The sequence below is a fragment of the Shewanella sp. 5_MG-2023 genome, from assembly GCF_030547465.1.
Classification (GTDB): domain Bacteria; phylum Pseudomonadota; class Gammaproteobacteria; order Enterobacterales; family Shewanellaceae; genus Shewanella.
Map to the genome: position 1 here is coordinate 1 of NZ_JAUORC010000002.1, position 57,671 is coordinate 57,671.

General features: G+C 42.2%; 51 protein-coding genes. 28 read left to right on the forward strand and 23 right to left on the reverse strand.

From position 1 onward, the window contains the following. Position 1: 1 nt before the first annotated feature. From Q4557_RS00970 to Q4557_RS00990, 5 genes are all read right to left on the reverse strand, one after another. A complete protein-coding gene (locus Q4557_RS00970) occupies positions 2-766 on the reverse strand; it encodes a hypothetical protein (RefSeq protein WP_303410154.1) in 765 nt (254 codons plus the stop codon). A gap of 16 nt (positions 767-782) precedes the next feature. Then, a complete protein-coding gene (locus Q4557_RS00975; protein WP_102520924.1) occupies positions 783-2,108 on the reverse strand; it encodes an HlyD family type I secretion periplasmic adaptor subunit in 1,326 nt (441 codons plus the stop codon). Further along, complete coding sequence (locus Q4557_RS00980; RefSeq protein WP_303410155.1) at positions 2,101-4,173, reverse strand: peptidase domain-containing ABC transporter; 2,073 nt, start codon at positions 4,171-4,173, stop codon at positions 2,101-2,103. The genes Q4557_RS00975 and Q4557_RS00980 overlap by 8 nt, the downstream gene beginning before the upstream one ends. Next, positions 4,170-5,852 carry an ABC transporter transmembrane domain-containing protein gene (locus Q4557_RS00985; protein ID WP_303410157.1) on the reverse strand — a complete coding sequence of 561 codons (1,683 nt, stop codon included), beginning with the start codon at positions 5,850-5,852 and terminating at the stop codon, positions 4,170-4,172. The genes Q4557_RS00980 and Q4557_RS00985 overlap by 4 nt, the downstream gene beginning before the upstream one ends. Positions 5,853-6,201: 349 nt before the next feature. Beyond that, the gene (locus Q4557_RS00990) at positions 6,202-6,921 is read right to left on the reverse strand and encodes an SDR family oxidoreductase (protein ID WP_303410159.1); all 720 of its coding nucleotides are present in this window, start codon (positions 6,919-6,921) and stop codon (positions 6,202-6,204) included. A 137-nt stretch (positions 6,922-7,058) separates the two neighbouring features. Between Q4557_RS00990 and Q4557_RS00995 the strand changes: the two genes are divergently transcribed. Together Q4557_RS00995 and Q4557_RS01000 are read left to right on the forward strand one after the other, a co-directional pair. After that, a complete protein-coding gene (locus Q4557_RS00995) occupies positions 7,059-7,964 on the forward strand; it encodes a LysR family transcriptional regulator (RefSeq protein ID WP_102531229.1) in 906 nt (301 codons plus the stop codon). Positions 7,965-8,086: 122 nt separating this feature from the next. Continuing rightward, positions 8,087-9,277 (forward strand): conjugal transfer protein TraF, encoded by a 1,191-nt coding sequence (locus Q4557_RS01000; RefSeq protein WP_303410350.1) that lies wholly within the window; start codon positions 8,087-8,089, stop codon positions 9,275-9,277. Between the two features lie 61 nt (positions 9,278-9,338). Here Q4557_RS01000 and Q4557_RS01005 read toward each other — a convergent pair whose 3' ends face one another. Both Q4557_RS01005 and metJ read right to left on the reverse strand, forming a co-directional pair. Beyond that, positions 9,339-10,079 carry a sulfite exporter TauE/SafE family protein gene (locus Q4557_RS01005; protein WP_303410164.1) on the reverse strand — a complete coding sequence of 247 codons (741 nt, stop codon included), beginning with the start codon at positions 10,077-10,079 and terminating at the stop codon, positions 9,339-9,341. A gap of 136 nt (positions 10,080-10,215) precedes the next feature. After that, the gene (gene metJ, locus Q4557_RS01010; protein ID WP_076538901.1) at positions 10,216-10,530 is read right to left on the reverse strand and encodes a met regulon transcriptional regulator MetJ; all 315 of its coding nucleotides are present in this window, start codon (positions 10,528-10,530) and stop codon (positions 10,216-10,218) included. Positions 10,531-10,737: 207 nt separating this feature from the next. On the opposite strand from metJ, the gene metB reads away from it, so the two are divergent. From metB to Q4557_RS01045, 7 genes are all read left to right on the forward strand, one after another. After that, complete coding sequence (gene metB / locus Q4557_RS01015; RefSeq protein WP_102436608.1) at positions 10,738-11,898, forward strand: cystathionine gamma-synthase; 1,161 nt, start codon at positions 10,738-10,740, stop codon at positions 11,896-11,898. 62 nt (positions 11,899-11,960) lie between these two features. Then, positions 11,961-14,354 carry a bifunctional aspartate kinase/homoserine dehydrogenase II gene (locus tag Q4557_RS01020; protein ID WP_102436610.1) on the forward strand — a complete coding sequence of 798 codons (2,394 nt, stop codon included), beginning with the start codon at positions 11,961-11,963 and terminating at the stop codon, positions 14,352-14,354. Between the two features lie 338 nt (positions 14,355-14,692). Next, positions 14,693-15,376, forward strand: coding sequence for a c-type cytochrome (locus Q4557_RS01025; protein ID WP_102436612.1), 684 nt, complete (start codon positions 14,693-14,695; stop codon positions 15,374-15,376). Positions 15,377-15,385: 9 nt separating this feature from the next. Next, on the forward strand, positions 15,386-16,429 hold the full coding sequence (locus Q4557_RS01030) for a c-type cytochrome (RefSeq protein ID WP_303410170.1): 1,044 nt from the start codon (positions 15,386-15,388) through the stop codon (positions 16,427-16,429). A 112-nt stretch (positions 16,430-16,541) separates the two neighbouring features. Next, the gene (locus Q4557_RS01035) at positions 16,542-16,799 is read left to right on the forward strand and encodes a cysteine-rich CWC family protein (protein WP_102531227.1); all 258 of its coding nucleotides are present in this window, start codon (positions 16,542-16,544) and stop codon (positions 16,797-16,799) included. A 303-nt stretch (positions 16,800-17,102) separates the two neighbouring features. Beyond that, on the forward strand, positions 17,103-18,470 hold the full coding sequence (locus Q4557_RS01040; protein WP_303410173.1) for a sodium:alanine symporter family protein: 1,368 nt from the start codon (positions 17,103-17,105) through the stop codon (positions 18,468-18,470). A 69-nt stretch (positions 18,471-18,539) separates the two neighbouring features. Beyond that, positions 18,540-18,932 (forward strand): hypothetical protein, encoded by a 393-nt coding sequence (locus Q4557_RS01045; RefSeq protein WP_102475362.1) that lies wholly within the window; start codon positions 18,540-18,542, stop codon positions 18,930-18,932. 64 nt (positions 18,933-18,996) lie between these two features. Here the strand turns inward: Q4557_RS01045 and Q4557_RS01050 are convergent, their stop codons facing one another. From Q4557_RS01050 to Q4557_RS01070, 5 genes are all read right to left on the reverse strand, one after another. After that, positions 18,997-19,173: a PA3496 family putative envelope integrity protein gene (locus tag Q4557_RS01050; RefSeq protein WP_198589379.1), complete on the reverse strand. Its 177-nt coding sequence runs from the start codon at positions 19,171-19,173 to the stop codon at positions 18,997-18,999. A 304-nt stretch (positions 19,174-19,477) separates the two neighbouring features. After that, entirely contained in the window at positions 19,478-20,167 is a 690-nt protein-coding gene (locus tag Q4557_RS01055; protein WP_102436622.1) for a TorF family putative porin, read from the reverse strand. 289 nt (positions 20,168-20,456) lie between these two features. Beyond that, the gene (locus Q4557_RS01060) at positions 20,457-20,729 is read right to left on the reverse strand and encodes an HU family DNA-binding protein (RefSeq protein ID WP_102436624.1); all 273 of its coding nucleotides are present in this window, start codon (positions 20,727-20,729) and stop codon (positions 20,457-20,459) included. Between the two features lie 241 nt (positions 20,730-20,970). Next, the gene (locus Q4557_RS01065; protein WP_102436626.1) at positions 20,971-21,768 is read right to left on the reverse strand and encodes a response regulator; all 798 of its coding nucleotides are present in this window, start codon (positions 21,766-21,768) and stop codon (positions 20,971-20,973) included. An 87-nt stretch (positions 21,769-21,855) separates the two neighbouring features. Beyond that, positions 21,856-22,242, reverse strand: a complete 387-nt coding sequence (locus Q4557_RS01070) for a hypothetical protein (RefSeq protein WP_102436628.1) — start codon at positions 22,240-22,242, stop codon at positions 21,856-21,858. Positions 22,243-22,345: 103 nt separating this feature from the next. Between Q4557_RS01070 and Q4557_RS01075 the strand changes: the two genes are divergently transcribed. Beyond that, complete coding sequence (locus Q4557_RS01075) at positions 22,346-22,855, forward strand: DUF4240 domain-containing protein (RefSeq protein WP_102436630.1); 510 nt, start codon at positions 22,346-22,348, stop codon at positions 22,853-22,855. A 94-nt stretch (positions 22,856-22,949) separates the two neighbouring features. Here Q4557_RS01075 and Q4557_RS01080 read toward each other — a convergent pair whose 3' ends face one another. After that, the gene (locus Q4557_RS01080) at positions 22,950-23,285 is read right to left on the reverse strand and encodes a hypothetical protein (protein WP_102436632.1); all 336 of its coding nucleotides are present in this window, start codon (positions 23,283-23,285) and stop codon (positions 22,950-22,952) included. A gap of 357 nt (positions 23,286-23,642) precedes the next feature. On the opposite strand from Q4557_RS01080, the gene Q4557_RS01085 reads away from it, so the two are divergent. Next, positions 23,643-24,173 carry a DUF3016 domain-containing protein gene (locus Q4557_RS01085; protein WP_102436634.1) on the forward strand — a complete coding sequence of 177 codons (531 nt, stop codon included), beginning with the start codon at positions 23,643-23,645 and terminating at the stop codon, positions 24,171-24,173. 99 nt (positions 24,174-24,272) lie between these two features. Here the strand turns inward: Q4557_RS01085 and Q4557_RS01090 are convergent, their stop codons facing one another. Next, complete coding sequence (locus Q4557_RS01090) at positions 24,273-24,584, reverse strand: prephenate dehydrogenase (protein WP_076540628.1); 312 nt, start codon at positions 24,582-24,584, stop codon at positions 24,273-24,275. 50 nt (positions 24,585-24,634) lie between these two features. On the opposite strand from Q4557_RS01090, the gene Q4557_RS01095 reads away from it, so the two are divergent. Together Q4557_RS01095 and Q4557_RS01100 are read left to right on the forward strand one after the other, a co-directional pair. Continuing rightward, complete coding sequence (locus Q4557_RS01095; protein ID WP_102475361.1) at positions 24,635-25,546, forward strand: TraB/GumN family protein; 912 nt, start codon at positions 24,635-24,637, stop codon at positions 25,544-25,546. A 141-nt stretch (positions 25,547-25,687) separates the two neighbouring features. Further along, positions 25,688-26,557 (forward strand): MaoC/PaaZ C-terminal domain-containing protein, encoded by an 870-nt coding sequence (locus Q4557_RS01100; RefSeq protein WP_241901136.1) that lies wholly within the window; start codon positions 25,688-25,690, stop codon positions 26,555-26,557. 101 nt (positions 26,558-26,658) lie between these two features. Here Q4557_RS01100 and Q4557_RS01105 read toward each other — a convergent pair whose 3' ends face one another. Continuing rightward, positions 26,659-28,284 carry a mechanosensitive ion channel family protein gene (locus Q4557_RS01105; RefSeq protein WP_102436640.1) on the reverse strand — a complete coding sequence of 542 codons (1,626 nt, stop codon included), beginning with the start codon at positions 28,282-28,284 and terminating at the stop codon, positions 26,659-26,661. Between the two features lie 110 nt (positions 28,285-28,394). On the opposite strand from Q4557_RS01105, the gene Q4557_RS01110 reads away from it, so the two are divergent. Next, entirely contained in the window at positions 28,395-28,712 is a 318-nt protein-coding gene (locus Q4557_RS01110) for a hypothetical protein (protein WP_102436642.1), read from the forward strand. Here Q4557_RS01110 and Q4557_RS01115 read toward each other — a convergent pair. Beyond that, entirely contained in the window at positions 28,709-28,834 is a 126-nt protein-coding gene (locus Q4557_RS01115) for a hypothetical protein (protein ID WP_277869338.1), read from the reverse strand. The genes Q4557_RS01110 and Q4557_RS01115 overlap by 4 nt on opposite strands. A gap of 257 nt (positions 28,835-29,091) precedes the next feature. On the opposite strand from Q4557_RS01115, the gene Q4557_RS01120 reads away from it, so the two are divergent. The 6 genes from Q4557_RS01120 (at position 29,092) to rraB (ending at position 33,791) form a co-directional block, all read left to right on the forward strand. Further along, a complete protein-coding gene (locus Q4557_RS01120) occupies positions 29,092-29,370 on the forward strand; it encodes an ABC-type zinc uptake system zinc chaperone (RefSeq protein WP_198590837.1) in 279 nt (92 codons plus the stop codon). Between the two features lie 85 nt (positions 29,371-29,455). Further along, positions 29,456-30,655 (forward strand): hypothetical protein, encoded by a 1,200-nt coding sequence (locus Q4557_RS01125; RefSeq protein WP_303410195.1) that lies wholly within the window; start codon positions 29,456-29,458, stop codon positions 30,653-30,655. Continuing rightward, positions 30,636-31,547, forward strand: a complete 912-nt coding sequence (locus Q4557_RS01130; RefSeq protein ID WP_303410197.1) for a metal ABC transporter solute-binding protein, Zn/Mn family — start codon at positions 30,636-30,638, stop codon at positions 31,545-31,547. The genes Q4557_RS01125 and Q4557_RS01130 overlap by 20 nt, the downstream gene beginning before the upstream one ends. Before the next feature lie 4 nt (positions 31,548-31,551). Next, positions 31,552-32,325 (forward strand): metal ABC transporter permease, encoded by a 774-nt coding sequence (locus Q4557_RS01135; protein WP_303410199.1) that lies wholly within the window; start codon positions 31,552-31,554, stop codon positions 32,323-32,325. A gap of 218 nt (positions 32,326-32,543) precedes the next feature. Continuing rightward, a complete protein-coding gene (locus tag Q4557_RS01140; RefSeq protein ID WP_102436650.1) occupies positions 32,544-33,332 on the forward strand; it encodes a 1-acylglycerol-3-phosphate O-acyltransferase in 789 nt (262 codons plus the stop codon). A 57-nt stretch (positions 33,333-33,389) separates the two neighbouring features. After that, positions 33,390-33,791 carry a ribonuclease E inhibitor RraB gene (gene rraB, locus Q4557_RS01145; protein WP_102436652.1) on the forward strand — a complete coding sequence of 134 codons (402 nt, stop codon included), beginning with the start codon at positions 33,390-33,392 and terminating at the stop codon, positions 33,789-33,791. 110 nt (positions 33,792-33,901) lie between these two features. On the opposite strand, the gene Q4557_RS01150 is transcribed toward rraB, so the two are convergent. Next, positions 33,902-34,861, reverse strand: coding sequence for a sensor domain-containing diguanylate cyclase (locus Q4557_RS01150; RefSeq protein ID WP_102436654.1), 960 nt, complete (start codon positions 34,859-34,861; stop codon positions 33,902-33,904). Between the two features lie 88 nt (positions 34,862-34,949). Further along, positions 34,950-35,945 carry a response regulator gene (locus Q4557_RS01155; RefSeq protein WP_303410201.1) on the reverse strand — a complete coding sequence of 332 codons (996 nt, stop codon included), beginning with the start codon at positions 35,943-35,945 and terminating at the stop codon, positions 34,950-34,952. Positions 35,946-36,325: 380 nt separating this feature from the next. Here Q4557_RS01155 and Q4557_RS01160 point away from each other — a divergent pair, with 380 nt between their 5' ends. Next, the gene (locus Q4557_RS01160) at positions 36,326-37,132 is read left to right on the forward strand and encodes a crotonase/enoyl-CoA hydratase family protein (protein WP_102475359.1); all 807 of its coding nucleotides are present in this window, start codon (positions 36,326-36,328) and stop codon (positions 37,130-37,132) included. A gap of 200 nt (positions 37,133-37,332) precedes the next feature. On the opposite strand, the gene Q4557_RS01165 is transcribed toward Q4557_RS01160, so the two are convergent. Together Q4557_RS01165 and rapA are read right to left on the reverse strand one after the other, a co-directional pair. Beyond that, a complete protein-coding gene (locus Q4557_RS01165) occupies positions 37,333-38,205 on the reverse strand; it encodes a DUF3530 family protein (RefSeq protein WP_303410203.1) in 873 nt (290 codons plus the stop codon). Positions 38,206-38,361: 156 nt separating this feature from the next. Then, positions 38,362-41,268 carry an RNA polymerase-associated protein RapA gene (gene rapA / locus Q4557_RS01170; RefSeq protein ID WP_102436664.1) on the reverse strand — a complete coding sequence of 969 codons (2,907 nt, stop codon included), beginning with the start codon at positions 41,266-41,268 and terminating at the stop codon, positions 38,362-38,364. Positions 41,269-41,635: 367 nt separating this feature from the next. Here rapA and Q4557_RS01175 point away from each other — a divergent pair, with 367 nt between their 5' ends. From Q4557_RS01175 to Q4557_RS01185, 3 genes are all read left to right on the forward strand, one after another. Beyond that, entirely contained in the window at positions 41,636-43,030 is a 1,395-nt protein-coding gene (locus tag Q4557_RS01175) for a PhoH family protein (protein WP_102436666.1), read from the forward strand. Between the two features lie 321 nt (positions 43,031-43,351). Next, a complete protein-coding gene (locus Q4557_RS01180; RefSeq protein ID WP_303410206.1) occupies positions 43,352-47,059 on the forward strand; it encodes a response regulator in 3,708 nt (1,235 codons plus the stop codon). Positions 47,060-47,132: 73 nt separating this feature from the next. Beyond that, complete coding sequence (locus Q4557_RS01185; protein ID WP_102475357.1) at positions 47,133-49,532, forward strand: zinc-dependent metalloprotease; 2,400 nt, start codon at positions 47,133-47,135, stop codon at positions 49,530-49,532. A 124-nt stretch (positions 49,533-49,656) separates the two neighbouring features. On the opposite strand, the gene Q4557_RS01190 is transcribed toward Q4557_RS01185, so the two are convergent. Further along, positions 49,657-51,465 carry a protein kinase gene (locus Q4557_RS01190; protein WP_303410209.1) on the reverse strand — a complete coding sequence of 603 codons (1,809 nt, stop codon included), beginning with the start codon at positions 51,463-51,465 and terminating at the stop codon, positions 49,657-49,659. Positions 51,466-51,741: 276 nt separating this feature from the next. Here Q4557_RS01190 and Q4557_RS01195 point away from each other — a divergent pair, with 276 nt between their 5' ends. Together Q4557_RS01195 and Q4557_RS01200 are read left to right on the forward strand one after the other, a co-directional pair. Next, positions 51,742-52,098 (forward strand): hypothetical protein, encoded by a 357-nt coding sequence (locus Q4557_RS01195; protein WP_076540594.1) that lies wholly within the window; start codon positions 51,742-51,744, stop codon positions 52,096-52,098. Between the two features lie 164 nt (positions 52,099-52,262). Continuing rightward, positions 52,263-52,922 (forward strand): thiopurine S-methyltransferase, encoded by a 660-nt coding sequence (locus Q4557_RS01200; RefSeq protein ID WP_102436674.1) that lies wholly within the window; start codon positions 52,263-52,265, stop codon positions 52,920-52,922. Between the two features lie 86 nt (positions 52,923-53,008). Here the strand turns inward: Q4557_RS01200 and Q4557_RS01205 are convergent, their stop codons facing one another. Next, on the reverse strand, positions 53,009-54,040 hold the full coding sequence (locus tag Q4557_RS01205; protein ID WP_303410213.1) for a porin: 1,032 nt from the start codon (positions 54,038-54,040) through the stop codon (positions 53,009-53,011). A gap of 490 nt (positions 54,041-54,530) precedes the next feature. Continuing rightward, positions 54,531-55,562, reverse strand: a complete 1,032-nt coding sequence (locus Q4557_RS01210; protein WP_102520925.1) for a porin — start codon at positions 55,560-55,562, stop codon at positions 54,531-54,533. A gap of 419 nt (positions 55,563-55,981) precedes the next feature. Here Q4557_RS01210 and tcdA point away from each other — a divergent pair, with 419 nt between their 5' ends. Both tcdA and Q4557_RS01220 read left to right on the forward strand, forming a co-directional pair. Then, positions 55,982-56,776: a tRNA cyclic N6-threonylcarbamoyladenosine(37) synthase TcdA gene (gene tcdA, locus Q4557_RS01215; RefSeq protein ID WP_102436769.1), complete on the forward strand. Its 795-nt coding sequence runs from the start codon at positions 55,982-55,984 to the stop codon at positions 56,774-56,776. A 242-nt stretch (positions 56,777-57,018) separates the two neighbouring features. After that, positions 57,019-57,630 (forward strand): superinfection exclusion B family protein, encoded by a 612-nt coding sequence (locus tag Q4557_RS01220; protein WP_102436678.1) that lies wholly within the window; start codon positions 57,019-57,021, stop codon positions 57,628-57,630. Positions 57,631-57,671: the final 41 nt, after the last annotated feature.

Here is a 57,671-nt window from a genome sequence, read left to right on the forward strand (position 1 = left end):
ATTATATAGATGTCCCAGTGGCAGTGCCAGTGCCTGTGGCTCTGGCTGTTGCTGTGGCAGATCTTTTTCCTGTGCCAGTGCCAGTGCCAGTAGAGGGAGGGGTAATGTCAGGTGTTGGGGTACCTTTTAGTGTCTCAATCACTTCATGTGTTGCAGTTTGTGGTGTGATTACATTTGATACTGAATGAGATGATGAATTAATGGTAAAAGCAGTCTGAAAGTTTTGTTCAGGTAACGAAATTTGAGATGTTCTAAATTGGCTTATGTCTTGGGTTGTGACATTACCATTATGAAAATGTGCACCCGCTGCTAGTCCTGTTGTTTGAGTTGAACCTGTTTCTACAATAAGCTTATTTAATGGCTGCTGCTGACTCGGTTCTATCGGGTTGCTATCAGCGATTTGACTGGCATTTTTAAGTGTTGAGCTTGTTAACTGTTGTGGCGTTGTGGATGTTTTTAAAACGTCTTGCTGAGTAGCTTCTGGATTAGCTTCTGGATTAGTAGCTGCATGAGTAAAATCTGCTTCAGTTGCTTTATCATCCTCAGATGCATTCGCTACATTCGTCTGCCAAGACTTGTCAGCTACCAGATCATTTTGTCTATTTGGGGTTATGTTCCCCGTATCTCGAGATTCTTTTGCCCGCAACTTTTTAGCATCATTATCAATTTTCTTTATTGCTTGCTGGATTTTATTTTCGGGCAGATCTTTTTTGAGTTTATTTTTTTCATTTGGCTTATTTTTATTATCTTTATTATCCGTGCTCATGGGATGCTCCTACCATTTATCTTTCGCCAAATGCTTCGTTAATGTTGGTGAACACTGGTTTCCATAAGTACTGGAAGACACTTTTTTCACCTGTCACAATATCTGCTTCGCCAGTCATTCCAGGAATTAATGCAAAACTATCGGGATTATCCAAAAAGTAGGGCTTATCAATGGCAAGCTGCACTTTATAAAATACACCGCCTTTTTCATCTTTATCTGTGCTTGGTGAAATACGTTTTACGATTCCATCTAACGCGCCATAACGGCTGTAATCAAACGCATCGATTTTGATTCTTGCTGATTGACCAACATGGACAAAGCCGATATCTCTTGGTGACAGCTTAATTTCCATCAAACCCGTTTTGGTCATGGGAACAATTACAGCCACAGTCCCACCTGGTTGAATGACGCTGCCAGTTGAAGATGTTGGGATTGATTGAATGATGCCGTCAACAGGCGCGGTTACGGTGTTTTGAGATACCAGTGAGCTGGATGATTTAAGCCTTGCTGTGACACCTAATAATTCAGCTTGGGTGTCAGTACGTTTTTCACCGACTTCTTTTAATAATGAAGCCTGTCTTTGTTTGAGTTGTTGCTGCAGATTTAGCAGGTTCTTGGTGAGAACTTGTTGTTTGCTTTCCATCGCCTTTAGCTCTCGCATGTAAGAATCAAGCTTTTGCTGTGATTCTAAAATGCGTAACTTTGAAACGGCTTGCTCTTCTGTTACTGACAACATCATTTTTAACGTTTGTTCTGCGGTTTGGATTTGATCGCTAAGGGGAGGTATTTCAGTTTTCAAACCATCCAATTCCGCTTGAGATTTGGCTATTTCAGATTCTGATAGCTGCTCAATTGCCACTCGTTCATCGATCATGCGATTAAGCGAAGACTGATGCAGCTTAACCAGTTGCGGGTACTCATAGGCGAACTCATCAAAATTGGCATCGCGAGCATCAATGAAGGCTTCGTAACGTTCAATTCGCATCATTAAGTTAGCACGTTTACTGGATAGTTCTTCCTCAGTTGACAAGCTGTCTATTGAGACAAAGCTTGCCAAAATATCACCTTGTTTAACAACGTCACCTTCTTCGACTACGACAGAAGCAATAGTGCCACCAGCACGGCTTTGAATAACCTGCCTATGGCCTAACGGCACCACTTGTCCTTTGGATTTTGAAATTTCTTCTACGCTGGTAAAAACAGACCAAACCAACATGATTAAAATTGAGCCGGTGATCAATAAGATGATATTTCGAATTAATTTACGCTCAGCAGGGGCTTCAATTGCTTCTGCAAATTCATGTTCTGGCCAGACTCGATTAGCTAGTTGACGATTATCCATTGGTTGGAGACTCCTGCATGACGGTGTTAGTGGCATCTGGCGTTTGAGGTGCTTGGTCTGGAATTGGGCCTGCATAAACCACAGCGCCTTTATCAAGAATAATGACCTTGTCAGCGTGTTTAATTAAATCTTGATCGTGGCTAGTAAACATTACGGTTGATTGTCCTTTTAAGTTTAATAAGGTCTTTATCAACTGCTGTTTTGATTCTGGATTTCGATGAGGTAATGGTTCATCAAGCAATAACAATGGCGATTGTTTTATCAGTGCGCGGGCAAGGTTGATGTAACTCCCTTCGATAGCGGAAAGCATGGCGTTATTCTCACCGAGTAAATCAACCGATAAGTCATTATTGATGCTATTAAAAAAGCTGGCCCCACCAGCGGCAATTATTGCGGTTTTAATTTCATCATCGGTAGCATCTGGTTTCGCTATCCGAATATTTTCAGCTAAAGTCCCTGGGAAAATATCAGGTTGTGATGGGCTATAAGCCACCCAATGCCTAAATATTTCAGTGTCATATTGTTTTAAATTTTTCCCATTCACGGTGACAAATCCAGCTTGTGCTTCCAACACGCCTAAGGCGCTCAGTAGCAAGGTTGATTTACCACAGGCATTGGGCCCTATAACGGCAACTAATTCACCGGGTTCTATGTCTACATTCACACCTGATAGTGCCGGCTCTCCTTCAGCTTTATATCTCAGGGTTAAATGCTGAAATGAAATTGCTGGTGCTTGAGTGTTATCAGGGGTGTCTAAGCGTAATTCTGATTGTTCCGTTGTTGCCTGCATGAACCGATCAAACTGTTTTACGGCAACATCCATCATGGTGAATTTTTGTTGAGATGAAAATGCCAGTTGTGCAGGGCCTGTAATCCGCCAAATCATCATCACACAGGCAATTAATGCACCGGAGGAAATCGTTTGATTTAGTACTAAAAATATTCCCGTAAACACTGTGATGAGTGCAGTGAATAAACTCAGTGAATGAGCAATGGCTGCATTTAGGCCATTTCGTTTAGCATAAAGAAAATTCTGGCGACTATTTTCACGGCATTGACGAATAAATTTTGTTTGCCAGCCTTCAGTATCACCAGCCGCTTTGAGTTGCAGTAGATTTTTCGCTAGTTCGCTTAGGGTATTTTGATACTCGCCACTAATTGTTGGCGAGGCTGCCTGAACATAGCGGCTGACGACTTTCATCACCAAGTAATACAGCATCAACATGCCAATAGGCACTAATACTAGCCAGCCACTTAAAAACATAATCGCCAGCAGCGCAATAATAGTGAAGGGCAGGTCGACTAAGCCGCCGCCTCCAGGGCCAGATAAGAGCATTCTGACTTTTTCTGCATTACGCATTCTAGCGATATGATTTGAAATGCCGACGCGTGACAGTACCATTAACGGCATGTGTAATAGTCGATAAAAGGTTATCTGGGAAAGGTCTCTAGCAAATCGATTACTGGTGGTGGCAAGAATTTGCGCCCGCGCTAAGCGGGTTGATACTAATACGCCAACAGCAAGCGCTCCACCTAAGGCTATGCTGGGGAGTATGGAGGGTGTTTGACCACCAATGACTCGGTCATATACAGCCATGGTAAACAGAGGTACTGCTAACCCTGTAATACTGGACAGTAAACTCAGCCAGAAAACGGGACGATACCATTTAGTTCTCTTACTCATGTGAGCGGCGAATGCTTGAACACTCTTTTTACTACGAGGTAAGGCATCAATAACAAATAAGTATGCATCATCTGTTAGCTGAGTCATATCGACCGTTTGCCAATGATTATTCTCTAGTTTTTCGAACTGATGTCCCTGTCTTCTTGCTATAAAGGCATTGTCTTTCGCTGGGACAACTAAGAAAGGGTAGATGGTTAAATGCAGGGTACTATCTGACGGTTTAATAACAGAGAAACCAATTTGATGTTTTTTTAATAAGCGGGAAACAGCGAGAGTATTGAGATCGTTTTCAGTGTCACTAGCCACGTTACTGGCTTGAGTGTAAAGACCTAATTGTTGTAACAGCTCAACTAGTAATGGTTTTAGTTCTAAAGTCTTCATAGGATCACCTCCTGTGAATCACTATTATCCACGTGCGGCGATTTATTAGTTTCTTTAGGCTGAGCATGTCCCTCAATTGTGACAACTTCATCACTAATTTTACCGATTTCAGGGTAGTGGGATGCCGCTACAATGGTCATTTGTTGTTTCAGTTGGGCCAATAAAGTGAGTAGTTTATTTTGGGCATCGGCATCAAGTGAAATCATCGGCTCATCCAATAGCAATATCGACGGTTTTTGGACTATCGCTCTGACTATTGCAATGAGTTTAATTGCCCCTTTATTTAGCATTTGGTTGTCATTTTCACCGACTGAAGTTTGATAACCATTGGGCAATTCGGCAATTTTAGCCGTTAAGCCTAAACTATCAGCAATCGCCATCGCCTGAGGTTCATACTCCGCTCTGAACATGGTCATATTCTCTAGCAAGCTACCAGCAAATAAGGTTGGCCAAGGGGCGACATAATTAACGGATTGTCGAAATTCTTTACTGTCGTGTGCATGAAGTAAAACCCCATCAATGGCGACTTCACCAGTACTTATTTTTTGAAATCCAGCAATGATACTGAGTAAGTGGCTAGCATGACTCAGGGGATTTGATTGCAGGGTGACTAGAGTTTTAGGGAGGATCTCTAAATTCAATTGTTGAATGACAGTGCCTAAATTACTGCTATCGACTTTTTGAAACGTAATGGGGCCGTTAGGGATTTTTTGTTGATAGATTTTTTCAGCACTAAACGCTTCGGCTGGAATGGCGGTCAAATCATCTACGTGTGACATCGCCGTTTTGGCACTCACAAGTCGAGAGCGAAGGCTAATAATTGCGCTTACTGGTGCGATGGCGCGACCAGCTAATATTGAACATGCAGCCAGTCCACCCGTTGTAAGCGAACCGTTAAGGACCTCTAAACAACCTAGCATCACTAATATTAGTGTTGTTCCTTGCGATGCTGCTTGGATGACTTCTTGTAACTTAGCTGATAACCAATCGACTTGTTGCTGTTGTGCTAGTCGCTGGTGGTTTATTTTATTATAAATACTGGCTAATCGGTCCTCTAAAGATAGGGCCTTGGCTGTGGTTAGCCCTGATAACACCAGTATCAACATTCGGGTTCGTTCAGCATCTGAAAGAGCGAGGTTCTCAGTGGCGATGGCAAGTTTTTTGCCAATGGCATAAACCAGAGCGCCAACAAGTACCCAGACGACTATCGGAATGAATACCAGCGGGCCACCAATATAGGCAACCAATGCAAGAAAAATGAGCACAAATGGAAAATCCATCAGTGCCACAATAGCTTGCCCTGAATAGAGCTCTCGCATACTCGCAATACTGGCTAAACCATTAGTAACTTTACCTGTTCCCATGGCTTCAACATGGTGATAGTCCGCTTGCATGAGTTTATGAACCACCTTGGTTGTGGTTTCTAATTCAAAATTGGCTGCTGATGCTGCAAGTAGCCAACTGCGGCCATATCTGAGTAATAATTCCAGTAAAATCGCAATCGCCACACCAGAAACAAGAATAGTGGCAGTACCATAACCTTGATTTGGCAGAATACGATCGTAGATTTGTAGCATGGTGAATGGCAGCGCAAGCGACAATAAATTGATAAATGTCGATGACAATAATAGCTCGGGAAAGGCTTTATTCCTGGAAAATAAACTGAAGTTTTCCTGCATACAAAAAATGTCCTTTTTATCGCAATGCGTAACGACTAAGCAATCAATAAACCAATGATTTAAGCGTAGCTTGTTTTAGTCAGTTTTCCTTACCTTAATCTAACTTAGTTTAAATATTAAGCAATCAATATAACATCTTGGGGTTAAACTGATTTTTAATCAGATGCAGCGAGTTTGCTCGAAATGGCGGCATTATTACGAGGGATAAGAGAATGAGTTTGCATGAGGTACGCGTGGAGTATGTAAAGGGAGGCCGCTTATTAAAATTAATGCAAAGATAATAAAAAACCATGAGTAATAACTCATGGTTTTTAGCTGAAATGTAGACCTATATAGACTTGATATATTCTTAAGGTTGTTGGCGAGTTGGCGCTAAGACAATTTCTCGTACACAAACATTTTGCGGCATTTCAAAGGCAAATACAGCCGCATCAGCAACTGCTGTAGGCTCGATAACGCCGCCCATGAACTCTTTCCATTCTTGGTAGCCGGCTTTAATATCTTCATCGGTTGTGTGGCTAAGCAGGGCCGTTTCAACAGCGCCTGGAGCGATAGTCACCATTCGCACATCATCCATCGCCACTTCTTCGCGGATATTTTCAGTTAGCGCATGCACAGCAAACTTACTGGCACAATATGCTGCATGGTTAGGGAATGTTTTACGACCCGCTATAGAGCTTACGTTGATAATAGTGCCTGTTTTACGGGCTTTCATATCAGCAAGCACAGCGTGAATACCATTAAGCACGCCCATCACATTGATGTTGAGCATTTGGCTCCACTGGGCAGGATCTTGTACATCTGCTTGACCAAGTAGCATTACGCCAGCGTTATTGACTAAACAGCCAACAGGGCCAAACTTTGCTTCAGCAGTCGCAATCGCTGTTTTCATCGCTGCAGCATCTGTCACATCAACGCTGATAGATAAGCTGTTGGGCAGGTTAAGTGCTTGCATCGGCTCAACGCGACGAGCAAGTAAAAGTAGTGGGTGACCTTTAGCGCTAAATGCGTTCGCCATAGCGGCACCGATACCTGATGATGCGCCAGTAATGACAACAAGTGATTTCATGATTTTTACCTCGTTCGTTAAGTTGTGTCCATTATAGGTAATGGCTCATTGTTGATATATAATCCACAAAGAACATCATTGTTTACACATGGCTCCTAATCGCTTGTTGATGACCACACACTAAAATAGACATTATTATGAACTTAGACATAAATTTGATTGATATCAGAGCCTTTGTGGTGATTGCTGAGCAAGGTAACTTTACTCAAGCTGCACAGGTATTAGGCTGCTCACGTTCGCATTTATCAAAGCAATTATTAAGTTTAGAAAAATTTCTTGGTGTTAGCCTAATTATTAGAACCACCAGAACCCAAAGACTGACAGAGCAAGGTCAGCAATTGCTGTTGCAATGCCAGCAAGCGTTAGCGCAAATCGATCAGGTGGTGGCAATGACATTAGACAGCGCTGAAACATTACAGGGCAATATTCACATTAATTGCGTTGGCGGGGTGATTGGTGAAGATATTTTAGTGGCCTTGGTGAATGATTTTATTAAACAGTATCCTGAAATTACCATCGATCTTGATTTTAGTAGCCAGCGGGTTGATTTAATCGAGGGCCATTTTGATATTGTATTTCGCATGGGCGAACTGGCAGATTCAAGCTTGGTGGCCAGAAAGCTGATGGATATCGAAAACCGCACTTTAGTCGCCCCTGAATACTTAGCGAAATATGGTCAACCGCAGCATCCAAGCGAGCTTAATAATCACCTGTGTATTACTGGCTCGATCAGCCATTGGCGCTTTGGCCATAGGCAAGATGCTCAAGCTGTAGACGTTGCCATTAAGGGCGGTTTTAAGTGTAAAAATGGCCGCGCTATGAAAGCCAGCGCCTTAGCAGGAAATGGCATTGTGCGATTACCTTATTTATATTGCGCTAATGAAATTGCAGCGGGTCAATTAGTGAATGTGTTTAATGATTGGCATATTCCCGACACGCCTTTTTATATGCTTTACCATAAAGATAAATTCCAACCAGAAAGGCTGAAAAAATTTATTCAATTCACCATGGAAAATTTTAAGCGCTATCTACCTGATTCATAAAATAACATTTAAAAAACGGCTGATTAAATTCATCTATGCCGTAAAAGTCTAACGGGATTGAAGCCTATTTTTAATTTTTTCGACTATCTTTATTAGATAATTAAAAATGAAAATGGTGAATGATGAGATCCTTAGCGCTGCTATTGTTTTTACTGCTGTTTGCGATAAATACGCAAGCGGGTCAGCTTTATTTTGAAGCTCGCAGTGATAGCATGGGCGGTACAGGTGTAGCCTCATCAAGCCGTATCGGCGCAAGTTTTATTAATCCCGCTTTACTGGCTATTTACGCCCCAAAAACCAATGAGTTCTCCTTACTGTTACCGGTTGTGGCTGCTGAAGTGGATGATAGCGACAATATGCTTGATAAGTTTGACTCACTACAAGACAGTTTTGATGACTTAGAAACGGCCATAAACGGCAATGATACTGATGATATTGCTGGTTTTCGTGATGATTTAGTTATTAATTTAAATGCCCTCAACGGCACTAACGCCTCGGTATCAGCCGCAATTGGCGCAGCATTAGTATTGCCAACTCAAACCGTGCCAATGGCGCTATTTTCCAAAAGTCACCTTGACGCTATGGGCGTTGCTGATATTGCTCAAGGTGATATTGATATGCTGACTAATCTCGATCCCGCCAACCCTCCTGCAGATCTCACTGACTTAGACTCTCAAGGCATTGTATTAGCCGCCGGAGTCACAGATTTTGGGGTGGCGTTAAGCTTTCCACTATCTATAGTTAACATGCCTGTAAAAGTTGGGATTTCACCTAAGTTTCAACGCATTGATACCTATCATTACAGTGCCAGTGCCAATAACTTTGATGTCGATGATTTTGATGATGATAAATATCGAAATGATGACAGCTTATTTAACCTTGATCTTGGGGTGGCTATTGAGCCAACAGAAAGCTTAACCTTAGGGCTGTCTGCTCGTAATTTATTCAGTAAAAAAATAACCACAGTTGAAGCTCAAGGACGGACATTTGAATACCAAATTGAGCCGTTAGTCACAGTGGGAGCTGCTTATGATTGGTCCAGAGTCACCTTAACCACGGATATTGATCTGGTGGAGCAAAGCCGTTTTAGCGAGTTTGATGCGGTGCAGTATTGGCGAGTGGGCGGTGAAGTTAAAGCCACTGACTGGCTGTTTTTACGCATGGGCTACCGCCATGACTTAAAAGATAATAGCGTAGATATTTACTCTTTCGGCACCGGCTTTGCCATCGGCCAAGCCTTTAAGCTGGATATGAGCGGCAGCTATGGTGATGATGCCATTGGCGCTGTGCTGCAAACTTCTTATCACTTTTAAGCGTTATCATTTTTAGCTGTCATCATTGTTGCATTTATATCTGCCACAAAAAGATGATCGACTAGCCTGCTGATAATTCAATTAACGACTTAAGGGTTAGCAATAATGCACTTAAGCTACATAACACCATAGTGGCGATGCGAGTCTTATTTTTATCAACCTTATTGGTTAGCTTTCCTGCGGCAATATTTCCGAGTATGACAGATGGCAATAGCATCAATGACAACCACAGATGCTTTGCTTCCACTAAGCCTGCAAGCATTAAAATAATCAGTGCGATCATTGAGCTGAAAACAAAAAAGATCGATAGCGCGGCTCTAAACTGCGGCGCATCTTTACCGGCTAATAAAATCGCTAATGGTGGCCCACCAATGGCGGCAATATTTCCAAATACCCCCGACAAGACACCTGCAATAAATAGCGAAAGCCGATTTACTGGCGCTGTGATCTTAAAAATACTCAGCAACACCGCTGCGCCGACAATAAAGGCAATGGCTAACCCCAGTACTGCTTGGGGGGCAAACAGTAATAAACCTGCGCCCATAAAGCCACCAGGTATTCGCCCCAGCAGCGCATATTGCAGCCCATTAAACTCCAGTTGAGTACGTTCACGCAATAAGGTCAATAAGGCGATGGAAAAACCCATCATAATCACAGGGGCTGGGACTAATTGTGGGTCGATGATATAGAGAAGTGGACTGGCAACAACCGCAAGCCCAAAACCGATAAGGCCTTGGGTTAATGCGCCTAGAAAAATGATAACCGATGCAAGCATCAAGGTCTGCGGATCGATAAATTCCATTGTCGACTCTTTAGGCGCAATACTGCAACTCACTCTCAGCTTGAGAGCTCGATGCGTTAAATGACGAGCAGTGTTTGATTAATTGAGCAGGCTTATGCTTTAGCGCAAGTACTTCAGCGCTAGTCGCTAGCTTGACTTAATCAAGATCTTCCCACTCAATTCCCATGGCATCCATCAAAGCTTTTGCTTCAGATGGGATGCTATCAGGCCCTTCTTTTGATAAGTCACCGTCATTTGGCAGTGGTTGTCCAGTGTAGGCATGCAAAAATGCTTCACACAGTAGTTCACTATTGGTTGCATGACGTAAGTTATTAACCTGGCGGCGGGTACGTTCATCAGTCAATACTTTTAAAACTTTTAAAGGTATGGATACCGTGATTTTTTTAACTTGTTCATTTTTTTTGCCATGTTCGGCATATGGGCTGATATAGTCGCCATTCCATTCAGTCATTAACTCACCTTTATACGATAGATTCGTGGCAGATTTTAACCGCTAAATAATAACAGTCAAATTATTGCGGTTATTCTATAACGAATGGAAATAGATTTCTTTATGTTTAGACGTCTAAACGGCTGATTTGTATTGACGATGTGACTTAGCTTAGGTACATTTAGCCATCTAGACATCTCTTTAGTGTGTATTCTTTAGGAGTTTACAATGAGCAAACATCGCGCAGCTACGCTAGCAGTACGCCAAGGTATCGAGTCAGATACCCAATACGGCGCTGTAGTCCCGCCGATTTATCTATCAACAAACTATTCTTTTGATGGCCATAAAAACCCTAGAGAGTTTGATTATAGTCGTTCAGGAAACCCGACGCGCTGCGTGTTAGGTGAAGCCATTGCCAAACTTGAACATGGCGCTACTGGGGTGGTTACTTGTACCGGTATGGCTGCGATTACCTTGGTCACTAGTTTATTAGGCCCCGATGATTTACTGATTGTGCCTCACGATTGTTATGGCGGTAGTTACCGTTTGTTCACAAATCTTGCCAACAAAGGCCAATTTAAATTACTGGTGATTGATCAAACAGATGAGCAAGCACTCAGTGATGCGATTGCTCAGAAACCTAAAATGGTGTGGTTAGAAACGCCGTCAAACCCATTATTACGTGTTGTTGATATCAAAGCTATTGCTGAGCAAAGCCATAAAGTCGATGCCTTAGTTGTGGTTGATAACACCTTTTTATCGCCAATTTTGCAACAGCCATTAGAGCTAGGCGCTGATATCGTCATGCATTCCACCACCAAATATATCAATGGTCATAGTGACGTTGTAGGTGGCGCTGTGGTGGCAAAAGACCCTGAACTGGGTGAGTTACTACACTGGTGGTCAAACACCTTAGGGCTAACAGGCTCGGCTTTTGATAGTTACCTAACCTTACGTGGCATTCGTACTTTAGCTGTACGTATTCGCGAGCATCAAAAAAATGCTGAGCAAGTTATTGACGTACTTCAGGCCAGCAATCTTGTCGAAAAAGTGTATTATCCAGGCTTAAAAGACCACCCAGGTCACGATATTGCAGCTAAGCAACAACAAGGCTTCGGCGCTATGTTAAGTTTCGAACTTAAAGGTGGTGAAGCAGAAGTGGTCGCCTTTTTAAATGCACTGTCTATTTTCAGTGTTGCTGAAAGCTTAGGCGGAGTGGAAAGCTTAGTTGCCGTACCTGCAACCATGACCCATAGAGCAATGGCGCCTGCAGCACGGTATGAAGCTGGCATTAAAGATACTTTACTGCGACTATCTGTCGGGATTGAAGATGCTGAAGACTTGGTTGCCGATATTGAAGTAGGCTTAGCTGCTGTCGCTGCGCTTTAAGTTAATCTCCCTTGGCTATATTCATGTAGTCAGGCTGGTATATGTTGTTTAAGGAGTGAAAAATGGCCCGCAGTCATTTACATAAATTTGGTGGTTCAAGTCTTGCTGATGCAGATTGCTATCGCCGCGTTGCCCATATTTTACTGACTCATGGCAACAGTGATGATTTAGTCGTTGTTTCAGCTGCGGGTAAAAGTACTAACTTTTTATATAAATTACTCTCCTTAAGAGAAAACGGTGACTTGTGGCAAGAAGAGCTACAAGTACTGGTGAGCTATCAGCAAAACCTGATTGAGCAACTTCTCTCAAACGAACAAGCGCGCGATTTACGTGAGCGCCTATCAACCGATAAATCGCAATTAGTCAGTTTATTGTCCCTTGAAGAGCGCAATGAATTTCAGCTCAATCATGTATTAAGCTTTGGTGAGCGTTGGTCAGCACGATTAATGGCAGCCTTATTAAGAGAGTCTGGCGTTGCTGCCGCGAATATTGATGCCTGCTCACTGCTGGTGGCTGATGAAGGGCCTGTGCCGAATATTCGTCTTGATGAGTCCCGCGAAAAAGTCCAAAAGCTGCTGGATGCTAATCCAAATACACGGTTAGTTATCACCGGCTTTATCTGCGCCAACAGTAAAGGGGATACATTATTACTTGGCCGCAATGGCTCAGATTACAGCGCCACCTTAATTGCCAGCTTAGCGGACATTGAACGAGTGACTATTTGGACCGATGTTGAAGGGGTATTTAACGCTGATCCGAATAAAATTAATGATGCCAAATTACTTGAAAGCATGTCACTTGCTGAAGCCGATCGTTTAGCTAAACTCGGCTCGCCAGTACTGCACAGCCGAACTTTACAGCCCTTATTTGATACTAATGTTAGTCTCGCGGTGCGCTCAAGTTACGCATCACATACTGACTTTACCCTTATTGCGCCCCAAAGTTCGTCAGCTAGCGCTCCAGTGGTTACCAGTTTAAATGAAGTGGTGCTGTTTCGCTTTAAGCAGCAAGCGCTAATTCAAACCACACTCAAATTACTTGAGCAAGCCGGTATTGCGCCGCTAGCATATTGGTGCTCTGCCCATCATAAAGTTGAACTGGCATTCACTGCTGAAAACCAAAAGCAGGTACAAGCGTTACTGGAGCTACATAGTCATGAGCTATTAATTAGCGATATCCATGCTCATACTGATTTAGGTTTAGTCGCTTTGGTTAGTGCTGATGCAGAGCACTACCGCCGCAGCTTTGCCCGATTATTAAGTCGCGATGCCAAACCCCTGTATCAAGATGGTTTGAGTTTAGTGACCTTAGTGCCTAAATCTCAGGTTAATTTACTCACCCAAAAAGTACACCGACGCTGCGCAGGCCCGCGATTGCGTATTGGGGTATTATTGCTTGGGGTCGGTAATATTGGTGAAGCCTGGATTGATTTATTTCAGCGCTCATCCACCATGCTTAACCGTGAACTAGAAGCCAATGTGCAACTTGTGGGTTTAGTGAGTTCAAAAGAGGCGCTCATTTGCCAGCAAGGAATAGATGCCAATAACTGGCAAGATGACTTTGATACCACAGCAACAACATGGGACTACCCTAGTTTATTTGAGCAGCTTGAGCTGCTCGACTGCGATGAGCTGGTGGCCTTGGATATCAGTGCTAGCGCCAGCTTAACCTTACAATACCCAGAGTTTTTCGCTCGAGGGATTCATATGGTGAGCGCCAATAAACTTGCAGGCTCAGGGCCGTTACCTTTTTACCGTGAGCTTAAGCAGCAGCTAAGTAACCGGCGTTTATTTTGGCGTTACAATGCCAGTTGCGGCGCTGGCTTACCAGTACAGCATGCCCTAAACGATTTACGCAATAGTGGCGACAATATCGAAGCTGTTGGCGGTATTTTTTCAGGTACTTTATGTTGGCTGTTTGAGCATTACGATGGGCAAAAATCTTTTTCTGAACTCGTGGTTGAAGCCCGCGGATTAGGCATTACAGAGCCAGATCCTCGAGATGATTTATCTGGCCGAGATATGCAGCGAAAGTTACTTATTCTGGCCCGTGAAATTGGCTTTGAGATTGAGCTTGATGCCATTGAATTAAATTCATTAGTGCCAGCTGAATTAGCCGACTTGTCGTTAGATGACTTTTTAGCGCGCATTGGCGAGTTAGATGAGTTTATGTTGCAGCAATATAGTGCAGCCTTTGAGCAAAATAAAGTCTTAAGGTATGTGGCATCTTTAGATAAAGTCGATGGCAAAATGCATGCTGAAGTAGGCATTCAATGGGTCGACTCGAACCATCCCTATGCCAGTTTAACCCCTGGAGATAATGTGTTTGTCATCCGCAGCACTTTTTATCAGGGCAATCCGTTAATTATTCGCGGCCCAGGTGCTGGCCGAGAAGTTACCGCAGCAGCTGTGCAGTCTGACTTAGTACAAATCTGTAAGGATTTACTGCAGGAGTGATCCTTAAGCGCGAGTTAAACGACGATTAACTTGGTTGAAAGATTAACTTTAAAGGCCTATTCCCTAACGGAATAGGCCTTTTTTATTGTCATAAAATAGCGCTAAAAGCATAAGCTCAGAGTTAACTTCACTCCCAGTCGATTTGCTGATGATTAATCGACAACGACCTTTTCATTATCAGTCTTTAGCCTGCAAATGTTCGCTGTCTGTTCTTTGGTAAGCGTATTTGGGTTACTTTTTCTTTGGTGGAGAGTATTCAATTAAGTCACATAAAGTGGATCTGATGGGCTACATTTATTATTCCAGTAGCTAAACATCATCCAAGGAGAGGGCGGTATATGAAATTCCTTTTACAAGTCATCACGATAATAGCAATAGGGGCAAGTCGTAACTTGGCTATTGCCGATATTCCTGCTCAATCTCCCAAAGAGTTATTGCAAACCGTACCCACACAGGCGCAAGTTTGTTTAACTTGCCATGGTGTTAATGGTGAGGGTTTAGGTGTTATAGGGCCTAGGTTGGCGGGTTTATCCAGTGAGTATATCGCCTCGCAGCTGGTTAATTTTCAAATGGGTAATCGACAAAGTCCCACAATGTCGGCGATGGCTGCGACAGTACAAGGTGATGCTATCCAAGTCGTTGCTGATTTCTTTGCCGCTAAAACAGTAGCTGAGATCCCATTGCAATACCGCGGTGACAAGGTTGTGATAACTGATACGGCGGAAAAATTGGCTTATCAGGGAGATTGGGGCCGCGATATACCTGCCTGTACTAGCTGTCATGGACCTTCAGGCATTGGCGCAGCCAACTTCCCTCGACTTGCAGGCCAAGAACCTAGCTATTTAAAAAACCAACTATTGGCTTGGCAAAATGGTACTAGAAAAGGTGATGTCGATAATATGATGGCTAATATTGCCGCTAAGCTGACTGCTGATGAAATTGACGCATTGTCAGCGTACTTTTCAGCTTTAAAACCTCTGGTTCAAAATGCTGCTGCTCAACAGCCTTTGGCACAAAAATAAGGACATACCATGAAACTGTTTAATTATTTAGTCGCAGGTGTGTTTATCAGTTCAGTTAGCGCTGCAGAATTACCCGATAGGCAAGCTCAGATTCCCGCTATAGCAAAAGATCCCGCAGCGCAGTATCTGCAACCTAGCGATTTATCAGCTATTCCAGAGGGTGAGTTTGGCGACAAAGTACGTTTGGGCTATCAGATATTTGTTAATACTCAGCAATTAAGAGATAAATATGTCGGCAATGAGCTTAATTGCGTTAATTGTCATATGAACGCAGGTAATAAAGCCAATGCTTCACCGCTATGGGCAGCCTATATGGCTTATCCCGCTTATCGAAAGAAAAATGACAAAGTGAATAGCTACCAGGAACGGATTCAAGGTTGCTTTACTTATTCAATGAATGGTACAGCCCCCGCATCAGGCAGTAAGGAACTTGTGGCTATCTCAGCTTATTCTTATTGGCTAGCCATGAGCGGTTTACTGAATCAATTAAATCTCGATAGCAAAGTAGCAGAGTTGAGTGATGTAGAACTGGTAAAAGGTGGCAATAGAGAAGAGTTCCCAATTCCAGCTGCAGTGAAAGCTAAATGGGATCAAAAAGCCTTAACTTCACTTGCTGGCCGAGGTTTTCCCAAGTTAGAAGCGCCAGAACAAGCTTATTCAACTGAGCGAGGCGAAATAGTTTATCAAACCCATTGTCAGGCTTGTCATGGCGTTGATGGTCAAGGCATTAAAATGGCTAATGTGAGCGCTTTACCGCCATTATGGGGGCCGCAAAGCTACAACTGGGGCGCAGGGATGCATAGAGTGAACACTGCAGCTAATTTTATCTATGAGAATATGCCGCTGGGTAAAAGTATTCAGCTAACAGTGCAGCAGGCTTGGGATGTGGCAGCTTTTGTTAATGCCCATGAAAGGCCGCAAGATCCGCGTTTTAAAGGAGACCTGCCACAAACCCAAAAAAGTTATCATCAACATGATGGCTTTTATGGCAAGCAGCAGCTTGGTAATGTTTTAGGCGCCGAAGCTTATCCAAATTTTCCTGTTAATAAGTAGGACTTTAACCAGTTTCAAGCTTATGCTTTTAAGCTACAATCGTTAAGGCATAGCCTTATCTCATAAAGCATTTTATGGAAATTAAACCAGTTAACGAAACAAAGTGAACCAGATGAAAGATGTAGAAATATACTCACCAAACCAAGCAAATGAACCATTAGTATCTGAGGCACAAGACGCGATTTTTGAGCCATTAGCGTGCCCCGTTTGCCAGCAGGTTAATCAATGCGCGGTTAGTGCGGGTAAACCGATTGAAGACTGCTGGTGTTTAAGCGCTTCAGCTAAAGCTGTGATCAGTGACAAGCTGCGCACAGAGTTAAAGGGCAAAGCCTGCGTCTGTCAAAGCTGCTATCAAAAACTGTCCCAGTGAAGGCCTTAATGACTGCTTATTCAGGGTGTTTAGGCTAGGTTGTAATGGTTCAATAAGATTTAAGCGCTAATTTAGTTAGCGCTTTTTTTATAATTAAATTAATTTAATTGGCTGATAAAAAACTGTTATTTGCTGATTTGTTCGGTTTGAATCGTACCGATGTTTCCAATTTAGTGTCAATGAAGGTAATCTGAAATTCACGCACTGATGTATTAGTAGTGTGAACGCAGTAACCGTAAAAATAACGTTTAGTGATAACGATTAATAATAACTATAAATATTTAACTCATTATGAGGTTTTCAATGGAAGGATTAACGGCATTTATTAATGCAGTAAACAGCATCGTTTGGGGCGTACCCATGTTGGTGATGATTTTAGGAGTGGGATTATTTTTATCTATCGGATTAAAATTAATGCCAATCCTAAAATTAGGCACTGGTTTTAAACTGCTGTGGTCGGGTCGAGCAACCGACAGTGATAGCACTGATAAAGGTGAAATTAGTCCTTTTAATGCGCTAATGACATCGCTCTCAGCCACCATAGGAACAGGTAATATTGCTGGTGTGGCTACCGCTATTTTTATTGGTGGGCCAGGGGCATTATTTTGGATGTGGTGCACCGCATTAGTGGGTATGGCGACCAAATTTGCCGAAGCGGTATTGGCAGTTAAGTATCGTGAAAAAGACAGTAATGGCAATCACGTCGGTGGACCGATGTATTACATTAAAAATGGCTTAGGCAGCAAATGGGCCTGGTTAGGGACAGCGTTTGCGATACTGGGCTCTATTGCCGGTTTTGGGATCGGTAATACCGTGCAAACTAACTCAGTGGCAGATGCCATGAGTGCTAACTTTGGCGTGCCGAGCTGGGTTACTGGTTTAGTCTTAATGGTACTCGTCGGTGCAGTACTCATGGGCGGTATTAAACGTATTGCAGAAGTTGCTGGTAAACTCGTGCCGTTAATGACCCTGTTTTATATTGCCGCGGGTTTAGCTGTTTTAGTGGTATATGCAGACCAAATTTCTGCAGCATTTGAATTAATTATTCACAGTGCGTTTAACCCAGTTGCTGCTCAAGGCGGTTTTGCTGGCGCAGCTGTTTGGGCTGCGATTCGTTTTGGTGTCGCCCGTGGTGTGTTCTCCAATGAAGCGGGCTTAGGTAGTGCGCCCATTGCTCACGCTGCAGCGCAAACCAATGATCCGGTAAAGCAAGGCTTAGTGGCCATGCTAGGTACATTCATTGATACCATCATTGTGTGCTCTATTACTGGTTTAGCGATTATTGTTTCCGGTGCTTGGACATCAGGTGAGAACGGCGCAGCACTAACTTCATATGCATTTTCACATGCACTGCCCATGGGTAATTATATTGTGGCGGTAGCACTTGCTGTGTTTGCCTTCACGACTATTCTAGGGTGGAGTTTTTATAGTGAGAAGTGTGTTCAATACTTGCTTGGCGATAAAGCGGTAAAACCATTTCGTTTAATATGGACCCTTGTGGTACCCATAGGCGCCGTGAGTTCATTAGAGTTTATTTGGCTGTTGGCTGACACGCTTAATGCAATGATGGCCATTCCTAACTTAATTGCGCTAGTCCTATTAAGTCCTGTGGTCTTTGGTTTAACCCGAGAGTATTTTGCCAAGCAAAAAGCTAAGGCATTAGAGAGCTAATAACGCTGTTGATGAATGATGAAGGCATACACGGGGAGTGTATGCCTTTACTGAGAAGGAATATTATCGATGAAACTTTCAAACCAGATACTTCCATTGAGTTTTTTGCTTATGGCTTCATTAATCGTCGGTGGCTGTAATGGCATCTCTATAAGAACCAATGCTGATGAATATATTACTTACCAAGCTAAAGCTTCAACGGTTGAAATCTATCAGCCCAGTGAATTGTATAACCATGACAATGAACCGCTAGGTGAGGTGGTGACGACGTATTGCGCTAACAAACCTGAAGTAATAGAGGTTGGTGTCCCCAGTATCAGCATGCTGAAAAAAGAATTAAAAGTGCAAACCCAACAAAGGGGCGGTAATGCACTCATTATCACAGACTGCGGCAAAATGATTTACCCAGCCTGTTCAATTTATTTAGAGTGCAATGGTCTTGCATACTTATTAAAGTCTTAATCTTAAAGTGAAGCTTTAAGCTTATAAAAACTATTGGCCTGATGAGCCCGGACAAGGAACTGGGTTAAAAGAAGTCATCTTCCCCTAAGCTTTTTCGCAATTCAGCTTGTTCTAGATAATCATCTAAGCGCCGCTTAACCTGCCTTTTACGTTCAATAATTTCAGCGGAGCGTTGATTTTTTGGTGAAACCATTGCCTCGATTTCAGTATCATTTGGGATAGTCTCAGTAATATTAGCCATCACTTTATCCTCACATGGGTGGTACTCGTAAAGCATAATTAATGGCTTTACATAAACGGTAATCACAGCCTGAACGGCTTGAAACCGTGAGCACAATATTGCTACTTTATTGCTGAGCAATAATTTGCTAGGCAGCAGAAAAATAACCTCATAATTTGAATGTAGCAGCTAATAAAAAAAATGCGCACTTCTGTGGTGAGGATTTTGAGGCTCAGAGCAATAAAAAACGCCACCCTAAGGTGACGTTTTTTGATTTTTTAATAATTTAGATTAAATAGCTAACATCATTTAATACTTTTGATGGTTATAGATCGAAGCTATATGAGTAACCAAGAACAATTTTAGCATCATCATCTTCTAAATCAGTATCTGTTGCCATGAACGAGATAGTACCGAAATCAGTATCAGTGCTTAGTGATACGTTGTACTCAGAATAGCTATCAGTGCCGTACCAGCTGGTGATTACATCACCGTTTGAGTAACCATAATGGAAACCCAGTGACACTTTTTCAGTTAATGGAAAAGTCAGGTTAGCTTGAGCATACATCATATCTTTTGAATCTAATGGGCTTTCAGCAATATCATCACCGCCATTGACTGTGTAAGAGTATGCGACATCTAACCATTTCCACGCGAGACCAACTGTTACTTCACCAAAATCAACACTGCCCGGTGAATCTGGGTAAGCGTAATAAAGGTAGTTAATGTCGTAGCTTAAGTCTTCTGTAATGTCACCACCGAAACCGGCATACACATCAAGCTCATAAGAGGTGCCGTCACCAAAATCTACATTTGATGCCCAACCACCGACATAGAAACCTGACTCATGGCCATAATCAATGCCCCCCTGAACCGCAGCACCACTAGTTTGTGACACACCACGCCAAATATAGTCTGACGTCGCGCCAATATTACCCGTGACTTCAGCTAAAGCTGTAGTGCTTAAAAGTAAACCTGTTGATAGCGCAATAGCTTGATACAGAGATTTTTTCATTTTCATTCCCTCAAAGTTTTATTATTCAATTAGCATCTTGCATAAAGTCGGGTCGACGCTAAATGTTGTTTTATCTGAGGTACGTGTTGCTAATGATGTGCCATGTTTATAAAGTTAAATTAATCAATAGCTTAAAAATTACTGCACATTTATGTTGCATTTATGTTGCTACTTAATGATGCGTAGTTGCACTTTAATTGTGCAGTTTAAGTGTTGTTTTTACTTATTTATGCAAAAAAAAGACATAAAAAAACCTCCAAAAAAGGAGGTTTTATCGTTTTAGCGGTTTTTAGTTAACACTATTTTTTAGCGTTTTACCTGCTTTAAACTTAGGTACTGTTGCTTCAGCAATTTGGATCTCTTGGCCGGTTTGTGGGTTACGACCTGTACGTGCAGCACGAACTGATGTTTCGAAAGAACCAAAACCTACGATAGAAATCTTGTCGCCGTTTTTCATGGCTTCAGTTACCGCTTCTTCAAAAGACTTTAGTGCACGACCCGCTTCAGCTTTTGTTAACTCAGCATTTTCTGCAATTTTTGCAATTAATTCACTTTTGTTCATGTTGTATTCTCTGCTTTCCATAGATGTATTTATTTAGAACTAGATTAACATGCCATAAGCCATAAGGCTTTGAAAGCATTTTATCTGATAAATGTGCTGCTATATTGCAAATAAGTAACTTTTTAGTGATCTAGTTAGCTTAAACTCGGCTGAGTGAATTAACTGCTTCTGCCGTTTTTATCAAGTTTATTGATTTGTTGCTGCTCATTTTGAACTTTGGCCTACAAAAATTTGTTAGCTATCAATCTTCTAACAGTTGATACAGGAGTTGCTTCACTAACTTAGGTTCAAAGGGTTTATCACATAGCGCATTAACACCTGCGCTTGATACGTTGCTTAGGTGGGTATCGTTAGCTTCTGATGACACCATCAAAATCGGCACATGAGACTGCTGGCTTTGGTGGCGTATATATTGGGTCAATGCCAGTCCATCAACACTTGGCATATTGTAATCGGTGATTACTAAATCAAACATTTGCTGTTGCATTAATTCGATAGCTTCAGCGCCATCAGTTGCCTCGCTTATCATCCGAATACCTAAATTAGTAATAGTTCGTTTGATAATGTTTCGCGCCATGCGGCTATCATCAACCACTAAAGTGCGAATATCCTGAACATCAAAATGGCTTAGGTCCAGTTCGTCATTACTGATTAAATCAATAGTGGAATTCAGTGCTGTGGCCAAATGATCGGCATCGAAAGGCTTAGGTAAAATCGCGACGGCTCCAGATTGCCTAAATATTTCCAGTTGCTCACGGCGACATTCACTGGATACCAACATAAATTGAATATCTTGATAGTCAGAGTTTTGTTTAATAAAACTGAGTAGTTCAGTCGCTTCACCGTCAGTAAAGTGTAAAGCGCTGACAATGAGATCTGGCGTGTGTCGAACAATAATCTCTTTAGCTTGAGCAAGATTAGCGGCGGTTTGTATGCTATGTACGCCTTCTTGTTGCAGGCGTGAAATAATTATTTTTCTCTGAACATCAGATGGTTCAACTAGCAAAATGGATAATTCACTGGGCGATAAATGGCTCATTATATAGCTTCTTATTATTCGATCTGAGTTTTATGGGCGCATGTTAACTTATGCTAAGGGATGAATATAGTCAGCAGGGCGCCTTTGTTAACTTTTGGGCTTCAAATAAATCGCTGTTTCTTTACAAAATGCCACCCAGTATTGAAACACCAGCAGTGAAAATAGTACCGCAGCAATGGCAGGAATAGGGATATTAAAGCCATTGAACACCACTTTTACATCTTCAGGAGTGATTTGATAGGCGATAATAGCAGTGGTAGACAGTGCTAATATCGCTAAGGTTTGAATGGCTAAATATACCTTTAAGGCAATGCTGGCCCAGTGTGTTCGCATTAATAAGCCAACCAACACAGGGATAACGCCGATACTGAATAAATCTATACTTTGAATGCTATAAGAGCGCCAAAGGGCCACAATAGACAGTAACACGTACAATGCAATTAATAGGGTTAATCTTAACGGTGGTTTATTCATAGTATTATTATCATTATTGGAACTATGTGAGTGGTCATGTGGTGTAGAATAGCGTGAGTAGAGATAGTTTGTGAAAACGTTTTTTAAGAAATTAGGATAAGTAATGACTGAGGCGGAATTTTGGTCTTTGGTGACCCGTAGCCATCCTGAGCAATCAGAGCAAGCGTGCCATGATCAATTAGTGGAAAAATTGTCGGCGCTCGATGATGCTGACTTAGCGGCTTTTGATAAGATATTTGGCCAACAAATGCGCCGCAGTTACCGCTGGGATATTTGGGGCGCAGCTTACATTGTTACTGGCTGTGATTCAGATTATGGCTTTGTGGAGTTTCGAGGGTTTATTTTATCCTTAGGTGAGACCTGGTATAACAAGATTATTGCTAACCCCGACTGTTTGGGCGAGCTTGAGTTATGGCCAACAAAAGATGACTATGCTTATCCCTTTATTGAAGATTATGATTTGATTGCCGGAAAAATCTATGAAGACCGCTGCGGTGAAGAGCTGCCTTTTGTACCCTCTGGTCAGCATACTCCTCAAGGTAAAAAGTTCAGTACCAAGAAAAAAGATCTCCGTAAAAACTATCCTTTATTAAGCCAGCGTTTTCCATTTTAAATATCGCTGAAAGTTAATTAAGCATCCACAAAAAATGCAGCTTTATAGCTGCATTTTTAGTGTAATTGAGATGTAAGCCTGTCAATCGGCAGACTTAGCTACTGCAAGTTTCTGATTGAGTATCAAACTCTAAACCGTATTTAGCGCAGGCTTGAGTCATAAACTTGTGTGCAGCGGTTTGTAACTGCTGATCAAGGTTTTTCTCTAATTCAGCATTAAACTCTTGCTCAGCGACTTGTATATGCTGGTTCATTAATTGCTGGTGTTGTTTTATCGCTTCGGCGCCTTTTGAATCGATATCAAATTGATGGGCAAAGCTTGAAGATGACACCAGCATGGCGATAAAAACTGTCGCTGCGAGAGCGATAGGCTTAATCATCTTATTGCTGGTAGTTGTGCCGATTGCTGTATTGGTTTCGATGTTATTCATATTAACTCCAGTATTGATACGTTAATTGCTATTAGCGCTGAATCCTTGAGCGATATATATGTCCAAATTTTATTCGTTGGTCAGTCTTTCGCGATATTCACCTTGATATTGTTAAGGGAAATAAGGCGCTAGTACTTGTTGAGAGACACATTAACCTATTTTTACTGAATGATTACTGAACAGTTAGTTTGTTATTTGAGCAGATTTTGGGTTGGTCGGTATTAATCTCTATCAAATGTTGTTTCAGCAAGTATTGCTAGAGTAGGTTAAGCTTATATTCAGGTAACTGCTTGTATAATCCGACAAGTATAGAATTGTTGATTTTTTAAACACTAGGTTCATAGCTAGGGGAAAATGATGAAAATGAAATATTTACTATTAGCAGGTGCATTGGTATGTAATGTTGCTGCAGCTAAGGACGAAGTCGTGGTCAACCCAGTGACTGAAGACGGTGTGGTTAAAATTCAATGGCAAGAACCTAAAAAGTACCGAGATTTAAAAACGGCCAATGAAGTGAAATCTCGTTTTCAGCAGCGCTTTTTCGACACTATGACTAAAAATATCAACAAAGAAGCTGAAAAGATTTTAAAACCAGAGCAGAAACTTGAGATGGTGGTTTCTGATGTGGATTTAGCCGGTGATCTGCGGCCAACATTTGGCGCGACCTCCGCTAGTGAACTGCGGATTGTAAAAGACTTATACCCACCACGTATGACCTTTAGCTACAGCATCACTGAAGGTGAGCAAGTGATTATGGCCGGTGATGAAAAGTTAGTTGATATGAACTTTATGTATGGCACCCATTCAACCCGTAATCAAAAGCCGTTTGAGTATGAGACTAAAATGCTTGAAGATTGGTTAAAGAAAACCGTAGCACCTAAGTTATAAATATCTATGATTCAGTAGTTTATGTTATATTTAAAATCTAAAGCGGCTTATTGATAAGCCGCTTTTTTGTGCCTAAACATCACTAAGTGCTGGTGTCAGCTATTTGGTGTTCTGTTTGAATAAGTGCAAGGTTTGCAGCAAAGCACCGAGCTTTTTCACATAAGCCTCTAAGGTTTCAGGCGGAATATGTCTGAGTTCTTGGATCTCATCTAACTCGTCAGCTAATTCTTGTACATAAGGCAAGAAGCGGTTACTACTTTGGCTAAAGCCTTGTTCTTCGGTAAAAATTGCTACAAACTTACCGTGGCCGACTTGGTGTAATTCATCGAGTCTTTTATCGGCATCAATGGCTTGACGGTATCCTGTTTGCAGGCTTTCTTTTATTTGCTGGATAACTTTGGTATACGGCATGATAGCCTCATTCAACATCTTCAAATTAAGCTAAATTATAAGGGTCTGCTATGGGACTAACAAGTCTAATGGATTTTAAATTAACGTTTGCTGCAACAAAGCGTTGCTCTGCTTATTTGAGTTTGTTAATCGTCGCTATTTTAAGCTGTGGTTTAGCGACTGCAGCTGAAACCGACACGCCGCCTTTTTATAAAGTCACTTATCAAGGTAAACAGGCATTCATATTAGGCTCAATTCATGTGGGCAAAGCTGATTTTTACCCGATGGCACCGGTTATTGAGCAGGCTTTTTCTCAGGCTGATGCATTGGTAATTGAAGCGGATGTGACTAAAGCCGATACTCAACAACTATTAGGTCAATATGGCCTAGCAACTCCAGCAAGCAGCGTCGATTTAGGGCAGGCTTATCCAGCTTTTTGTAAACTCAATTTAGCGGTTTGTCAGGGATTATCGCCTTTAGCGCCATGGCTTCAGGCTGCGCAAGTAGCATTAGTGCGTTTCAGTCAGTTAGGGTTTAGCGCTGAAGAAGGGGTGGATGTGACTTTTGTAGCTAAAAATCAAGGGCGCACTTTGTTAGAGCTTGAAAGTGTGGCCTACCAGTTTGAGTTGATTTCATCTTTTAGTCAGCAAACGCAACGGCAAATGTTAGATGAAGCGGTTGAGACAAGTGATGAAGAAATGCTGGAAATGGTGGCCGCTTGGCGCGGTGGAGATAAACAAAAACTTGCCGATATCATGGAGCATCAAAGCGATGATGTAGCCAAAGAATTAGTTGAAAAACTGCTGTGGCAGCGGAATCAGCAAATGAGTCAGCGCACCATAGCGCTATTAAACGAAGGCAATTATCAGCAGCTGTTTATCATTGTCGGTGCAGGCCACTTGGTGGGCCGCCAATCGATGCCGATGATATTAAAGCAAACAGGGGCTGAGGTAACAGATTGTTGGCATGCCCAGTGTTTATAAACGCCAGTGAGTAAACTTTGGGGCTGTGCGGTATTTTTACACTGTAGTATAATGCGCGCATTAAAGCATTTGTGAGTAGTGTGAAACGGAGAAATACCGTTATTTTGCACAGTAATTTCACCGTATAAAAAGGTAAGCCACTTGAGTAACGATTACTCTATAGCATTAACGTCAATGCCGTCGTTGTTGTCTTTATACCGCAAAATATTATTATCGCGTAAGCCTGGTTGGGATCAGCAACCTTTACCAAAGATCCATGTACAGACGGATGGCATTAGATTATCAGATAAGAAAATTCGTCAATATGCTGAGGTATGTCAGTTTGATTATGATGGCAAAGTGTTACCGCCAACATTTTTGTACGTGCTTGCATTTAGATTACATGCCACCATTTTTACCCATAAAGCGATTACCTTTCCTTTATTGGGGATGATCCATCTTAAAAATAGCATTAGCTTGTATCGGCCTATTAACGCTGATGAGGTTTTTAAGGTTGAGTGCAACCTTATTACTAGCCAAACCACGGATGCAGGACTTGAATTTGAACTAGAATCTAAAGTCTATGTTGGTGATGAACTCGTGTGGCAAGCCTTATCAACTTACCTATACCGTATTGAGTCTAAAGGCCGCAGAGCAAGACCACCGCGAGCTTCTGATATGGTGTGGGAAGACGTCAATACCTGGTCATTAGCTGAAAATTTAGGCCGTCAGTATGCCAAAGCCTCAGGTGATTATAACCTGATCCACCTGCACCCAATGGTGTCTAAGCGTTTTGGTTTTGATCGTGTTTTAGCCCATGGAATGTGGTCTAAAGCCCGTTCACTTGCTGGGTTGATGCAATTTATTGGTGATAGACCATTTAAGGTGGACGTAGAGTTTAAGTTGCCAGTATTTATGCCTTCGGATGTCACCTTTGCTTTTGAAAGCATAGAAAATGGTAAGCGTTTTGAAATGCGTGATATTAAAGGCCGCAGACCACATCTAATGGGTACCATGTCGTACTTAGATTGATACCCTAGCGTTATCGGTAAATGCATAACAAAAAAGCCCGCAGCAAGAAATTGCAGCGGGCTTTTTAGTATTTTAAGGCTATTAGATTAACTTGTCACAGCTTAGTCTGCCGCCTTTTCATGATAAATATGCACATCTCGTTGTGGGAATGGAATACTGACGCCTTGGGCATCAAACTGCATTTTCACTTCACGAGTAATATCCCAATAGACTTCCCAGTAATCCACTGGATTTGCCCAAGGGCGAACCACAAAGTCTACTGACGATTCACCGAGTGTATGTAACTTAATCGTCGGCTCTGGAAACTTTTTCACTTTTGGGTGAGCCATAACAATATCGGTTAAGATTTTTTCCGCTTTAGGAATATCATCGCCATAGCCAATGCCAAAGGTCATATCCACACGACGTTCTTGCTCGGCGGTGATGTTATTGATGGTATCGCCCCAAATCTTATTATTAGGAATAATCAAGCGTTGGTTATCTAAGGTTTTCACTGTGGTAGAGACTAAGCTCATATGGCTAACACGCCCCGTAACACCTGCAGCATTGATTAAGTCACCGACATCGTAAGGGCGGTAGATTAAAATCATCATTCCTGAGGCAAAGTTAGATAAGGTATCTTGCAAGGCAAAACCGATAATCACACCAGCGATACCAAAACCTGCCAGCAGTGGTGCTAATTCAAAGCCAAGTTGTGATAGTGCGATAAGCAAACCTAACGCGAAGATGACGTTACCAGAAATAGAGGTGAAGAAATCTTGCAATAGCATGCTGAAATTAAGCTGGGAAGAATTAACTGCTTTGCGAACCACTTTTTTAACTAATTTAGACACTAAGCTGGTTAAAAATAAAATGATGATGAAGATAACCACTTTAAAGGTAAGCCCTGTGCCATTTTCCAGCGCTTGATTTTTAGCTATATCCATCCAGTCATTCAGTAAACTTGACGCTACATCAAAGTTTAAAACATCTTGAGTAATATCCCCTGAAACACTAAATAGCGTTTGCTTAATTTGCGCAGTGTCTTGGCCTAAGTCATCAAGCATATCGGCGGCAATACTTAAACTGCTGCTGTGCTGTGATAATCGCTCTTTGAGTTCAATAACTTTGGATTTTTGCTCGGCAGTGATATCAGCGCCAGCAGTTGATGCGTCACTAATCGCTTGTTTAAGTTGGTTTTGGGTATAGTTGACGATACTTTCAAGATAGTCAGCCCGCAGGGTTAGCTCATTGGTTAATGCTGTTTTGGCACTGTCGACATTAATATTTAAGGTGTTGGCCCAATTGATTGTTTGTAGTTCAGCCTGTAAGTAAAGATCCCTGTCGGCTTCACGATCAATAACCGCTTTCATTGTTTGAGTCTGATTTTCGTCATCTAATGCCAGTTTCAGGGCTGTGATGTCATCATCTAAATATTTACCGACATTATCTAAAAAGCCCAATTGTTGCTGTATTTGCGGGGTGAGATAGGCTAAATCCGGGTTTTCTTGATTAACTAATGAATCTAATTTTTCTCGTAGTTGATTGTTTTTATTCAGAATGCGGAATTCACTGATTGCTTTTAATTCACCTTTTGCGGTTTTAAGGTAGCTTACATCGGCATCAATGCGTTGTTGTAGTTGGGCTATTTTATTAATGGTTGCAGGGTCAGCTGGCGCTGCAACACTGCTTTGTGAAAAGCTCATTAAGCTGACGAAACAACATAAGATAAGCAAGATTCTAGGCATGATAAACGTCCTGTATATTGATAATGACTTTATCATAAGTTATTGAAGGAAGTTTGACGATAATTTGCTAGACTAACGCACTTTTTATTTTCAGCTACAGGTTGCTCATCATGGCACTGCAATGCGCACATTGTCACAAGCCTATGTCGATTAGTAAGATCAGTGGAACTCGAGGTAAGGGGTTCTCATCGCATATTCAGTGCTATCACTGCCAGGCTTGGCTTGGTCGCCATCGTTATCTTACGATGTTAAAAATACTTGGCTTTTATACTGCGGTAGGTGCGGGGCTGACAGGCTATTTTGTGGCAGGATTAGCCAATATCATTACCCCCGTAATCATGCTGTCGCTGATCCTTACAGGGGTAACGCATTTAATGGATCATTTATTGGTTATTGAAGCGCCTGAAGAGGGCTCTCAAACAAATTAATCTACTACTTGAACTTGATTTTCTAGTGATGTTTCAACGTAGTAAATACCGCCAAGAACTACAACACCGATGATCACCATTGTTAAAATAATGCCCACATTGTCTTTTAATAAATTCATCATAGATAATTCCTCTGTCATTGGCAGATTAAATTGGTATTTATAGTAAATATATTAGCCTTTTCAGCTTAAGCTAATCTTAAAATAGCATAATGTTGAGAGGGTTAAAGCGCCCTTGTTGATCACAAATTTTCAGTAGAAGTGATTTGTAACAAACTTGTAGTTGATTTTTTAGTTTTAATTTATAAGAATAGCAGCCATTGTTACTGGGTATTCGCTGATATGATTTAATGGATGAGACTAGTTAAGTGAGATTTGCTTTGCACATAAGACGAAATATTGCGATGTGGCTTTGCGCCATGCTCGTATTATTGTCTTTTGCCGCATCCGCTCACGGATCTGTTCATAAACATGAAAGCATTAACACTCACTGCAGCTTATGTTTTCATAAGCATCAGGTTCACAAAACCCTTCCAAGTATTGAATTTAGCATTCCGGTTGTACGTCAAGAGTATGAACTCACACCGTTAGCCAATTCAGAATCTCTTAGTTCACATCAGGCTTATTACCATAGCCGCGCACCGCCAATCTTCATTTAATTCAACAGTTTAATTAATAATTATAAATTATATTTCCCGACTATTAAGTAAAATAGCCGGGTGTTTGTTGTATTTTGGAGATTTTATGTTTAGTTCAAATAAACGACTGTCAGCAGTCGCAATCGCGTGTGCCTTTTCTTCAAGCTCTGTTTTTGCAGAAGATTCAAGCTTAACCAATCCTAATATCAGTGCGGTGTTAGATGGTTTTTATCAATCAGGTGATCGTGGTTTAGGTGGCAGAAGTGAAGGCTTTGGTTTGGGTGAAACTGAATTTGCTATCAGCGCTAATATCGATGATATGTTCTACGGTAAAGTTACTGCGATATTAGAAGTGCATGACGGCGAAACTGAACTTGAGCTTGAAGAAGCCTTTATTCAAACCATGGGTATGCCTGGCGGTTTTGGTATTCGCGCTGGTCGTTTCTTGTCTGATGTGGGTTATTTAAATAATCAGCACATTCATACCGACGCTTTTGCTGATCGTCCTGGGGTTTATCGCGCCTTTATGGGCGGGCATTACTTTGATGATGGTGTCAGATTAACTTATGTAGCGCCGACAGATTTGTATTGGACTATGGGTGTTGAAGCCTTTAGTGGTAAAAAAATGCGCGCTGAAGATGAGCATGACGAACGTGACTTTAGTTCAGTAGGGGTGTATTCGGCATTCACCAAGTTTGGCGGTGATATTGGTATCTCGAGTTCTTGGCAAGTGGGTTTAAGTTACTTACGTAATGAAAACGGTAAAACTTATCTAGAAGATGAGCATGAGCCACATGTTGATGACGATCACGACCATGAAGGTCATAGCCATAGCGCAGCCTATACTGGTGAAAATACCTATATTGCAGACTTTGTCTACAAGTGGGCACCAAATGGTAATTACAAATACCAACACTTAACTGTTAGCGGCGAGTACTTCCGGGTAACTGATATTTTCTCATTTGAAGAAGATCATGAAGATGAACATGAGATACTCAGTGCTGAAGGCCATGACGATTTCCATCAAGGTTGGTACTTAAGTGGCGTGTATCAGTTCTCGCCAAATTGGTCTGCTGGTTTACGTTATGGTGAAGTGGATAGCTTTGAAGCCCACGGCGATCACTTAGACCCACAAAAGCTAAAAGAAACCGAATTAAGTTTGGCGTGGCATCAGAGCCATTTCTCCACCGTACGTCTACAATATACTAACCAGAAAGGCACCAATTTTGATGGTTTTGAAGACGATAATATCATTACTCTACAATATGTTATGTCATTAGGAGCTCATGGTGCGCATCAATTCTAAAAAACTAATATTAGCAGCTGGCATATTTGCCAGCTTGTTAACGAGTTCTGCAAATGCAGCGCTTAATGTATTTGCTTGTGAGCCTGAGTATGGCGCATTAGCAAAGGCATTAGCTCCTGATGCTAAAGTCTATTCAGCCACGAGTGCGCAGCAAGATCCACATCAAGTGCAAGCGCGTCCAAGCTTAATTGCTAAAATGCGTCAAGCTGACTTAGTGGTGTGTGCTGGCGCCGATCTCGAAATTGGTTGGTTGCCAATGTTGCAGATGAAAGCCTCAAACAACAAGGTGCTTTCAACTGATACTGGGCTTTTTTATGCCGCGGATCATATCGAGACCTTAGATCAACTTGAGCAAGTGGATCGCTCTATGGGTGATGTCCATGCCAAAGGTAATCCGCATTTACATTTTGACCCTAGAAAGTTCCTTAAAGTGGCGCAGGCGTTATCAGCGAAAATGATTGAGTTAGATCCTAACTCAAGTGCTGAGTATCAAGTTGCATTAACTGAGTTTACTGAGCAGTGGCAGCAAGCTATTCCGCGCTGGGAAGCGCAAGCGCAATCGCTGAAGGGCAAAAAGGTCATTGCTTACCACTCAAGCTTTCGATATTTGTTTAACTGGCTCGGCATGGAGCAAGTGGCAGATCTTGAGCCGAAGCCGGGCATCCCACCCAGTAGTAGCCATTTAGCTAAACTTGTAAGTCGCAGCCAACAAGGTGATGTGATGGCGGTGATAGTGGCCTCATATCAGGATGAGCGTGGCGCACATTGGTTAGGTGAGCGCACTGATTTGCCTGTGGTGATTTTGCCAATGTCAGTAGGTGGCAACAGTCAAAGTCAGGATTTGATTAGCTTATATGACAGCGTACTGACGTTATTAACTGAGGCGCAATAAGCCTATGCTAGATATCGAGCTGCTATTGATTTTGTTTCCGGCATTTATTGCCGGAATCATCATTTTGTCTACCCATGTGGTGTTAGGTCGACAAGTACTTAAACGCGGTATTATTTTCATCGACTTAGCGATTGCCCAAGTGGCTGCGCTGGGGGCTATTGTGGCTCATATGGATCATAGAATTGAAGATATTCCTTATTCTCATGTGTGGATGCCTGCCATATTTGCCTTGGGCGGCGCTGGGCTTATTGCTTGGTTATCCAAGCGTTTTGCCGATGAATTAGAAGCCTTTATTGGTTGTTTTTATGTGCTTAGCGCGGTTGGGGCAATGTTGTTATTGTCTAATGATCCCCATGGCGCAGAGCTGTTAAAGCAGCTAATGTCGGGGCAGATATTGTGGGTAAATTGGTCGCAGCTTGTGCTGCCGGCTATGGTGTCAGTAGCGATCCTCGCTTTAATTGCATTGAAGCCTCAGATCCTCGAAGGCGCAGGTTTTTACTTTCTATTTGCCATAGTGATTACACTATCGGTTGAATTAGTGGGTGTTTATCTTGTTTTCAGCACCTTAATTTTACCAGCGTTAGCGTTAAATCAGTATGTGGGTAAATATACCTTGCTGCTGGCTTATGTGGTGGGATTTGTTGGTTACCTAGCAGGGCTTATACTTTCGGCTAGTTATGACTTACCTAGTGGCGCAGCCATTGTTGCGGCATTAGCGGTCAGTGCTGTGTTAATGCGTTTACTGCTCAGTAATCGTTCTAATAAGGCTGAAATGTAACGCTGCAGAATTAATGATGCGTTAATGTTTAAGGCATCATTAATTCACTTTTAGCAGTGTATAATGCCAAGCATATTAATTATCTGAGCTATTCAGAGCATTAATCCGCTTGGTATAACTACTTTAAGCTTACATTTGTACACCGAAATTAACTTAAGCTATTGAGTCCAGCAGATGTGCTGGCTATACTGTCGCCACTTTATTTGTAGGAGTCTGCTGTGCTGTTAATTGCTCGTTCAATTATTCTAGCAGTGTTACTAACACTGGCGTTTTTTTTCGCAATCATCCTTTGTATTGTTAGACCTATGCATCGTGATAATGTCCATGTGATTGCTAAACTATTTTCATCTGTTGCTCCTATTTTAGGGATTAAAGTGATTACCCGTAACGCGGTGATTAACCCTCAAGTAGACACTGGCGCTGAGGCTAACGCTGGTACTGACACTGAAACCGAAGCAAGCCTTAAGCAACCTAAGATCTATTTAGCGAATCATCAAAATAATTTTGATTTATTTACCCATACCTCTGCAGTGCCGGAAGCCACGGTGAGTTTAGGTAAAAAAAGCTTAGCTTGGATGCCATTATTTGGGCAGATTTATTGGCTATCAGGCAATATTCTGATTGACCGTAAAAACCGTCATAGTGCCTTTGATACTATGGCCAAGACTGTTAAGAGAATGAGAGAAAAACTGTTATCTGTATGGATTTTCCCTGAGGGGACACGCTCTAGAGGGCGCGGTCTACTGCCGTTTAAAGTCGGGGCATTCCATACTGCTATCGCCGCCAAAGCGTCAATTGTGCCAGTATTAGCATCTTGCCAAAATCATATTAAACTTAACAAGTGGAATAATGGTGTGGTCATTGTCGAAATGATGGCACCTATGTCGACCGCAAACGTGGATAAAGCCGATGCGAAAAAGCTTTGTGCTAAGGTGCATCAAGTGATGTCACAGCGTTTAGCTGAATTAAATCAAGAAGCATCGCTATTAATGGCTAAACCTCAGTAGCTTTATCACGTATAATTAGCCCTATAGCGTATTTAAATTTGTTAACGGAGAGAATCCATGTCTATTGAAGCTCAACTTAAAGAGCAATTTGCCGAGAACCGTGAAATTATTCAGGCGCTGCTTGATGATGGTTCACAAGCTGATGCTGAATATACTATCGAGCATCATTTCTCTTCGACTAACTTTGATCGTTTAGAAAAAGCCGCAGTTGATGCTTTCAAATTAGGTTTTGAAGTTAACGACGCTGAAGAGATGGAGCTTGAAGATGGCTCAACCATTATTTGCTTTGATGCTATCGCCAATCATGCTCTTGAAGCATCGTTACTTGATAAAGCATGCGAGCAGTTAATGCTGCTTGCTGCCAAGCAAAAAGTTGATTATGACGGCTGGGGCACCTTCTTTATTGGTGACGAAGAAGAGCTTGATGAAGATGAAGACCAAGATGACGACGGTTTCTAAATCATTAACGACTATCGCTTAACTAGCGTCACTCGTTTAATAAATAAGCCCACTTAATTGTGGGCTTTTTAATGGCTTATCGCGGTGGGGATAAAATGAACCTCTGCAGGTTATTTTTCAAATACCGTGGTTTGATTACGGCCATTTTCTTTCGATTGATATAAAGCTTTATCGGCGCCAGATAACCAACTTACACTGCTAGTGGTGGCAGAGGATAAATCATTAACGCCAATACTGATGGTCATTTTAATGATTTGATTGTTATAAACCACTTGCGAGGCTTCGACTTTTTTACGCAGCCGCTCAGTGAAGTATTTTGATTCAGCAGCGGTGGTATAAGTCAATACTACCGCAAACTCCTCACCGCCATAGCGGCCGGCAAAATCAGTTTCACGTAATGATTGCTTTAATATGTTGGCGAGGCTTTGAATGACTTTGTCACCTGCAGGGTGGCCGTATTTATCATTGATGGCTTTAAAATGATCGATATCAATCATTATCATACTGGCTTTTTCACCATAACGGGCAAAGCGCTCGTATTCTTTTTCAAAGCAAACTTGCCAATGACGGCGATTATACAACTGGGTTAAGCTGTCGGTTTGGCTGAGTGTTTCTAGTTGCTCATTGACTGATTTTAGCTGTAATTTATTGATGGCGATATCAGTCACATCATAAACGATAATACTAATATGGGTGATTTCACCCGTTAGCGACGCCAGTGGCAGCAAAGTAATGTTTTGGTACATGTAATCAGCGCGGCCAGTGATCGGGCGATAATTTTTAAACTGGAAGACATAAGGGCGCTGCTCCCAGCTGATGAAAGATCGGTTTTTGAGTAGAAATACCGACTCCATTTTTTGCTTAAGCCATTCAGAGGGTAAATCGTTAAACGCTTCAAAAAGATTGCGACCTTTAATACTGTTAGGTGACACACCGCTATGGTTTTCCATGAAACCATTCCAAAGCTGGATATTGTAGTCACGATCTAACACCACCAAGCCAACTTCAATGGTTTGTACCATATCAATAAGCCAGTGTAGCTCGTTCATTGCGCTTTGATCAGTAGCCATGCTCTAACATCCGTATTGTATTATTCTTTTTATATGCAATGTTAAGTCATTGCAATTAACTAACTGTTTATATGATTATTATCTTAATCTATTCAAATATATAGTGAAGCTTTGCATTCAATGTAGGGATTGAGTCTTCCGTAAATAACAGTAATAAGTCACACTGAATATTGTGGTCTTCAATCTGATAATTGATTTCCATGGCAAGGGTGCGTTGCCATTTTTCTGAGTTGTCATGGATAAGCTCATTTACCGTGCAGTGGCGACCAAGTACAACGGGGTGACCTTGACTAAATTTCATATCAAGCTGCTCTGAAATGCCATTCAAGAATGCCCCAATAAGCACATTACCAGTATCAATGAGCACTTCAATTTCATTGTTAGCATCTTCAGGATCACTGTGGCCCATGAGTTTAGCCATGTCAGCAAAGCTTGAGTCATGGAACAGTAATAACGCCTCACCAGCAACCCCAGCGCCAATAAAACCTTGGCATAATGCAGAAATCTTCGAGCTTTCTTCGGTGGCTTTAAGTGCCATGGTCAGTTCGCTGACTTCTAAAACATTGACGTTGGGGATTGGCAGTTTTACAAAAACATCGAGTAGTTTCGCTAATAAGTCGGCAGCGCGGCCCATGGCGACATTGGCAATTTCTTGGCAAGCGTCACGTAAATCAACTTTAAACATCGGCGTGTCATTGGTTGATTGTTTAAGGGCTAAAGTTAAAATGCCGTATTCTTCTAAGATATTGCTGATGGACTCAGCACTAACCGGCTTTTGAATAAAATCTAATGCGCCAAGGGCTTTTACTCGCTCATGGGCTTTTAATTGAATATCACCAGAGACCACAATGACTAAGGCGGGCAAGTCTTCTCGCTGAATGGCTTCTAGTACTTCATAGCCATCCATGAGGGGCATATTAAGGTCGAGAAAGACAATTTCCCCTTTTCCTTGACGGATCACCTCCAAGCCTTCTTCACCATTGGTGGCGTAACTGATTTCAACATCCCAATGTTTGGGAAGTGTTCGCGCCATTTGTTTTCTGGCTAATCCTGAGTCATCACAGATTAAAATAGGAATAGTCATGGCTACAGCAGATCCTTTTACAGGGTATTATTATTTTGAATGCATTAGCTATTACTCGATCGAGCACTTAAACGAACTCCGATTAAACAAGAAAAATGAGTCGATGAGTAATGTTACTTTTTATGGGCAAACATACTACAACTTATTGCTGACTTTTCGCACCAAAAATCGACAATTTTTTGGCGTTTAACGAAAAAATGCTCTTAAATTCAGTAAATCTGAATTTTGACGGCACTTTTGTTCCTGCGGGAACATATATATTGTTGTAGTTTTAGCAGCTTATGAAGAATATCAAATTAGCTTAACTATTCGCCAGTAAGCCAATTTATGCTAACGTAACTTCTGGACTGACCAGTTATTATTTATATTAAGGATGAACAATGAATAAGAAGTTAGTGGCGTTAAAAAAACAAAACGGTATTGCTTTTGTGACGCTAAACCGACCAGATAAATATAACGCGCTCAATTATGAAATGTTTAAAGCCATTGATAAAACCATTAAAAATATTAGAAAAGATAGCGAAATTAATGCGGTCATATTATCCGGCGCCGATGGTAATTTCTCTTCGGGCTTAGATGTTAAAGCGATTGCTAAATCCCCCTCCATGATTGCCAAATTGCTGTTCAAATGGCTACCAGGTAATGCCAACTTAGCCCAGCGGGTGTCTATTGGCTGGCAGCGTTTACCCATCCCTGTGATTGCAGTATTAGATGGCTGCTGTTTTGGTGGCGGTATGCAAATTGCGCTAGGGGCAGATATTCGTATTGCAAGTGATGATGCCAAGCTGTCTATTATGGAATCAAAATGGGGCTTAGTGCCTGATATGGCAGGACTGGCAGCGCTTAGACAGGTGATGCCCAAAGATAAGGCCTTAAAAATTACCTATAGCGCAGAAGTGCTATCAGCCGCACAGGCGCTAGATTTTGGTTTAGTGACCGAGAAAAGTTCACAGCCATTGCAGCGTGCTATTGAGCTTGCCGAGCAGTTTATGACCCGCTCTCCTGATGTGAATGCGGCCATTAAAATGAGCATTAATCATAGTTGGTCAGCCTCAACAAGGCGGTTATTAAGTCGTGAGTCTTTAAGCCAAGTTCGCCTGTTAGCGGGTAAAAACCGTATCATTGCCGCTAATCGTGAAATAAAGCAAACCGAGCAAGCTTATCAGTCTCGTCAGCCTTGGTGGTGATAATGAGCGAGTCAGTTGTGAGTTAATCAGCTTTTAGACTAGTGCGGCCAATACTGCATTACACAAATTTAGTGAATAGCTGAAAGGCCATTGGAGATTGATTATTATGCGATGTTATTGAAAAAATTGAAAATACGCTTTATTACTCAGTCTTAAAATAAGCAAATAGCCATTAAGGGGCAGCAATATGCTGGCCCTTTTTATCGTGCGGTAATGACTTTACTAAAGCCTGCAATATGATGCAGTACTTGCTCCCAACCACTTTGATTATCGAGATTAAGCGCTAATTGATATTGGCGGTAATACTGGCTCGATTTAGCTTTATTGAGTGCTTTTCTGCTAGCACTTTCAGTCATAGATATTTGATGAGCATCGGCTGATTGCAGATCCAGTATTGGGATATAGATTTCTCTGAGCTGTTGGGCAATGGATAAACCGCGATGTTGCGGCGCAATAACCTGCTCATATTCACGATAGGGGTTGATCACCACTAATAAGTCGGGCTTGGCTAGCTTAGCTTCAAAAAGTAAGTTAATGACCATGCCCGCACTATCATCGGTGACGATTAATAGTCTTTTTCCTGGGAACTGCGCCTCAATAGCTTGCAATTGGTCGAGACTGTCCACCATAAGTTCTTGCTGAAAGTTACGCAGTTCAAGTAGTTGGTTTGAGCTAAATTTGGGGGCTTGCTGGTGACGACTCAGGGTTAACTGCGCTTCACCGGCTTTGGGAATTTCTTCGGCGTCAGTTGCAAAATTTGGTCGGTATAAACCTTCAGTGGGTTTTATGCTCAAGCTTGCCCAGCCAAATGCGGGGATCTCATCACGTAAATAGCGAATTAGGCCACTGCCACTGGCGGGGGAATCGGTTGGACCGACGATAATAGCTGCGCCGCGCTGGTGCGGGCCTTGCCAAGGTTTGACCCAAACTGGCTGTTGTTGATCTTGGACGCTGATAAATTGTTTTCCAGCATTAGCAGTAGGCAACTCACTGGCTGCCATAGCATTGTGACAGAAAAGGCTGAGGCTAAAAAGACTGGTAACAGATAAAACAAACAGAGGCTTTAGCAGCAATGTGGCTTCCTTAACGAATCTTGCGATGTCATCACTATAGACTTGTGCGCTTATGTGTATGAGCTTATGTTTACGCTAAACACTTAAAACAATGACAAAAAATAGATACAAAAAAGCCCTGAAGTTCAGGGCTTTTTGCTTCGAGTTAGCAGTGTATTATACGTGGCTAACTAATACCATTCTAATAGCGTCAAGTTGGAATTGACTATCATCAATATAGCCATTCAATTCAGCCATTTGATTGCGAATAAAGTCCACTTCAGAATCTCGAATATTCGGATTCACGGCCTTTAGCGCTTCAAGTCGGGTCAACTCACTAGTTAGCTGGGTGGTCATTTTTTCACGGGCTTGCTCAACCAGTTTGGCTAATTCAATTTCAGCCTGTTGCTGACCTTTTGCCAGTAACGGGTGCAAAATAGGTTGTGATGCATTCACAAGCTTACTGGCAATATGACGGTTAACCGCACTTAACTGTTTATCAAAGCTCTTATAATCGACTTTGTCAGCTAAGTTTTGGCCACTTTTATCCAATAACACTCGGATAGGGGTTGGTGGCATATAGCGATAAAGCTGTGATGACTTAGGTGCCGAAACATCAGCCATGTAAATTAACTCAAGGAACAAGGTTCCAGCAGGTAAGGCTTTGTTTTTAAGCACTGCAACACTGGTGGTTCCGGTTTCTGAGTCAGTGATTAAGTCTAACGCCGTTTGCACTAATGGATGCTCTTGGGAGATAAAGGCAATATCATCACGTGATAGGGCAGTTTCACGATCAAATGTCACAGAAATACCATCTTCAGGCAGACCTGGGTACGATGGGAATAGCATGTGCTCACTTGGGCGTAATACGATTGAGTTCTCGCCGCGATCTTCTTGATCCACACCGATAATGTCCCACAAGCGGATCACCGAACCAATTAAGTGGGTATCTGAGTCTCGCTCCGCTAAGCGTTCAACTAACTTTTTAGATTGCTCGCCGCCATGGGAGTTAATCTCTAACAGCTTATCGCGGCCTTGCTCCATCGCTTGCTTAAGTGCTTGGTAACGGCTTTGGGTACCGTTAAGCAGCGCTGTCATTAGCTCTGGGTTGTCATCGTTGAGTACGTTCATTAGCTCATCAGCAAATTCATTGAACAATACATGGCCACTTGGGCAGGTAAGTTCAAATGAGTTTAAGCCTTGATGATACCAATGCATCAGTCTTTCTTGGGCGGTGTCTTCAAGGTATGGCAAATGAATTTGAATATCATTTTGCTGACCAATACGATCTAATCGACCAATACGTTGCTCAAGTAAGTCAGGGTTGAGCGGTAAATCAAATAGCACTAATTGACTCGCAAATTGGAAGTTACGCCCTTCAGAGCCAATTTCAGAACAAATTAACGCCTGAGCGCCGCCTTCTTCTTGAGCAAAGTACGCGCCGGCTTTGTCACGTTCAATAATCGACATCCCTTCATGGAAAACGGTTGCCTGAATACCTTCACGGGTGCGCAGTGCTTCTTCAAGGCTTAATGCCGTTTCTGCTTGGCTAGCAATAATCAGCACTTTTTTACTGCGATTATCTTTTAAGAATTCAATTAACCAATCGACTCGCGGATCAAACTTCCACCAACTGGCACTATCGGTTTCAAAGGCTTGATACAGTTTTTCAGGGCTTAGAGATTGCTTAGCTTGATCTTGAGCTGATTTTTTCGATCCCATCATGGCATTAACGCGCTCAGCCGTGACGTATTCTTGCGGCATAGCCAGTGGATGCGGATTAAAAATACGGGTCGGGAAGCCACTGACAGAGGCGCGGCTGTTACGGTATAAAATGCGGCCAGTACCGTGACGGTCGAGTAAATCTTGTAATAACTCAGCGCGGGCAGCTTGCTGGGCGTCAGCATCGACATCATCTGCTTGGATAAGCTTAATGCTTGCGCTGATGTCTTTCTCGCTGAGTAATTCGGTTAAGCTGACAACAGCACTGTCAGCTAACTTGTCGTTGGCAGCTAATGCTTCGGCGGCCTCGGCAACGCTTTGATAGCTTTTTTCTTCTTCAAGAAACGCGTTGTAGTCGTAGAAGCGATCTGGATCCAGTAATCGTAAACGAGCAAAGTGACTTTCATGGCCTAATTGATCTGGCGTTGCCGTGAGCAATAACACTCCAGGCACTTCTTCACTTAAGGCTTCTACGATTTGATAAGCGCGACTTGGGGCGGTTTCGCTCCACTCAAGGTGATGGGCTTCATCCACTACCATTAAGTCCCAATCGGCATCGACAGCTTGTTCTAAACGGCGCTTTTTACGTAATAGTTCTAATGAACAAATGACTAATTGTTCAGTGTAAAAAGGGTTGTCGTTATCGGCATAGGCTTCAACGCAGCGATCTTCATCGAAAATAGAAAAACGTAAGTTAAAGCGGCGCAGCATTTCAACTAACCACTGATGGCGCAAAGTGTCAGGCACAATCACTAAGATACGTTCAGCACGGCCAGTCAATAATTGTTGATGGATAATAAGGCCAGCTTCAATGGTTTTACCCAAACCTACTTCATCGGCTAAAAGTACTCTAGGGGCATAGCGACGACCGACTTCATGGGCAATCCACTGTTGATGTGGAATTAAACCAACACGTGGGCCTTGTTGCCCAAGCAAATCTGAGGTGGCAAGTTTATGGCGTAGCATTTGGCTTTGGTAACGAATACCAAAGCGCTCTAGACGATCAATTTGACCGGCAAATAATCTGTCTTGTGGTTTATTAAAACGAATGTTGTGGTTTAGTAAGGTTTCACGCAGACGTACCGTCTCGTTGGTCTCACTGTGGATACCAACATAGGTGACTAAACCATCTTTTTCTTCGACTTCACTGATGGTTAGGCTCCAGCCTTCATGGCTTTCTACGGAGTCACCGGGATTAAAAATTACACGAGTTAATGGCGCTTCACTGCGGGAGAACAAACGGTTCTCATCGGCGGCAGGAAACAATACTGTCACCATACGGCCTTCAACAGCAACCACAGTTCCTAAACCAAGTTCTGACTCGGTATCACTAATCCAGCGTTGACCTAAAGAAAACGGCATTTTTTACTCTCATTCGGGACGGATAAACACAAAGGGCGCGTATGTTATACCAAACGCTACTCAATTTAAATTCTAGCAGTGATTTAAATATTCATCTGAAGGAATTTCACTTTTACGCCAGCGAATTTTTGACATCTTAGTGTCATCTTGGTGTCATCTTGGTGTCATCTCAGTGCCAACTTTAACAACTTAAACTCGAACCTTTAATCAATAAAATGATATTGAGACTTGATATAATTACTGGCATAGTAAATTTAAGTTTGGTTGAAAATCAATCATGATGATTCGATTAATCCAGCTTATGAACAGGAGTTTATATTGCTTTAATCCCATAGTTACATTTTGTATTGAGCACTCTGGAGGCGCCATGGAACGAGACGACAGAAAGTTGTTTGTACTGGATACCAATGTGTTACTACATGAACCTTTAGCGATATATTCGTTTAAAGAACATGACGTAATAATTCCCATGACTGTGTTAGAAGAATTAGACAATATAAAGGATAGAAAGCACGATATTAGCCGTGATGCCCGGGTCGCGATTAGGGCATTGGAAGACATACTTGGCGGTAAGACCTCGCCGGAACAAATTCTAAACGGCGTTGCACTCCCAAGCCGCGAAGGACATTTAGACGTATCAGGTAGTTTATCTATTTTCCCCGACCATCAAATCGACTTTATCATTGGCGCTCTGCCAGGCGATAATAACGATAATCGTATTATTAACACCGCACTTCATCTACAAAATCTGCATCAGCCTCGTCAGGTCGTATTAGTCACCAAAGACATTAATATGCGCCTTAAAGCTAAAGGGGCGGGTATTGAGCGAGTTGAAGACTATCGCACCGATCAGTTAATTGATGATATTCGCTTTTTGGCGAAAGGCTTTTATCAGTTTGACGGTGATTTTTGGGACAAGGTGGATAAAGTCTCTACTGATAGAGAAGCTGGCAAAGTCGTCCATCAGGTGGATATCGATGCCGTAGGTAACGAGCCCTTCTACAGTAATCAATACCTTATCGATGAAACCTCTGATTTTTGCGGCAAGGTTGCCAGCAAAACCGCAACACATCTTAATATCATCGATTATGGCCGCGAAAGGCTTAATCATTTGCAAGCTTGGGGTGTTAAACCTAAGAATATTTATCAGGGGATGGCGTTAAATGCTTTGCTAGATCCAGATATTGACTTAGTGATCCTCACCGGCCCCGCCGGTTGTGGTAAAACCTTAATTGCCATGGCGGCTGCGCTTGAGCTGGTGGTTGAGCAAAACCAGTACGAAAAAGTCATTGTAACCCGTAACACCCCTGAAATTGCCGAGTCCATCGGTTTTTTACCTGGCACCGAAGAGGAAAAAATGGCGCCCTGGCTTGCGGCAATTACTGATACCCTTGAGGTGCTGCATAAAAATGATGTTAACCCCACCGGCAGCATGAACTACATCATGGAGAAGGCGAACGTGCAGTTTAAATCGATTAACTTTATGCGTGGCCGCTCGATTCAAAATTCAGTGGTCATTTTAGATGAATGCCAAAACCTGACCGCATCACAAATCAAAACCATGATCACCCGCATGGGCGAGGGCACCAAACTAGTGTGTTGTGGTAACTTGGCGCAAATAGACTCAACCTATTTGACGGCGGTGACATCAGGTTTAACCTATATTGTGGAGCGTTTTAAAGACTTTGACGGCAGTGCCAATATTTACCTTAATGGTGTGGTGCGATCTCGCTTAGCAGAGTTTGCTGAAGAGAACTTATAAGCACTTCTGCTTTAAAGTACCGTTTATGGCTACCTGTTAGGTGGCCATTTTTTATTTTTAAGCAATCTGTTTCAACGAGCTCTTTTAACGCGCCTTTTATGTAAGCGGCCAGTTTACGGGTTATTGCCAAGAATAATGGTCAGATTTTTGCTATGTTTTTAGTGGAATGGAGTGAAAAATAAATTAGTCATGTTTTGTGAACATTTATTCGTGTGCTTGCGAATATGTTCCTGATAATATGCATAAATAGACATTATTAGCGTACCTCCTTTTTTACCTTATTAAATATCTACGCTGCTAAGAAAAGCCAAAGGGTTTTCAATGAAATCGACCGAGCCAGAATTACAATTAAAATCGCTTATTCAAAGAAAGTATAACCGAGCCGTTTTTTATACTTATATTGGTGTAATTGTTATGGCACTTTTATCGGCATGGGTATTGTTTGAGCGTGAAAAAACCCAGCTAATTAAAGAGCGTGAAGAGCAAGTATTGCGTCATGTCTTGCAAATTGATTTACTGCTGGAGTCGAGTATCCGTGCAGTAAAAAGCTTACGTAACGTCGCCGTAGATAACTTACGTTTAGGCGAGTTAGTCCGTAAAGATCGCTTACCTCAATACGAAAAATTCAATGAAGATGGTCAATTTTTTACCTTAGAGCCAAGTTATGCCACTAGTGGTGAGCCCTTTACCAATATGGGGCGCATTACCGGTATGGGTACCCTTGATGGCCGCAGCGACAGGTTTTATCAAGAATTAGAAATGCTATTTGAGCTGTCGTTGTCTTTCCCTGTTGCGAAAGAGGCCGCCCCTAAAGCTTCTTCGATTTATTACATATCCAAACAAAGGATCATGTCGTCATTTCCGTGGACCAATGACGAGTACCGTTTTCGAGAAGAGCTGCTTAATAAAAAACAATTCCAACTTGCTACTCCTGCCATGAATCCGCAGCGCAGTGTTTTTTGGCGTGAAGCTTATGTAGATTTAGCCGATCAAGGTTTGTTAACCACCCTAGGTCTGCCAGTATATCTTGAAGATGAGTTTATTGGTTCAATCAATTTAGACATGACTTTGGCATCGTTAGCTAAGCAAATGCGGATGTATTTTAAAATGCCGGGTACAGTGATTTTGCTGGATCAATATAACAATATATTGTCCCACAGTGATTTTGAAGCCAGCGATATGAACCGGGTTTATCATATCAGTCAGCGCATTCCGTCAGAGCTGCATTCTTTGCCTGAATCTGAAATGTTCGATGCCCATGATGGCATACTGCGCAACGGCTACTATATTCACTCAGTCGCGCTGCAAAACCCGCCATGGCGCTTGCTATATCTGCAAGATGAAGACCTGTTATTCCAAGACGCTTGGGATAAGTTAAAAGTGAGTTTCTTACTGGTGGTTTTCGCCTTGTCAGTGCTGGTGACCATTGTTCACTGGCAAACTCGCCGCTCATTCGTTAACCCTGCCTCACGTTTATTGACCCATTTGGAAGAGTGTTCTCGCGAGCCTAAATCGCCACCTGAAAAAATCACTGAAGGTTGGGAGCCGTGGTTCTTGCTGGTGAGTCGTATTTTTGAAGAGAACAAACAATATACCGGTCATCTAGCCGAGCAAAATAAACGTCTGGATAACTTAGTCGCAAGGCGCACCCAACGTTTGCGCGATACTACTGAGCGCCGAGAACGTGAGTTTGCACTATTACGCTCATTGATTGACTCAATCCCAGAGGCGATTGTTTACAAAGATAAAGAAGGTAAGTATTTAGGCTGTAATAAATCGGCTGAGTACATGCTGGGCTGCAAAGAAAGTGACATGATCGGGCAATTGTCCCTTGATACCAGTTACGATCAAGGCGTGCGTAGCCGCGAAGAAGATCAAAAAGTATTAACCGAACGCTCACTGATGCGTTATCAAGAAAAAGCCGATATTGGTGGTAAAACGGTACTGCTCGATACCTTAAAACTGCCATTTTATAACCGCCGCGGCGAGTTATTAGGGCTTATTTCAGTATGGCGTGATGTCACCCGTGAATATGAATCGGCTGAGCAATTACGATTATCTGAAGAGCGTTACCATTTAGCCATGGATGCAGTAGAAGATGGCTTGTGGGATTGGTATTTAGATTCAGAGCAGCTGATTTGTAACCCCGCATTTTATTCAATGCTAGGTTATAAGCCGAACGAATTTCCAGCGCTTATTTCAGCAACGGATGCACTTATTCACCCAGACGATCGCATGCGAGTCGAAGAGTATCGAAGTGCATATGCGCTAAAGCCCAAAGGAACCTATGAGATTGAATACCGTATGCGCTCTAAATCTGGAAAGTATCATTGGGTGCTGTCTCGGGGCCGAGCAGTGGAGTTTGCTGCCGATGGTCAGTCTAAGCGAATGCTGGGTACGCATAAAGATATTACCCGCCAAAAGAGTAACGAAGTGGCCTTGCTTGAAGCTAAGCAAGATGCTGAGTTAGCCAACATGTATAAGAGTGAATTCTTGGCCAATATGAGCCATGAAATTCGTACACCGATGAATGCCATTATCGGTATGTTGCAATTGGCGCTGCGAACTCAGTTAACCGCTCAGCAAAAAGATTATTTAAATAAAGCGGGATTCTCTGCTCAGTCATTACTGCGCATTATTAATGATATTTTGGATTTCTCTAAAATTGAAGCGGGTAAATTAGAGCTTGAAAGGGTGTCATTCCCACTGGATAAAGTGCTTGATCATGTCATTGATATGAATGCGCAAAAGGCTCAAGAAAAAGGCGTTGAGTTACTACTATATGCCCCGGTTACCGCTGGGCTAATTCTCAGTGGTGACCCTCTGCGTTTAGGGCAAATTTTAGTTAACTTATTATCTAACGCGGTTAAATTTACTCAAAATGGTGAGATTGAACTGGGCTGTGAAGATGTAGGCGAGCGAGATCACCGTATTACCCTTAAGTTTTGGGTACGCGATACCGGTATTGGTATTAGCCAAGAGCAACAAGCGAACTTGTTTGATGCCTTCTCCCAAGCTGATGGTTCTACCACTCGAAAATATGGTGGTACCGGATTAGGCCTGTCTATTAGTAAGCATTTAGTCTCGCTGATGGGCGGCACCATGGCCGTTGAATCAGAGCCCAATCAAGGGAGTACTTTCAGCTTTACCATTAGTTTTGAAATTGCTGAAGAAAATGTGGTTGAGCCATTGGTGGTGCCAAAGCAGTTAAATAACTTAACTACCTTAGTGGTGGATGATAACCCAAGTGCTTTGCAGATATATTCCACCTTGATGCGCGACTTTAGCTTTGGGGTGAAAACCGCGCAAAGTGGTGCACAGGCACTAGATGTTTTAGCCCACAGCCCAATAGATTTATTATTACTTGATTGGATGATGCCTGAAATGGGCGGCGGCGATGTGATTAATATCATTGATGAAATGGTTGCTGATGGGCGGATTAAAAAGCGTCCGGTGATTATTTTAATGACCGCTTATAGTGCTGAGCCGTTAGAGGCCGAGTTTGATGTCAGTCGTGTGTTTGCTGTTTTGCAAAAGCCTTTTAAAGCATCAGCCTTGTTTGATGAGATTATTGGCGCCTTTGCCGCTGAGCCTCAATTGAATGTAGCGCCTGTGGTTGAAGAGGATTCCGAAGCTGCCAAACAAACCGGATTAGTCTTGCTGGTTGAAGATAACTTTATTAATCAGCAGGTAGCCACCGAGCTACTTAAAAGCGCCGGTTATGAAGTTGAAGTGGCTGATAATGGTCAAATAGCACTAGATATGATCGATACTCGTCCGTTTGATGCCGTATTGATGGATATTCAAATGCCGGTCATGGATGGCTTGACTACTGCCAGAGAATTACGTAAGCGTTACACTACAGAGCAAATGCCGATTATTGCCATGACGGCCCACGCCATGTCTGGTGACAGAGAGAAAAGTATTCAAGCGGGCATGAATGCCCATATCACCAAGCCGATAGTATTAAATGAATTGTTTGATACCTTAGAGCATTGGATTGACTATAAAAATCAGCAGCAAAAATAACAACAATAATGGCGTCAGTTAAGTCGCCAATAATAACAATTAACCTGAGCACAACAACAAGGGAGAGTGTTGAATGGATCGTAAAAGTATGGCGCTTGCTTCAGTCATGGCATTAACGCCAGTACTCATGGCAACCCCAATTATGACTTACGCTGCGACCTCAGCGGCGCAGAAAGTGATAAAGCAAAGTGACAAAGCCCAAGGGTTTATCAACTTTTATTTCCAAAATAGCTCTGGGGAATTGTTTTTAGAAGCAAACCGACTCAATGAGCCCTTTTTACTGATCAGCAGTTTACCCCATGGCGTTGGTTCTAATGATATAGGCCTAGACCGAGGCCAGCTCGGGCAAACACGCATGGTGCAATTTGAGCGCCACGGTCCTTATATTCTGCTTAAACAGTTAAATACCTTTTATCGGGCATCAAGCGATAACCCAGCGGAACAGCTAGCGGTCAAAGAGGCGTTTGCTGAATCGGTATTATGGCGCGGTAAAGTGGTCGAAGGTAAAACGCCGCTAGTTGCGGTTAATGATCTAATGATTAATGATTTACATGGGGTTTCTCAGCGTTTAGCTGACACTAAGCAAGGCAGTTATACCTTGGATAAATCCCGCTCAGTTATCTTACCCCAAGGAGTTAAGTCATTTGAGCAAAATGCCGATGTCGATGTTTTACTGACTTTCAATAGCGCTAAAGCTGGCGAATTTGTTAAGCAGGTGACTCCAGATGGCAAGTTTGTTTCAGTGCGAATGCGCTACTCTTTTGTGGCCTTGCCAGAAGCGGGTTATCAGCCCCGCGCTTATCAGCCGATGAGTGGTTATTTATCAGATGAGTATTTTGATTACTCTGCGCCTATCGACTCGCCAGTAAGCAAACAATATCTTTTACGTCATCGACTTGAAAAAGTCACCCCAGGAATTGCTCCTAGTGAAGTGGTTAAACCGATTACTTATTATCTTGATCCTGGCGTGCCAGAGCCTATTCGCTCAGCATTACTCGATGGTGGCCGCTGGTGGGAAGAAGCCTTTAATGAAGCAGGCTTTATTAATGGTTTTAAGCTGGAGATATTACCAGAAGATGCCGACCCACAAGATATTCGTTATAACATGATCCAATGGGTGCATCGTGCGACTCGCGGCTGGTCTTATGGCGCGTCAATTAAAGATCCGCGCACCGGTGAGATCATTAAAGGCCATGTCACCCTTGGGAGTTTGCGGGTTAAACAAGACCATCTTATTGCTCGCGGTTTAACCGCAGGTTGGCAAGACCGAGATGCCGCTGCTGAGGCATCAATGGCCTTAGCATTGGCGCGTATACGCCAATTGTCAGCTCACGAGATTGGCCATACCTTGGGGCTAGATCATAACTTTGCCGCCTCAACCAATGACAATGCTTCGGTGATGGATTATCCCCATCCCAACATTACCCTTAAAGGGGATCAAGTTGATATTTCAGCGCCATACGTTGAAGGCATTGGTGAGTGGGACAAGTTTACTATTGCTTACGGCTATGGCGATAAAGCTAATGCTGACGAGCTAGTGAAACAAGCCAGAACAGCAGGATTGCGTTACATTGGTGAAGCAGATTCCCGCTCAGCATCAGCAAGCCATGCCTATGCAAGTTTATGGGATAACGGTAACTCTGCAGCAGCGGAACTAACACGATTAGAGCAAGTGCGCCGCAAGGCAATTGAGCAGTTTAATGCCAATGCCTTACTGCAAGAGCAGCCACTAGGTGAACTTGCCGATGTGTTTGTGCCAATTTACTTACTGACCCGTTTTCAAGTGGATGCCGCAGCGAAGTGGATTGGTGGCAGTGATTATAGCTATCAGCAGCATGGCTCAGCTGAGCGCTGGCATTATTTATCGCCCAAGTTACAAACTGAAGCCTTAAGCTCTTTATTAGCGCTACTATCGGCTGAAAGCTTAGCAGTACCGACTGAAGTCACTGAGTTATTAGTGCCTAAAGCAGGTAATTACCGCAAAACCCGAGAAAGCTTTGATTCTGGCATTGGGGTGTTAACCGACCCCATAGGAATGGCAGAGGTGATGAGCCGCCATGTGGTAAGCCGAATATTAGTTCCAGAAAGATTAAACCGTGTCAATCAAGGCTTTATGGATGATTCAGAGCAGTTATCTGTGGTGAGTCTCATCGATAAGTTATTGGCGAAAACGCTTTTTCAAGATTTACAGCGTGGGCAGTTGTTAGCTGTGCAGATGCGTGTCAATACCGTGGTATTAGATGAGTTACTATCTAGCTACCATAACGACAACACCTCAGCTGAAGTAAAAGCGCAATTGTTAGCGCGCTTAACGTATGCCGAGAAGCAATTAAAGCGCCGTAGCAATCGCGCCAGTAATTATCAAGCTGCCCATTTTGAATGGTTATTGCAAGGTTTAGCCAAAGGGCTTGAGTCAGCGGAGTATCGCTTTATTGCCAAACCTCTAATGATGCCACCGGGTTCGCCAATTTAGTTTTTTGCTATGAACTGCTCGTTATAAGTGCGTGGCTAAAAATGCCCTGTTAAGCCGGTATGCTCGGACTAACAGGGCTTTTTATTGGCAGTAATTTAGCCGATGAGATGACATCTGCAGATAATCACTCTGCTATTTGCTTTGGATTTTTAGGGTAAAAATGATCCGCTTTATGATCAATATGGGAAAACTGACGGGTATTTTTATAAGGCAGTTTCATAAAACCTGAGACCCCATGGCCTTGAATCTTACTGGCATGAAATAAGATTCTATCCAGAGAAGCTCTAAAAGCTGCTTGTTTTCTCGGGTTTAATAAGCGCAAATAACTGTGTATTTTTAGATGGTTAGGTAAGGCTTCAAAAATAATACAGCCGGTATGATGAATTTGGTTTATCCAACCCAGTTCTGTCATGATCTCGGTGGGCAGCTCAAGGTTCTCTTCAGGATCTTTACCATCTTCAAAGTAAGAATGTAGCCGCGAACGGCCTTCTGATGCGGGCACATCACCCACTTCAAAACTTAATTGCGCATCGTTGACCATTTTATATGGCTCAGATGGATTGTTTCGCTCTAAATGTAAGGTGTCTTTAGCGTTAAAAAAGCAGGCTTTAAATACCCCGATACGTCGAATGCCGCGGGCTAAGGTCACCATATTATTGACCGCTTGGATTAACACTTCCTTAGTGTCGGGGTCATAAATAGCAAGGTTAGAGTCGATATAGACGCCGCTTTTACGCCAATGAATGGCAAGGCCTCCCACAATCGGGTATTGGGCTAATTTACCCACTGCGGCAATAAAGCCTTTTTCAGTGTCACCCATGCCCGCAAGAAAATTACGGTAATATTTTTCTAATTGAATATCATCCATCTTCGTAATGGGGTCTTGGGTGTTATGTTCCTTTAAAAATGATTTTCTGGAACTGTAACTCACGGTTTCGACTTGTTTTTGCTTTGGTAAAACCCACAGTGGTATATCTTCAATTAACGGCTGAGCCCCAAGGTGTGGCAAGTGCATACGGTGATTGTGGCGCATGCTCTTTAAAAAATAATCACCGGCTAAATTACGTCTGCTGGGGTCATCGCTAAGCATGCCATCTAAAGTGCGGGCCAGCTCAATGGGTAAACCTAAACTACTGGCGGTGATCACTTTACTGCCAAAGCGGCTAATTTGCCCTGATGCCAGTGCGTATAAGGTGGCTGCCACCCCTTGCTCATCAAATCTTGGACTGGATAACGCCCCATTAAGCTGATCTTCACCGATAAAGTACACATCGCCCATTCTGGCGTTGGTGTGTTGTTGATCGCTCGACATCAAGGACATCACATTGTCTTCAACCGAGTTATTATGCTCATCACGTTGGGCAAACACCGCCGAGCCCCAATCAATGAGTGATAAATGGTCGTTTTCAATGTTATACACTAAATTTGATGGCTTAATATCGCCATGGACTAAGCATTTACCTGTGCGCAGGTAGTACAATAAATTGGCCAATTGCCGTGCAATGCTGATGATCATGGCTATGGGTAACGTCCCCATTCGGTGACAGATTTTATCGAGATCTTCACCTTTGGCTCGCTCCATGACCATAATGCCTTGCTTGCCGACCCGCTCAAATTTGATGGCGTTAGGGACATTAGGGTGCACTAATTGACTGAGCATGAAGGCTTCTTCTTCAAGTCTATCTTGCACGCTTCGTGGCAGGGTAATGCGGGAAAACTTAAACACATGGGATTGGCTAATATCATTGATACCCGCAAACACAAAGCCATAGGCACCTTTGCCGATAAACTCGATATCATGATAACCAAGCTTGCTTAGTTGCTGTTTACATAAACGGATCCAGGCTCGATGCTTACGGGCATCTTCAGCCTTGAGCAGGTAAACTGATTGCTCTTCATTGATATAAAAATGCTGTAACTGCGGTGTTTGCAAAATTAACTTCCTATGTACCAAGGTGCCTGTTGAGTGTATTGGTATTGGCTTATCTCATAAACTCATATTTACACATTGCTGGCAAGCTATTGGATTGATTGAGCCGATTTTTTTTCTGTTTTAGCCTTTATAAAGCAAATTAACCTCACCTAGATCTCAAACCGACCTATCGTAAAAATTAGCTGTTGTAAACTTTGACGTGAGTCAAATTGTTTTGTGCGTTAGGTAGGTAGTATTTAAGTAAGTAAAAATATTCGGTTTAATCAAGGAGTGCTTATGCCTACCATTAACAAAGCGGATTTAATTTCACTATTTCCTTTTCCACGGCAACGTATTTTACAGTCGATGGAAGTTACTCACTGTCCACATGCGGTGTTTTATAATGCCAGTGATGAGCAATGTACTACTTGTCATCAGGGCGAAGAGTGCATTTGGATGAATCATAATGATGAACTGGTGGCCCTTGAGAAAAAATCAGTGGAAGATCTGAAACAACAGTTGTTGATTGCGGTGGACTTTATTGACTCGAATTTGAGCCCACATCATTTATCACGTCGTAATTGTCAATGTGATAACTGCAAGTGGCTTAAAAAAGTTCAGCATGTGCTTCAAGGTAAAGCTGAACAAGAGTAGCAGACATTGCCATTACTGTTGCTTTATAGCTTAGGTTTAGTCAATCAAAGTTGTCGTTTGTCGGGTTCAAACTGTGGTTTACGGGTTTAAGCTTTTTAGTGTTGCATCTCACTTTTAGAGTGATTAGAGTTAGACGCATTATTTACTGACTTGAGTTTATCTACATGGAAGCGAGTTTTTGGCATGAGAAGTGGCAGTTACAACAAATCGGTTTTCATCAGCCGCAAGTGAATCCATTTTTAGTAAAGTATTGGTCTACACTTGCCGTCGATAACAGCGCAGAGGTGTTTGTACCTTTATGTGGCAAGTCATTAGACATGTGTTACCTTGCAGAGCAAGGCCATGATGTTGTTGGCTGTGAGCTAAGCCAAACCGCTGTTGAGGACTTTTTTAGCGACAATAATTTGCCTGTGAGCATGACTTCGCAAGCTGAGCATCAATTTTTTTGCGCTGATCAAGTAACCCTTATTCAAGGTGATATTTTTACCCTACCATTAACGGCGACAAAGTCGATTCAGGCTTTTTACGATCGCGCCGCCTTAATTGCTTGGCCAGAGCAAATGCGCCAGCAATATGCACAACAGCTTGCCAAGTTAATTCCGGCTAAAGTTAAAGGGTTATTGATTACCTTAGATTACCCACAAGCCGAGCTTAATGGCCCGCCATTTGCGGTGAGCCCGCAGTGGATTGAACAATACCTGGCGCCATATTTCGAGATTGAATTACTCGAGTGCGCTGATGTACTAGCGGATAACCCTCGATTTTTAAATAAGAATGTCTCTTGGCTAAATGAAGCGGCTTATTTGTTAACCCGCAAGTCTTAATAAATTTTTTTTCTATTGTTTTAGTGAGCTGCAGACAATAAAAAAGCGACCATCAGGTCGCTTTTCAGTTGTAGACTAACTCGTTGTTAGAAGTCGTAACGCATACCAACACTGAAGACATTATCGTCTTCAAGATCTGTCTTAGCATTAGCCATGGTGTAATCACCTTCATACATAGCGTAATGGGCAAACACTAAGGTTGATTTAGCAACGCGATAATCAGCACCCACTGTGATATTTTGCACATTGACATCATCTGCGCCTGCTTCACCTAGATTTTTGTAGTAGTTACCAAAACCTGCTTCATCAGCACCGTACTCTACTTTCAAGTTTACGCCATTTAAGTTGTAAGCTAGATTAATAAAGTAAGTATTGCCGTCTTGATCTGAATTAGTCACACTTTCTGAGTTTTGGAATAAACCACCAATTTTAAAATCGCCGGCTTTAAATTGTGCTACTGCGCGGTATGCATCAATACCACCAATGGCTTTGTTATAAGCACCAGCAACATAGTAATTGTGTTTTTTAAGGCCTTTGTCACCAAAGGTCACGCTTAAGGCATATTGAGAGTCATCAGAGGCTTGATTATCTTCCATTAAATAAGTGGCATTAATGGTAAACATGTCAGCAATCAGCGGTGAATAGTACCAAAAACCATCGGCACTACGGGTTTGGCCGCCAACTAAACGATCCATATCGGCATTGGTGTTACCAAAAATATCCACACCACCTTCAGCAGCTTTAAATACGGTATCGTTACGGCCGACTAGCACAGAGCCGCCTTCAGTTTTTATACCTAAGAATGTATTACGCGCTTTGAAAACATCACCTTTGCCAGACGTGTTCTCTACCTGAAATTCCATTTGGTATAGCACTTCAACGCCATCAGTAATTTTTTCACTGCCCTTCACACCCAATAGCGAGAAGTTATTTTCAATGTAAGTGCCACTTTCACCTAGGGTTACACCGTTAGTGCCGCCTTGCAGGGTTGCGCCGGTTTCGGAGTTGGTGATAGATAAATCTAAGCGACCGTAAAAATCAGGACCGTCGGCTAGCGCAGCGAACGAAGTGAGGGTTAAAACCGATACAACTGATGCAGATAATAATGTCTTTTTCATCTTTCATACTCCCTTTAGAACATGATGTTCTATCCCCATTTATATGGGATTGTTTTAGTGGTATTTTTCGCAGAACACTCTGCGTAACAAACTTGTTGCAATATTTACAGGTTTATCGTTAAAAAGTTGTGGCCTAGATCAAGTTTTTTGTTTTGAGGTGAAATTGGTGTGTAAAAGATGTGATAAATGCTGTGTATTTGGGTTTTGGTTAACACTTTTATAGCGTTATACCTATTTAGAGAGGTTCACATCTAATTAAAAATGCGCTAGCCCAGTAATTTATGAGATCTACATCAGGTTTAGGGATTGCTTAAGTGGGAGCTTTGAAGTGTTGTTATTGCAGTTTTTTTAGCTATTAGGTCATTAAAATCAACCTCTAATGACTAAAACAAAAAAAACGGCCTAAATAGACCGTTTTTAATCATCATATCGGTAGATAAATTAACGCTTAAAAACGATGATTAAGCCGTTAATAAGTCGCTGTGATGAGTTAGAAATCGTAGCGTAAACCCACAGTCACGATATCGTCATTTAAGCTTTGGCTAGTTTGGTTTAGTACCATGTCGCCATCATACTTAGTGTAGTGACCATATACTAAGGTACTTGGGCTAACGCGGTAATCTGCACCAACACTGAACTGGTTGATTTCGAAATCGCTCATGTTTTCTAAGCTAGAAGTATCATTAGCAAAACGGCTAGCGTACTTACCAAGACCTGAATCATCATAACCGTAAGCGGCTTTAAGCTTTAGGTTACCCATTAGGTAAGCTAGGTTTACGTAGTAGCTATCACCTTCAAGATGAGCTAGTTCAGCTTTTTGGCTTTTACTGTTTTGGTATAAACCGCCAACAATAAAGTCACCAAATTTAGCTTGTACTACACCACGGTATGCTTCTACATCGCTGATACCATCTTGGTATGCTGCAGCTGCATAAAAGTTATGTGTTTTAAATGCTTTATCACCAACAGTTGCGCTTAATGCATACATAGAACTGCTAGTTGATTCGTGATTATCATCCATTAAATAAGTCGCATTTAATGTCACTAAATCTGCAATTTTTGGTGAGTAATAGCTAATGCCATCAGCTTCACGGTTTTGACCAACAACTAATAAATCGATATCAGAGTTACTGTTACCAAATAAATCAAATCCACCTTCTGCTGCTTTGAACACAGTGTCGTTACGACCCACTAATGCAGTACCTGCAACTGTTTTAATACCTAAAAAGCTGTTACGAGCAGCAAAAGTATTACCAGAGTTATCAAAGTTAGAAACGCCGAACTCCATTTGATATAAGATTTCTACGTCATCACTGATTTTTTCAGAACCTTTAACACCTAACCATGAAAAGTTATTTTCAAGGACAGTGCCATCTTTTTGGTTTTGAGTTGCAATACCTTCACTAGAGTTAGTGATTGCAAGATCGGCGCGGCCATAAAAATTTGGGCCATCAGCTAGAGCAGTAAAAGAGGTCATTGCAGTGCAAGATAAAATAGCTGCAGTGATCAGGTTTTTTTTCATCATCTTAATCTTCCTTTGGTAAGGGCTTGATTTTTATCAGCTATGCTTGCTGATATTGATAGAAAATAACGACTGGGTTATCAACCTTATCGTTATTCATAGTAATTCCTGTTCTGTGGAGGATATTGCCACAAAAAGCTCATACCAAAGTGTGATCTATGTCACTTTAGGTTGGATTTAATTTATACGTATCATTATGATTTACAATGACTTAAATCGTAGTTAACAGTTTTATTGGTGCGGTTAACTGGCTTTCTTTGTTTTTGCTGCATGTTGCGGGTTTAGGTAATAGGTGTTTCAGTGTGTAACTAGGGTTTAACTAGGGTTTAACTAAGGTTTAATTGAGGAATACATTCAGATCTGCGTTGATTTCGTATAAAATACCGCCCCCACATTGAGAGTTTAAAGAGCAATACATGTTGTCTGAATCATACTTAAATCGTTTTGGTGGTATAGGTCGACTATACGGTCAAGCGGCATTGGAAAACTTTGCTAATGCACATGTCGTGATCATCGGTATTGGTGGGGTAGGGACTTGGGTCGCTGAATCGCTGGCTCGAAGTGGTATAGGGCAAATAACACTGATTGATTTAGATGACATATGTGTCACTAATACCAATCGTCAATCTCACGCAATTGCATCCACCATTGGCCAGTCCAAAGTTGAAGTAATGGCGCAGCGAATTATTGAAATTAATCCTGAGTGCGTGGTGAATGAAGTCGAAGACTTTATCACTGTCGATAATTTGGCGGAGCATCTGGGTAGTAAAGCCAGTCCGTTAGCGATTGATTATGTGGTTGACTGTATTGATGCCGTCAAACAAAAAGCGGCGTTAATTGCATGGTGTAAAAGAAATAAGCTGAAAATTGTCACCGTAGGTGGCGCGGGAGGTCAAACCGATCCCACTCAAATTCAGTTAACCGATTTAGCTAAAACTTATCAAGACCCATTATTAGCGAAAGTCAGAAACATTTTGCGTAGAGAATATAACTTTTCAAAAAATGTTGCCCGCAGGTTTGCCGTTGACGCAGTGTTTTCAACGCAACAACTGGTATATCCTCAAAATGATGGTAGCGTCTGCAGTACTAAAAATAGCGCCGATGGCAGTATGAGAATGGATTGTGCGTCAGGCTTTGGCGCAGTGACTATGGTTACTGGCACTTTTGGTTTTATTGCTGCAAGTCGAGTATTAGCCAAATTGGCAGCCAAATAATGTATACAGAATGCCAATATTTTTAAGCTTAACGTTTAGCTTATCAATCTCATTTAACCTATAGCTTAGTTTCGATCTTCATGGCGCATTAAACAGCTTATTTGATGCGCCTAACTGCCGTTGTTTGCTCTTCCCTCTAAATAAGTCATTGCGTTAACTGCTTTTATTCATTTCTCATTTTATTGGCATTGAAATTGCTTTACTAAGTCTAGATTCAAAAATCTGACACTGTGGATAGCATGATGATGAAAATGAAATTAAAGGCTGTAAATTTAGTGAATATCAAACGCGTTTTAGTCAGCACTATGCTGTGGTTAGTGATCGCTTGTGCGGTATTATTAGTTGCACCTCAGCACGTGCTTGAGACGCTTTCTTTGTCGGCTCTGGTGTCAGATTATGGCCATTTTATTGGCTTAGGGCTCATTGTTGGTGCCGCTTTTTTCTTAAGCCAATTATTCACCTTTGTGGTTGACGAGTCGATTGGGATTTTAAAAGAAAAACGCGCTGTTGAAACCATAGAAGCCAAAGTTAAGTTACTCGATCCCGCTGAGCGAGCGTTACTGCGAGAGTTCTTTTTACAGGGAGCGACAATTTTGGCGCTACCGCAAAACGAATTGGCAGTTAAAGGTCTAGTGGACAGTAATATTTTAGAGTTAGTGGGTAATGAGCGTCACTATGCGATTCAAGGACCGACTGCTGAGTATAAAATTTCAATGAAAGCGCGTTTGTATTTAAATCGTGAAGTATTGAGATTACCCGCAGGCGAGCCAAGTAAGGAAGAGCTTAATCACCTTATTAAAGCGCGACCACAGTTTGTAAATGGTCTAGTGCAATCTAGAAAGCATGCCGCGTAATCTAAAAATTAGGTTTAATAAACATAAAAATGGGGGCGAAA

Excerpts from the sequence above, each read along its gene's own strand:
- metB (WP_102436608.1), top strand. The coding sequence starts at position 10,738 with ATGAGCAAACATCGCGCAGCTACGCTAGCAGTACGCCAAGGTATCGAG.
- Q4557_RS01050 (WP_198589379.1), bottom strand. The coding sequence starts at position 19,173 with ATGGCTAATATTACTGAGACTATCCCAAATGATACTGAAATCGAGGCA.
- Q4557_RS01095 (WP_102475361.1), top strand. The coding sequence starts at position 24,635 with ATGGGACTAACAAGTCTAATGGATTTTAAATTAACGTTTGCTGCAACA.
- Q4557_RS01155 (WP_303410201.1), bottom strand. The coding sequence starts at position 35,945 with ATGACTATTCCTATTTTAATCTGTGATGACTCAGGATTAGCCAGAAAA.
- Q4557_RS01000 (WP_303410350.1), top strand. The coding sequence starts at position 8,087 with ATGAGATCCTTAGCGCTGCTATTGTTTTTACTGCTGTTTGCGATAAAT.
- Q4557_RS00980 (WP_303410155.1), bottom strand. The coding sequence starts at position 4,173 with ATGAAGACTTTAGAACTAAAACCATTACTAGTTGAGCTGTTACAACAA.
- Q4557_RS01180 (WP_303410206.1), top strand. The coding sequence starts at position 43,352 with ATGAAATCGACCGAGCCAGAATTACAATTAAAATCGCTTATTCAAAGA.
- Q4557_RS00975 (WP_102520924.1), bottom strand. The coding sequence starts at position 2,108 with ATGGATAATCGTCAACTAGCTAATCGAGTCTGGCCAGAACATGAATTT.
- Q4557_RS00995 (WP_102531229.1), top strand. The coding sequence starts at position 7,059 with ATGAACTTAGACATAAATTTGATTGATATCAGAGCCTTTGTGGTGATT.
- Q4557_RS01025 (WP_102436612.1), top strand. The coding sequence starts at position 14,693 with ATGAAATTCCTTTTACAAGTCATCACGATAATAGCAATAGGGGCAAGT.
- rapA (WP_102436664.1), bottom strand. The coding sequence starts at position 41,268 with ATGCCGTTTTCTTTAGGTCAACGCTGGATTAGTGATACCGAGTCAGAA.
- Q4557_RS01200 (WP_102436674.1), top strand. The coding sequence starts at position 52,263 with ATGGAAGCGAGTTTTTGGCATGAGAAGTGGCAGTTACAACAAATCGGT.
- Q4557_RS00970 (WP_303410154.1), bottom strand. The coding sequence starts at position 766 with ATGAGCACGGATAATAAAGATAATAAAAATAAGCCAAATGAAAAAAAT.
- Q4557_RS01055 (WP_102436622.1), bottom strand. The coding sequence starts at position 20,167 with ATGAAAAAATCTCTGTATCAAGCTATTGCGCTATCAACAGGTTTACTT.
- Q4557_RS01130 (WP_303410197.1), top strand. The coding sequence starts at position 30,636 with ATGGTGCGCATCAATTCTAAAAAACTAATATTAGCAGCTGGCATATTT.
- Q4557_RS01210 (WP_102520925.1), bottom strand. The coding sequence starts at position 55,562 with ATGAAAAAAAACCTGATCACTGCAGCTATTTTATCTTGCACTGCAATG.
- Q4557_RS01070 (WP_102436628.1), bottom strand. The coding sequence starts at position 22,242 with ATGAATAAACCACCGTTAAGATTAACCCTATTAATTGCATTGTACGTG.
- rraB (WP_102436652.1), top strand. The coding sequence starts at position 33,390 with ATGTCTATTGAAGCTCAACTTAAAGAGCAATTTGCCGAGAACCGTGAA.
- Q4557_RS01065 (WP_102436626.1), bottom strand. The coding sequence starts at position 21,768 with ATGAGCCATTTATCGCCCAGTGAATTATCCATTTTGCTAGTTGAACCA.
- Q4557_RS01030 (WP_303410170.1), top strand. The coding sequence starts at position 15,386 with ATGAAACTGTTTAATTATTTAGTCGCAGGTGTGTTTATCAGTTCAGTT.
- Q4557_RS01135 (WP_303410199.1), top strand. The coding sequence starts at position 31,552 with ATGCTAGATATCGAGCTGCTATTGATTTTGTTTCCGGCATTTATTGCC.
- Q4557_RS01045 (WP_102475362.1), top strand. The coding sequence starts at position 18,540 with ATGAAACTTTCAAACCAGATACTTCCATTGAGTTTTTTGCTTATGGCT.
- Q4557_RS01060 (WP_102436624.1), bottom strand. The coding sequence starts at position 20,729 with ATGAACAAAAGTGAATTAATTGCAAAAATTGCAGAAAATGCTGAGTTA.
- Q4557_RS01220 (WP_102436678.1), top strand. The coding sequence starts at position 57,019 with ATGATGAAAATGAAATTAAAGGCTGTAAATTTAGTGAATATCAAACGC.
- Q4557_RS01110 (WP_102436642.1), top strand. The coding sequence starts at position 28,395 with ATGGCACTGCAATGCGCACATTGTCACAAGCCTATGTCGATTAGTAAG.
- Q4557_RS01150 (WP_102436654.1), bottom strand. The coding sequence starts at position 34,861 with ATGGCTACTGATCAAAGCGCAATGAACGAGCTACACTGGCTTATTGAT.
- Q4557_RS01005 (WP_303410164.1), bottom strand. The coding sequence starts at position 10,079 with ATGGAATTTATCGATCCGCAGACCTTGATGCTTGCATCGGTTATCATT.
- Q4557_RS01035 (WP_102531227.1), top strand. The coding sequence starts at position 16,542 with ATGAAAGATGTAGAAATATACTCACCAAACCAAGCAAATGAACCATTA.
- Q4557_RS01080 (WP_102436632.1), bottom strand. The coding sequence starts at position 23,285 with ATGAATAACATCGAAACCAATACAGCAATCGGCACAACTACCAGCAAT.
- metJ (WP_076538901.1), bottom strand. The coding sequence starts at position 10,530 with ATGACTGAATGGAATGGCGACTATATCAGCCCATATGCCGAACATGGC.
- Q4557_RS01205 (WP_303410213.1), bottom strand. The coding sequence starts at position 54,040 with ATGAAAAAGACATTATTATCTGCATCAGTTGTATCGGTTTTAACCCTC.
- Q4557_RS01085 (WP_102436634.1), top strand. The coding sequence starts at position 23,643 with ATGAAAATGAAATATTTACTATTAGCAGGTGCATTGGTATGTAATGTT.
- Q4557_RS00990 (WP_303410159.1), bottom strand. The coding sequence starts at position 6,921 with ATGAAATCACTTGTTGTCATTACTGGCGCATCATCAGGTATCGGTGCC.
- Q4557_RS01175 (WP_102436666.1), top strand. The coding sequence starts at position 41,636 with ATGGAACGAGACGACAGAAAGTTGTTTGTACTGGATACCAATGTGTTA.
- Q4557_RS01185 (WP_102475357.1), top strand. The coding sequence starts at position 47,133 with ATGGATCGTAAAAGTATGGCGCTTGCTTCAGTCATGGCATTAACGCCA.
- Q4557_RS01115 (WP_277869338.1), bottom strand. The coding sequence starts at position 28,834 with ATGATGAATTTATTAAAAGACAATGTGGGCATTATTTTAACAATGGTG.
- Q4557_RS01195 (WP_076540594.1), top strand. The coding sequence starts at position 51,742 with ATGCCTACCATTAACAAAGCGGATTTAATTTCACTATTTCCTTTTCCA.
- Q4557_RS01040 (WP_303410173.1), top strand. The coding sequence starts at position 17,103 with ATGGAAGGATTAACGGCATTTATTAATGCAGTAAACAGCATCGTTTGG.
- Q4557_RS01075 (WP_102436630.1), top strand. The coding sequence starts at position 22,346 with ATGACTGAGGCGGAATTTTGGTCTTTGGTGACCCGTAGCCATCCTGAG.
- Q4557_RS01160 (WP_102475359.1), top strand. The coding sequence starts at position 36,326 with ATGAATAAGAAGTTAGTGGCGTTAAAAAAACAAAACGGTATTGCTTTT.
- Q4557_RS01125 (WP_303410195.1), top strand. The coding sequence starts at position 29,456 with ATGTTTAGTTCAAATAAACGACTGTCAGCAGTCGCAATCGCGTGTGCC.
- Q4557_RS01090 (WP_076540628.1), bottom strand. The coding sequence starts at position 24,584 with ATGCCGTATACCAAAGTTATCCAGCAAATAAAAGAAAGCCTGCAAACA.
- Q4557_RS00985 (WP_303410157.1), bottom strand. The coding sequence starts at position 5,852 with ATGCAGGAAAACTTCAGTTTATTTTCCAGGAATAAAGCCTTTCCCGAG.
- Q4557_RS01105 (WP_102436640.1), bottom strand. The coding sequence starts at position 28,284 with ATGCCTAGAATCTTGCTTATCTTATGTTGTTTCGTCAGCTTAATGAGC.
- Q4557_RS01020 (WP_102436610.1), top strand. The coding sequence starts at position 11,961 with ATGGCCCGCAGTCATTTACATAAATTTGGTGGTTCAAGTCTTGCTGAT.